The 56,213-nt window shown below is 71.3% G+C and carries 53 protein-coding genes, 2 pseudogenes and 1 riboswitch (1 of these 56 only partly in view); of the genes and pseudogenes, 20 read left to right on the top strand and 35 right to left on the bottom strand.

What is annotated here, in order from left to right:
• Positions 1-218 precede the first annotated feature (218 nt).
• The 5 genes from tpg to PJ985_RS17840 all read right to left on the bottom strand — a co-directional run bounded on the left by tpg (position 219) and on the right by PJ985_RS17840 (position 4,189).
• A complete protein-coding gene (gene tpg, locus PJ985_RS17860) occupies positions 219-770 on the bottom strand; it encodes a telomere-protecting terminal protein Tpg (protein ID WP_333909871.1) in 552 nt (183 codons plus the stop codon).
• A gap of 218 nt (positions 771-988) precedes the next feature.
• Complete coding sequence (locus PJ985_RS17855; RefSeq protein WP_271684802.1) at positions 989-1,339, bottom strand: hypothetical protein; 351 nt, start codon at positions 1,337-1,339, stop codon at positions 989-991.
• Between the two features lie 251 nt (positions 1,340-1,590).
• A complete protein-coding gene (locus PJ985_RS17850) occupies positions 1,591-1,860 on the bottom strand; it encodes a metal-sensitive transcriptional regulator (RefSeq protein ID WP_271684801.1) in 270 nt (89 codons plus the stop codon).
• Positions 1,861-1,974: 114 nt separating this feature from the next.
• Positions 1,975-2,418: a carbonic anhydrase gene (locus tag PJ985_RS17845; RefSeq protein ID WP_271684800.1), complete on the bottom strand. Its 444-nt coding sequence runs from the start codon at positions 2,416-2,418 to the stop codon at positions 1,975-1,977.
• A gap of 1 nt (position 2,419) precedes the next feature.
• A complete protein-coding gene (locus PJ985_RS17840) occupies positions 2,420-4,189 on the bottom strand; it encodes a SulP family inorganic anion transporter (RefSeq protein WP_271684799.1) in 1,770 nt (589 codons plus the stop codon).
• A 459-nt stretch (positions 4,190-4,648) separates the two neighbouring features.
• Between PJ985_RS17840 and PJ985_RS17835 the strand changes: the two genes are divergently transcribed.
• The 3 genes from PJ985_RS17835 to PJ985_RS17825 all read left to right on the top strand — a co-directional run bounded on the left by PJ985_RS17835 (position 4,649) and on the right by PJ985_RS17825 (position 7,119).
• Entirely contained in the window at positions 4,649-5,092 is a 444-nt protein-coding gene (locus tag PJ985_RS17835) for a hypothetical protein (RefSeq protein ID WP_271684798.1), read from the top strand.
• Positions 5,093-5,235: 143 nt separating this feature from the next.
• Complete coding sequence (locus PJ985_RS17830; RefSeq protein WP_271684797.1) at positions 5,236-5,610, top strand: RNA-binding S4 domain-containing protein; 375 nt, start codon at positions 5,236-5,238, stop codon at positions 5,608-5,610.
• 156 nt (positions 5,611-5,766) lie between these two features.
• Complete coding sequence (locus PJ985_RS17825; RefSeq protein WP_271684796.1) at positions 5,767-7,119, top strand: NAD(P)/FAD-dependent oxidoreductase; 1,353 nt, start codon at positions 5,767-5,769, stop codon at positions 7,117-7,119.
• Between the two features lie 109 nt (positions 7,120-7,228).
• On the opposite strand, the gene PJ985_RS17820 is transcribed toward PJ985_RS17825, so the two are convergent.
• Positions 7,229-8,047, bottom strand: coding sequence for an SAM-dependent methyltransferase (locus PJ985_RS17820; RefSeq protein WP_271684795.1), 819 nt, complete (start codon positions 8,045-8,047; stop codon positions 7,229-7,231).
• A 381-nt stretch (positions 8,048-8,428) separates the two neighbouring features.
• On the opposite strand from PJ985_RS17820, the gene PJ985_RS17815 reads away from it, so the two are divergent.
• From PJ985_RS17815 to PJ985_RS17795, 5 genes are all read left to right on the top strand, one after another.
• A complete protein-coding gene (locus PJ985_RS17815; protein ID WP_271684794.1) occupies positions 8,429-9,733 on the top strand; it encodes an adenosylmethionine--8-amino-7-oxononanoate transaminase in 1,305 nt (434 codons plus the stop codon).
• Positions 9,734-9,737: 4 nt separating this feature from the next.
• On the top strand, positions 9,738-10,451 hold the full coding sequence (gene bioD / locus PJ985_RS17810) for a dethiobiotin synthase (protein ID WP_271684793.1): 714 nt from the start codon (positions 9,738-9,740) through the stop codon (positions 10,449-10,451).
• Between the two features lie 174 nt (positions 10,452-10,625).
• Positions 10,626-11,408, top strand: coding sequence for an SGNH/GDSL hydrolase family protein (locus PJ985_RS17805; RefSeq protein ID WP_271684792.1), 783 nt, complete (start codon positions 10,626-10,628; stop codon positions 11,406-11,408).
• A 111-nt stretch (positions 11,409-11,519) separates the two neighbouring features.
• The gene (purB, locus tag PJ985_RS17800; protein WP_271684791.1) at positions 11,520-12,950 is read left to right on the top strand and encodes an adenylosuccinate lyase; all 1,431 of its coding nucleotides are present in this window, start codon (positions 11,520-11,522) and stop codon (positions 12,948-12,950) included.
• Positions 12,951-13,049: 99 nt separating this feature from the next.
• Positions 13,050-14,204, top strand: coding sequence for an ROK family transcriptional regulator (locus PJ985_RS17795; protein WP_271684790.1), 1,155 nt, complete (start codon positions 13,050-13,052; stop codon positions 14,202-14,204).
• Between the two features lie 26 nt (positions 14,205-14,230).
• Here PJ985_RS17795 and PJ985_RS17790 read toward each other — a convergent pair whose 3' ends face one another.
• Positions 14,231-14,977: a GntR family transcriptional regulator gene (locus tag PJ985_RS17790; protein WP_271684830.1), complete on the bottom strand. Its 747-nt coding sequence runs from the start codon at positions 14,975-14,977 to the stop codon at positions 14,231-14,233.
• A 194-nt stretch (positions 14,978-15,171) separates the two neighbouring features.
• Here PJ985_RS17790 and PJ985_RS17785 point away from each other — a divergent pair, with 194 nt between their 5' ends.
• Both PJ985_RS17785 and PJ985_RS17780 read left to right on the top strand, forming a co-directional pair.
• Positions 15,172-15,921, top strand: coding sequence for an SDR family oxidoreductase (locus PJ985_RS17785; RefSeq protein ID WP_271684789.1), 750 nt, complete (start codon positions 15,172-15,174; stop codon positions 15,919-15,921).
• Positions 15,922-16,099: 178 nt separating this feature from the next.
• Positions 16,100-16,600 (top strand): annotated as a pseudogene (locus PJ985_RS17780) (GNAT family N-acetyltransferase); the annotation flags it as partial.
• On the opposite strand, the gene PJ985_RS17775 reads toward PJ985_RS17780, so the two are convergent.
• Positions 16,539-17,726: a trans-sulfuration enzyme family protein gene (locus PJ985_RS17775; RefSeq protein WP_271684788.1), complete on the bottom strand. Its 1,188-nt coding sequence runs from the start codon at positions 17,724-17,726 to the stop codon at positions 16,539-16,541. The pseudogene PJ985_RS17780 and the gene PJ985_RS17775 sit on opposite strands and share 62 nt — an antisense overlap.
• Before the next feature lie 59 nt (positions 17,727-17,785).
• On the opposite strand from PJ985_RS17775, the gene PJ985_RS17770 reads away from it, so the two are divergent.
• Both PJ985_RS17770 and PJ985_RS17765 read left to right on the top strand, forming a co-directional pair.
• Positions 17,786-18,268: an Lrp/AsnC family transcriptional regulator gene (locus tag PJ985_RS17770; RefSeq protein ID WP_271684787.1), complete on the top strand. Its 483-nt coding sequence runs from the start codon at positions 17,786-17,788 to the stop codon at positions 18,266-18,268.
• A gap of 48 nt (positions 18,269-18,316) precedes the next feature.
• On the top strand, positions 18,317-20,005 hold the full coding sequence (locus PJ985_RS17765; protein WP_271684786.1) for a DUF885 domain-containing protein: 1,689 nt from the start codon (positions 18,317-18,319) through the stop codon (positions 20,003-20,005).
• A gap of 52 nt (positions 20,006-20,057) precedes the next feature.
• Here PJ985_RS17765 and PJ985_RS17760 read toward each other — a convergent pair whose 3' ends face one another.
• From PJ985_RS17760 to PJ985_RS17750, 3 genes are all read right to left on the bottom strand, one after another.
• Positions 20,058-23,075: an AAA family ATPase gene (locus tag PJ985_RS17760; RefSeq protein WP_271684785.1), complete on the bottom strand. Its 3,018-nt coding sequence runs from the start codon at positions 23,073-23,075 to the stop codon at positions 20,058-20,060.
• Positions 23,072-24,226, bottom strand: a complete 1,155-nt coding sequence (locus tag PJ985_RS17755) for an exonuclease SbcCD subunit D (protein ID WP_271684784.1) — start codon at positions 24,224-24,226, stop codon at positions 23,072-23,074. The genes PJ985_RS17760 and PJ985_RS17755 overlap by 4 nt, the downstream gene beginning before the upstream one ends.
• 169 nt (positions 24,227-24,395) lie before the next feature.
• A complete protein-coding gene (locus tag PJ985_RS17750) occupies positions 24,396-25,061 on the bottom strand; it encodes a YigZ family protein (protein ID WP_271684783.1) in 666 nt (221 codons plus the stop codon).
• Between the two features lie 102 nt (positions 25,062-25,163).
• Here PJ985_RS17750 and PJ985_RS17745 point away from each other — a divergent pair, with 102 nt between their 5' ends.
• Positions 25,164-25,586 carry a CoA-binding protein gene (locus PJ985_RS17745; RefSeq protein WP_271684782.1) on the top strand — a complete coding sequence of 141 codons (423 nt, stop codon included), beginning with the start codon at positions 25,164-25,166 and terminating at the stop codon, positions 25,584-25,586.
• Positions 25,587-25,637: 51 nt separating this feature from the next.
• Here the strand turns inward: PJ985_RS17745 and PJ985_RS17740 are convergent, their stop codons facing one another.
• Complete coding sequence (locus PJ985_RS17740) at positions 25,638-26,213, bottom strand: helix-turn-helix domain-containing protein (protein WP_271684781.1); 576 nt, start codon at positions 26,211-26,213, stop codon at positions 25,638-25,640.
• 106 nt (positions 26,214-26,319) lie between these two features.
• On the opposite strand from PJ985_RS17740, the gene PJ985_RS17735 reads away from it, so the two are divergent.
• A complete protein-coding gene (locus PJ985_RS17735; RefSeq protein WP_271684780.1) occupies positions 26,320-27,180 on the top strand; it encodes a DMT family transporter in 861 nt (286 codons plus the stop codon).
• Between the two features lie 192 nt (positions 27,181-27,372).
• Here the strand turns inward: PJ985_RS17735 and PJ985_RS17730 are convergent, their stop codons facing one another.
• The 3 genes from PJ985_RS17730 to PJ985_RS17720 form a co-directional block, all read right to left on the bottom strand.
• A complete protein-coding gene (locus PJ985_RS17730; RefSeq protein WP_271684779.1) occupies positions 27,373-28,125 on the bottom strand; it encodes an acyltransferase in 753 nt (250 codons plus the stop codon).
• 31 nt (positions 28,126-28,156) lie between these two features.
• Positions 28,157-28,819 (bottom strand): DedA family protein, encoded by a 663-nt coding sequence (locus PJ985_RS17725; protein ID WP_271684778.1) that lies wholly within the window; start codon positions 28,817-28,819, stop codon positions 28,157-28,159.
• Positions 28,820-29,023: 204 nt separating this feature from the next.
• Entirely contained in the window at positions 29,024-29,869 is an 846-nt protein-coding gene (locus PJ985_RS17720) for a spermidine synthase (protein ID WP_271684777.1), read from the bottom strand.
• A 144-nt stretch (positions 29,870-30,013) separates the two neighbouring features.
• Between PJ985_RS17720 and PJ985_RS17715 the strand changes: the two genes are divergently transcribed.
• Positions 30,014-30,751 carry a TVP38/TMEM64 family protein gene (locus PJ985_RS17715; RefSeq protein WP_271684776.1) on the top strand — a complete coding sequence of 246 codons (738 nt, stop codon included), beginning with the start codon at positions 30,014-30,016 and terminating at the stop codon, positions 30,749-30,751.
• A gap of 50 nt (positions 30,752-30,801) precedes the next feature.
• A complete protein-coding gene (locus PJ985_RS17710; protein ID WP_271684775.1) occupies positions 30,802-31,683 on the top strand; it encodes an undecaprenyl-diphosphate phosphatase in 882 nt (293 codons plus the stop codon).
• Positions 31,684-31,686: 3 nt separating this feature from the next.
• On the opposite strand, the gene PJ985_RS17705 is transcribed toward PJ985_RS17710, so the two are convergent.
• The 7 genes from PJ985_RS17705 to PJ985_RS17675 all read right to left on the bottom strand — a co-directional run bounded on the left by PJ985_RS17705 (position 31,687) and on the right by PJ985_RS17675 (position 36,978).
• Complete coding sequence (locus tag PJ985_RS17705; RefSeq protein WP_271684774.1) at positions 31,687-32,589, bottom strand: Gfo/Idh/MocA family protein; 903 nt, start codon at positions 32,587-32,589, stop codon at positions 31,687-31,689.
• Positions 32,590-32,686: 97 nt separating this feature from the next.
• Positions 32,687-33,187, bottom strand: coding sequence for a hypothetical protein (locus PJ985_RS17700; RefSeq protein WP_271684773.1), 501 nt, complete (start codon positions 33,185-33,187; stop codon positions 32,687-32,689).
• 102 nt (positions 33,188-33,289) lie between these two features.
• Positions 33,290-33,958, bottom strand: a complete 669-nt coding sequence (locus tag PJ985_RS17695) for a uracil-DNA glycosylase (RefSeq protein WP_271684829.1) — start codon at positions 33,956-33,958, stop codon at positions 33,290-33,292.
• Between the two features lie 73 nt (positions 33,959-34,031).
• Positions 34,032-34,799: an SDR family oxidoreductase gene (locus PJ985_RS17690; protein WP_271684772.1), complete on the bottom strand. Its 768-nt coding sequence runs from the start codon at positions 34,797-34,799 to the stop codon at positions 34,032-34,034.
• A 22-nt stretch (positions 34,800-34,821) separates the two neighbouring features.
• A complete protein-coding gene (gene fabG, locus PJ985_RS17685) occupies positions 34,822-35,583 on the bottom strand; it encodes a 3-oxoacyl-ACP reductase FabG (RefSeq protein WP_271684771.1) in 762 nt (253 codons plus the stop codon).
• Positions 35,584-35,740: 157 nt separating this feature from the next.
• Entirely contained in the window at positions 35,741-36,151 is a 411-nt protein-coding gene (locus tag PJ985_RS17680; RefSeq protein WP_271684770.1) for a DUF3037 domain-containing protein, read from the bottom strand.
• Positions 36,148-36,978 carry a HipA family kinase gene (locus PJ985_RS17675; protein WP_271684769.1) on the bottom strand — a complete coding sequence of 277 codons (831 nt, stop codon included), beginning with the start codon at positions 36,976-36,978 and terminating at the stop codon, positions 36,148-36,150. The genes PJ985_RS17680 and PJ985_RS17675 overlap by 4 nt, the downstream gene beginning before the upstream one ends.
• 345 nt (positions 36,979-37,323) lie before the next feature.
• On the opposite strand from PJ985_RS17675, the gene PJ985_RS17665 reads away from it, so the two are divergent.
• Positions 37,324-37,764: a Rieske (2Fe-2S) protein gene (locus PJ985_RS17665; RefSeq protein WP_271684828.1), complete on the top strand. Its 441-nt coding sequence runs from the start codon at positions 37,324-37,326 to the stop codon at positions 37,762-37,764.
• Between the two features lie 57 nt (positions 37,765-37,821).
• On the opposite strand, the gene PJ985_RS17660 is transcribed toward PJ985_RS17665, so the two are convergent.
• Positions 37,822-39,153 (bottom strand): aminotransferase class I/II-fold pyridoxal phosphate-dependent enzyme, encoded by a 1,332-nt coding sequence (locus PJ985_RS17660; RefSeq protein ID WP_271684768.1) that lies wholly within the window; start codon positions 39,151-39,153, stop codon positions 37,822-37,824.
• Between the two features lie 83 nt (positions 39,154-39,236).
• On the opposite strand from PJ985_RS17660, the gene PJ985_RS17655 reads away from it, so the two are divergent.
• On the top strand, positions 39,237-39,905 hold the full coding sequence (locus tag PJ985_RS17655) for a pyridoxamine 5'-phosphate oxidase family protein (protein ID WP_333909870.1): 669 nt from the start codon (positions 39,237-39,239) through the stop codon (positions 39,903-39,905).
• Here PJ985_RS17655 and PJ985_RS17650 read toward each other — a convergent pair.
• The 3 genes and pseudogenes from PJ985_RS17650 to PJ985_RS17640 form a co-directional block, all read right to left on the bottom strand.
• A pseudogene (locus PJ985_RS17650) lies at positions 39,882-40,835 on the bottom strand (DMT family transporter); the annotation flags it as partial. The gene PJ985_RS17655 and the pseudogene PJ985_RS17650 sit on opposite strands and share 24 nt — an antisense overlap.
• A 280-nt stretch (positions 40,836-41,115) precedes the next feature.
• Positions 41,116-41,907, bottom strand: coding sequence for a CPBP family intramembrane glutamic endopeptidase (locus tag PJ985_RS17645; protein WP_271684827.1), 792 nt, complete (start codon positions 41,905-41,907; stop codon positions 41,116-41,118).
• A gap of 87 nt (positions 41,908-41,994) precedes the next feature.
• Complete coding sequence (locus tag PJ985_RS17640) at positions 41,995-43,491, bottom strand: glutamate-cysteine ligase family protein (RefSeq protein WP_271684766.1); 1,497 nt, start codon at positions 43,489-43,491, stop codon at positions 41,995-41,997.
• A gap of 271 nt (positions 43,492-43,762) precedes the next feature.
• Here PJ985_RS17640 and PJ985_RS17635 point away from each other — a divergent pair, with 271 nt between their 5' ends.
• Positions 43,763-44,332 (top strand): hypothetical protein, encoded by a 570-nt coding sequence (locus PJ985_RS17635; protein ID WP_271684765.1) that lies wholly within the window; start codon positions 43,763-43,765, stop codon positions 44,330-44,332.
• Between the two features lie 77 nt (positions 44,333-44,409).
• On the opposite strand, the gene gcvP is transcribed toward PJ985_RS17635, so the two are convergent.
• Entirely contained in the window at positions 44,410-47,304 is a 2,895-nt protein-coding gene (gcvP, locus tag PJ985_RS17630; RefSeq protein WP_271684764.1) for an aminomethyl-transferring glycine dehydrogenase, read from the bottom strand.
• Positions 47,305-47,487: 183 nt separating this feature from the next.
• Positions 47,488-47,582, bottom strand: a riboswitch (glycine riboswitch).
• Between the two features lie 280 nt (positions 47,583-47,862).
• Between gcvP and PJ985_RS17625 the strand changes: the two genes are divergently transcribed.
• A complete protein-coding gene (locus tag PJ985_RS17625) occupies positions 47,863-48,255 on the top strand; it encodes a PRC-barrel domain-containing protein (protein ID WP_271684763.1) in 393 nt (130 codons plus the stop codon).
• On the opposite strand, the gene PJ985_RS17620 is transcribed toward PJ985_RS17625, so the two are convergent.
• From PJ985_RS17620 to PJ985_RS17585, 8 genes are all read right to left on the bottom strand, one after another.
• Positions 48,156-49,589: a DNA polymerase IV gene (locus PJ985_RS17620; protein WP_271684762.1), complete on the bottom strand. Its 1,434-nt coding sequence runs from the start codon at positions 49,587-49,589 to the stop codon at positions 48,156-48,158. The two genes, PJ985_RS17625 and PJ985_RS17620, sit on opposite strands and share 100 nt — an antisense overlap.
• An 81-nt stretch (positions 49,590-49,670) precedes the next feature.
• A complete protein-coding gene (locus PJ985_RS17615; protein WP_443033512.1) occupies positions 49,671-50,270 on the bottom strand; it encodes a MerR family transcriptional regulator in 600 nt (199 codons plus the stop codon).
• Between the two features lie 148 nt (positions 50,271-50,418).
• Entirely contained in the window at positions 50,419-50,889 is a 471-nt protein-coding gene (locus PJ985_RS17610; protein ID WP_271684761.1) for a bifunctional nuclease family protein, read from the bottom strand.
• Positions 50,890-50,967: 78 nt separating this feature from the next.
• The gene (locus tag PJ985_RS17605; RefSeq protein WP_333909869.1) at positions 50,968-51,723 is read right to left on the bottom strand and encodes an FHA domain-containing protein; all 756 of its coding nucleotides are present in this window, start codon (positions 51,721-51,723) and stop codon (positions 50,968-50,970) included.
• 160 nt (positions 51,724-51,883) lie between these two features.
• Entirely contained in the window at positions 51,884-52,807 is a 924-nt protein-coding gene (locus PJ985_RS17600; RefSeq protein WP_443033511.1) for a DUF881 domain-containing protein, read from the bottom strand.
• Complete coding sequence (locus PJ985_RS17595) at positions 52,804-53,136, bottom strand: small basic family protein (RefSeq protein WP_271684758.1); 333 nt, start codon at positions 53,134-53,136, stop codon at positions 52,804-52,806. The genes PJ985_RS17600 and PJ985_RS17595 overlap by 4 nt, the downstream gene beginning before the upstream one ends.
• Entirely contained in the window at positions 53,133-54,038 is a 906-nt protein-coding gene (locus PJ985_RS17590) for a DUF881 domain-containing protein (RefSeq protein ID WP_443033510.1), read from the bottom strand. The genes PJ985_RS17595 and PJ985_RS17590 overlap by 4 nt, the downstream gene beginning before the upstream one ends.
• Before the next feature lie 50 nt (positions 54,039-54,088).
• Positions 54,089-56,213, bottom strand: the 3' portion of a protein-coding gene (locus tag PJ985_RS17585; protein ID WP_271684756.1) for a mannose-1-phosphate guanyltransferase. It continues 371 nt past the right edge of the window; the window shows 2,125 of its 2,496 coding nt (coding positions 372-2,496); the start codon falls outside the window, past its right edge; it ends in the stop codon at positions 54,089-54,091.

The following is a 56,213-nucleotide window of genomic DNA, read 5'->3' as shown; positions in this document are numbered from 1 at the left end:
GCGAATACTGCGGGGAAGTCCGGCGGTCCGGGAAGCGCAGGAGATGAAGCTCCGTTTCCGGCGCCTGGAGGCTGGACGCCCGAGTCCAAGGGGAAGCGACGCCAGGTGTGGCCGACGGTCGTCGGCACGTCTGCCAGGCCGTCCTCCGCAGGCAGGTTCGAGCCGAGCGGGACCTCCTGCGCCGCCATGGAGGGGATGAGCATCCCGCCTGGGGCAGGTCAGGTCGATGTCCAGGTAGTCGTGTCGTTGAGGGTGACGTCCAGGCCGTGGGCGCGGCGGCCTCGATCGCGGAAGTAGGCGTGCCCGAGGCCTTCGGCGACGATGTGCCTCAGGTGCTGTTCGTCGGCGCCGGCGCGGTTGCGTTCAGCAGTTGTGCGGTGGTGGCGGGGGTGAGCTGTTCGGTGATGCGGCGCAGGCGGGGGTCGTCGGTGGACCCGGGTGCGGCGGTGAAGCCGAACTGGGCCCGCGTCTCCTGTGATTCCGGCGGCGGCGGAGGCCCGTCTGATGGCGCGCTGTTTCACCCGTGGCTGCCATACGCGTCTGACTTCCCTGTCCAGCACGGCGGCCAGGCGTGGTGAGGGGCGTGTGATCTGGCCGGTGAGGTAGCGCTGGACGGCGCGCTGCGTGACGCCGAGCCGGGCGGCGACGGCCCGGGTGGAGCCCTTCTCCGCGCGGACCAGAGTGCGCATCTGTACCTGGGGGCTCTTGGGGACCGGGCGGATCTGGACGGCCTGGAGGGCGGTTTCGATGCTGTCCTGGATCTCACCCACGGGCTACTCCCCCTCGCCCTCCGGGTCTTTGATGTGGCGGGCGGGGTTGGCGCCGGAGTCCATGAGCTCGGCCGCCGTGAGGAACATGCGGACGGCAGGCACCGTGTCCGGTGGCGCCGTTCAGGCGTCCTTCTCCACCGGTGAGCCGTCCGCGGGAACAAGTCGGCGCCCCGGCTCGTAGCCAGGGCGCACGGGAGGGGGAAGCCAGTACTGGGGGCTCACACCAGCGGGTGGTCCGGGTGCGTGGTTGCTGCTTCCCGCACACGGTGGGTGTCCTCCGCTGTCGGACGGGTCAGACGGACCTGCCAGGAACACGTTGCCGCGGGGCAGTTGTAGGTGCTGGTAGTGACCGACTCGTGCAGGCGAGCCAGTACCTCCAGTACGCTCGCTCCGATCGCGAGACCTGCGGTCAGGACCAGCAGGACGGGGACGCCGTAGGAGTGGAGCTGAGCGGCCACCACAATTGCCGCCACAGCTGCCACGGCAACCATCAGCCCGAAGACCACCACATTCCTGGCATCCTTCGTCGGGGTGGCCTGCTTCTTCGTGTCCATGTTCTTCGTGTCCATCAGGACTCCTCCCAGGGCGGCCGGGGACGGTAGGTGGTGTCTTCTGTGTCCACCCCGAGTGCCCGCTTCGGGCTCCCGGAACCTTCCCCGGAGGCCTCGACCGGGGGCAACAGCCGGACTGGAGCCACGACCTGCGCGTTGTCGGGTTGAGCGGGTGGTTCCGCCCCCGCGCGGTGTCCGCCTGCGGGTCTCACGGGTTCCCAGGGCCCTGCCCCTCCCTGGCCTGCCGGCGATCCGGCCGGTCGCCTCCGTCAGGCGAGGGCGAGGAACAGCTTCTCCAGTTCCTGTTCGGTCAATGGTGCAGAGTCCGCGGACTGTTCCTCACTCATGCACTGCCGCATTCCGCTGGCCACGACCTTGAAACCGGCCCGGTCCAGCGCCCGGGAAACAGCTGCGAGCTGTGTGACGACATCTCTGCAGTCACGGCCCGCTTCCATCATCGCTATGACACCTGTCAGTTGCCCCTGTGCCCGGCGCAGCCGGTTCAGCACGGCAGCTGCTGCTTCTTCTTCGACTTTCACTGCGCTTCTCCTCTTGACCGGTACCACGGATGGAGTACCCCTTCCAAGATACCCCACCAGGTATTTTTGGACGGGTTGTGCACCGCACCCGGGCTCCCCCGGGACGGGGCCCGCTCAGGTACGCGAGGACGGAGCCGCGGCAGGAATCGCCCGGTGCACAGGGACGGCCCGGTCCACCTCACGGAACTGCCAGCAGCGATCACCGCATTGCACCGCATGGACAGCGATGACACGGACGCCCGGGAGCCTTGCCGCGCTCCTGCCCACTGCCTCCCGCAGCATGGCCCGGTGCTCGTCATCGGATACCGGATTGCCCGCGCAGTCGGAATGGCCTGCGATGATCAGGTCGGTGCTGCCGTGCGCCACCCCTGAGACACGGACCTTGTCCAGGAGAGCCTGCAGAACCGCCTCGTCCGCGGTGCTGACCACCCGGTCCGGTCCCGGCTCCGTGACGGTATCCAGATAGTCGACCCCCAGCACTGACTTCACCCACTCCTCGAGAGGACGCTGGATACGGCCGTCGATGCAGGTGAGCGCGGTCGCGAAACGCTCCGGCATGTCAGAGCACCTCCTGGGAGAACCGCGGTGGCGCGGAGCCGTCGGACCCATTACCGGCGAACGCCCCGCCGGCGGCCGCGACCGCCGCCCCGATGTCGGGGTGCACCCGGTGCTCGCTGTGCAGCAGCTCCCACACGCCGGCCCGCCGCAGAAGATCACGCACCGGTCCGCGCAGCGTCGCCAGCCGCAGTGTCACGCCACGGTCCGCCAGCCTCCGGCTCAGGTCGGTCAGGGCATGGGCCCCGTCGGCGTCGCAGTCACCGATCGCGCTCGCGTCCAGGACGATCGTCTGCAAGGCCTCCCGCTGCTCTGCGATGCCCATGACCCAGTCCCCGACCTGCTGGGCACTCGCGAAGTAGAACGGCCCGTCGACGCGGAGGACCGCCACCCGCGGATCGGTGATCAGTCCGTCGTACCGGGCGACGTTGCGGAACGTGGTGGTTCCCGGCACCCGTCCCAGCTCCGCGTGATGCGGCCGGGAGGACCGCCACAGGAAGACTCCCAGGCTGAATGCCACACCGGCGGCGAGGCCGGGTTCCACCCCCAGCAGCAGCGTCACCGCGAAGGTGAGGGCCAGAGCAATGCCGTCCACGTGGCGTGCCCGCCATGCCGAGAGCGCGCTGCGCCAATCGACAAGCCCCGCCACGGCCACGATCACGATGGCGGCGAGAACCGCCTTCGGCAGGTGATGGAAGGCGGGAGTGAGAGCCAGGGCGGTCACCGCCACCACGAGCGCGGTGATGATGGTGGCGATCGGGGTGCGGGCACCGGCCGACATGTTCACGGCGCTGCGCGAGAAGCCACCGGCCACCGGGAACCCCCCGAACAGCCCTGCCGACACGTTCGCACCGCCCACCGCCACCAGCTCGGTGTCGGGGTTCACCCGCTGCCGTGACTTCGCCGCCAGGGCCTTGGCCACGGCTATTCCTTCCATGTACGCCACCAGCGCAATGGTCAGCGCCGCCGGCAGCAGGGCGGTGACGTCCTGTATCGACAGCCCTGGCAGGGCCGGCACCGGCAGGCCGCCGGGCACCTCGGTGAGGATCCGCACTCCGCGCTCACCGAAACCGAAGGCGGCGCTGGCCACGGTCACCCCCGCCACCACAAGGAGCGCGCCGGGCAGCTTCGGCCAGAACCGCTTGAGCAGGACGAGACCGGCCAGGCTCACCACCGACACTGCGACCGTCGGCCAGTGCACAGTGGCAGCCGTACGCCCCAGGGAGGCAAGGATCTGCGGGAATCCCTCCGCCCGGTCGGCGTCGAGCCCGAACAGGTCCTTGAGCTGACTGGCCGCGATGATCAATGCCGCTGCCGAGGTGAAACCCGCAAGAACGGAATGCGAAAGGAAATTCACCACCGCGCCCAGTCGGAGCACACCCATGCTCACCTGGATCGCACCGACCATTATGGCCAGCACGCCCGCCAATGCGGCGTAGCGCCCCGGGTCCCCGTCCGCCAGCGGGGCCAGTGCGCCTGCGGTCATCAGCGCGGTGATCGCCACCGGTCCCACCGCCAGCGACCCCGAGGTACCCAGCAGCGCGTAGACGAGCAAGGGCACGATCGACGCATACAGCCCGGTGACCGGCGGCATGCCCGCGAGCGCCGCGTAGGCCATGCTCTGCGGAACCAGCATCACGGCGACGGTCAGACCGGCGATGAGATCGTGACGGAACACCCGCCGTCCGTAGTCCGGGAGCCAACCCGCGATCGGCAGGAACCGGGCGACTCCCGCACGTTGCTGCCGGGGGTATCCGGCAACGTCGGCGCTCATGCCTCGGCCCTTGTCCGCGGGTGCGCCGACGGTGCGTCCGTACCCCTCATCCGGGCGAGCGGGCAGCCCGGGGCCCCGGCCCCCATCCCCTCCGTCGTCTTCGGGTGAGCCACCACACACACGCCCGTACTCCTCACTGAAGGCTGCCAGGGCATCCGGGCCCCCTCCCCCGTGCCGACCGCCGACACTTCTCGGAGTCGGACACGGACGGCAGGCCGGCCTCGGACTTCTATACCCCTAGGGGTATTTGTTCGACCAGCCTAACGGTGCCCCGCGGTGCGGTCAAATACCCCTACCCGTACCTGCCGCGGAGAGGCTCCCTGGCTCACCGGCCGGTTCCGGTCGGTCCTGACTCCCCCGGTCTCCGACGGCGCACGGTATCGGGACATGAAGGCAGCGACGGGAGTCATGCGCCCCCTCTTGAGCGTGGCGGCCCCGAGAGCCGGGAAGAGGCCGTGCATGAACAGTGATCACCAAGAGGACCGACCCAGCGAGGCACACCGGCGGCCGGCCGGTGTGAGCGACCGGACCGTGCAGGCACTGGGCGAACTGTCGAAGGCTCTGGAGACGACCGAGCGGGCCCGCGGACACCTCTACGCCTTCCACCAGCTCACCGGCGGCGCAGACCTCACCCTGGGCGATGCCGTCCGCTTGCTGCGCGAAGCCGGCCACCAGGAACAGGCAGAACAGGTGGAGCGAGAAATCCTGGGAAGAAACGTCATTCCCGGGCACTGGACCTTCCAGATCGTCGAGGAGTACAACAGGACCTACTACCGGCCGTTCGCCACCCTCGAGGAAGGCATCAGAAACGACTTGGCGGACGGAAAGGAGCATCTTCACGAAGCAGAAATGAAGGAGGCCCGGCGCACCCCCGGGCATCCTGACCACACCGCCGGCCCGTGAGAACCGGGCGGAGGCGGTGGCCGGCACCGCTGTCCTGGCGCCGGAGAAGCAGTCCTCGGCCGTCCGGCCCGCTTCAGGATCCTCGCCCCCTCCGGCGGCGGAAGCCTGTTGGAACCGGTGCGGTCTTTCCTTAGAGTCGTGGCATGACGTCGGATGAGGGCAGGGCACGGGTGGACAGCTGGATCTGGTCCGTCCGGCTGACGAAGACGCGGGCGCTCGCCGCCGCCGCCTGCCGGGCCGGTCACGTGCGGATCAACGGGGAGCGGGCCAAACCTGCCCAGGTGGTGCGGGCCGGTGACGAGGTCCGGCTCCGGCACGCGGGCCGCGAGAGGATCGTGGTGGTGTCACGCGTCGTACGGAAGCGGGTCGGCGCCCCGGTCGCCGCACAGTGTTTCGTCGACAACAGCCCGCCCCCGCCCGCCCACGAGGAGATCGCGGTGACCGGCCGGCGGGACCGCGGAGCCGGCCGGCCCACCAAGCGTGACCGCCGTGAGATCGAACGCCTCCGGAAGAACTGAGGGCGGAGCGCAGCCACCGCACCTGGCCTGCCGGATCGGCCCGCGGCTGAAACGACCCTGCCGTCCAGCGCTCGCACGGCTCGAAGCGCGGGCCGTCGGGTTGGGTGTAGTCCGCGAAGCGGTCGGGTACCCGGCACGGCCGAAGGGGGTGTGAAGGTGACCCGAAAACTGCCCCGCGTCGTCATCGTCGGCGCCGGATTCGCCGGCTATCACGCGGCTCGTAGCCTGTCGAAGAAGTTGCGTGGCGCGGCTGAGATCGTGCTTGTCAATCCGAACGACTACTTTCTGTACCTTCCGTTGCTGCCCGAGGTGGCAGCCGGAGTCCTGGAACCGCGGCGGATCTCCGTGTCCCTGGCCGGCTCGCTACCGCAGGTGCGACTGGTGCTGGGGCAGGTGGACGGGGTCGACCTGGACGGGCGGCAGGTGAAGTACACCGACCCGGAAGGACGGAACGGTGATCTGGCCTACGACCGGCTGATCCTGAGCGTCGGCAGCGTCAACAAACTGCTCCCGGTTCCCGGTGTGGCCGAGCATGCCACGGGCTTCCGCGGGATGCCCGAGGCCCTGTATCTGCGCGATCATGTGACCAGGCAGATCGCCCTGGCCGCGGCGACCTCGGACCGCGCCGAGCACGACGCCCGGCGTACCTTCGTCGTCGTGGGCGCCGGCTACACCGGAACCGAGGTCGCCGCGCACGGGAAACTCTTCACCGATGCCCTGGCGCGGCAGCACCGGCGCGCCGGGGACCGTGAGGCCCGGCCCCCCCGGTGGCTGCTGCTGGACCTCGCCCCGCGCATCCTGCCGGAACTGGACCGGAAACTGTCCGAGACCGCGGACCGGGTGCTGCGCAAACGCGGGGTCGAGGTGCTCACCGGGACCTCCGTCAAGGAGGCCACCTGGGACGGCGTCGTGCTGGACAGCGGCGAGAGCATCGACACCCGCTCGCTCATCTGGTGCGTCGGAGTGCGCCCCGACCCCCTGGTGGAGGACCTCGGCCTCCCCACCGAGAAGGGACGGCTGGTCGTCGACACGTATCTGGAGGTTCCGGGCCACCCGGAGGTGGTTGCCTGCGGGGACGCGGCAGCGGTACCGGACGCGAACCGCCCGGGTGAGCTCACCCCGATGACCGCACAGCACGCGGTGCGCCAGGGGAAAAACGCGGCCCGGAACGTCGCGGCGGGTCTCGGCCGGGGCGAGCGACGGCCCTACCGCCACCGCGACCTCGGATTCCTTGTCGACCTGGGTGGGCTGCAGGCCGCGGCCAACCCCTTCCAGATCCCGTTGTCCGGGCCGCTGGCCAATCTCGTCACCCGCGGCTACCACCTGATGGCCATGCCCGACAACCGGGTGCGGGTGGCCGCGGACTGGCTCCTGGACGCGGTGCTGCCCCGGCAGGCGGTGCAACTGGGGCTGGTGCGGTCGTGGTCCGTTCCCCTGGACACTTCGGCACCGGAGTTGGCGCGGATCCCGGGCGGGCCGGACGACCCGGCCCGCGGCCGCTCTCTCTGAACGCCCCGCCCGGCCCATGCAGTGCGCCACCGGTTTCCCGCCCGGCACCGGCCGGACGGAACCGCTGGCGCACTGCCGCCGCTGCCGATGGGGCGGGTGTCGGACGGACTCAGGGCTTCCGGCCGACGCCACCGACTCCGGCCCCGGCTTCGGTGCCTTCCTCGACCATGGCGACCTCCGGCCGCCAACGGGGAGTCGGGACCACTCCCGGCTCCACCAGCTCCAGTCCCTCGAAGAACCCGGCAATCTGCTCCGGGCTGCGCAGGTGGTAAGGAATGGCACCGCTTTCGTTGTAGTGCTGCTGCGCCGAAACCCACGCGGGATCCGTGTCCGTGGCGTCGTGCAGGGACAGACAGCTTCCGGAGGGCACACCCTCCATCAGCCGCCGGACTATGGTCCGTGCCTCGTCGTAGTCGGCGACGTGCCCAAGAATGCCGCTGAGCACGACAGCGACGGGACGGTTGAAGTCGAGAGTCCCGGCTGCCGCCTCGAGAATCGCTTCGGGATCGTGCAGGTCGGCCTCGATGTACTCCGTCGTGCCTTCGGGGGTGCTGGTGAGCAGGGCATGGGCGTGCACGAGCACCAGCGGGTCGTTGTCCACGTACACGATCCGGGACTCCGGCGCCACCCGCTGGGCGACCTGGTGGGTGTTGTCCACCGTCGGCAGGCCTGTGCCGACATCCAGGAACTGCCGGATTCCCTCTTCCGCAGCAAGATAGCGGATTGTGCGTGCGAGAAAGTAGCGCGCTATCCGTGCACCATCGACAATTCCCGGAAACAACTCCCGGTACTGATCGCCGGCGATACGGTCGATCTCGTAGTTGTCCTTGCCGCCGAGCCAGTAATTCCAGATCCGCGCCGAATGCGGGACCGATGTGTCGATCTTCGATACTCGCCTTCTGCCCGAAGCGTCCGGATTCTCAGCCACCAAACCTCCCTGGAATTCTGCCGCCTTGACCACACCCTAACCCGAAGTACCCCGACCGGGCACAACAACGTGGGACGTCTGCGGGCAGGCTTCATGGGGAACGGTGGGCGGCAGTACCTGGGGGGATTCCCGCATCCGATCGCACCCGCCCGCAGGCAGCCCGGAGCCGCCGGCCGTGCCGGTACCGGCATCCCGGTGACCGTAAGTGGCGCTCAGCGGGCGGAGGCCCGGCCCCGGCTTGGTGCGGGTGGTCCCCATCGGCGATGATCGCCGGCAGAGCCGGAGCCGAGGGCCGGAACCGGCGTGTCATTCCGCCCTCGGCTGCGCACGTACAGTTCCCGCCGTCCGTCCGTTTCCCCTCTGCCGAGACACCGGTGAGCAATGTCTGATTCCCTGCCGGCCGACCAGCTGCAGGCGCTTGACCAGCAGCACGTGTGGCATCCCTACGGCCCGATGCCCTCGCGCACGCCCGCCCTGCCCGTGGTCTCCGCGGAAGGGGTGCGCCTGCGTCTGGCCGAGCCGGTGGCCGGCCGTGACGAGCTCGTCGACGGAATGTCCTCATGGTGGGCCGCCATTCACGGATACAACCACCCCGTACTGAACGCGGCGGCGCACCGGCAGATCGACACCATGAGCCACGTCATGTTCGGGGGGCTCACTCATGAGCCCGCGGTGCGGCTGGCACAGCGGTTGGTGCAGATCACTCCGGAAGCGCTGCAGCACGTCTTCCTGGCGGACTCAGGCTCGGTGTCGGTCGAGGTCGCCGTGAAAATGTGCCTGCAGTACTGGCGTTCACTGGGCAAGCCGGGGAAGCAGCGGCTGCTGACCTGGCGCGGCGGATACCACGGGGACACCTGGCAGCCGATGTCCGTCTGTGACCCGGAAGGGGGGATGCACGAGCTGTGGGCCGGGGTGCTGCCCCGGCAGGTCTTCGCGGACGCACCGCCCGGGGGGTTCGAGGCGGGAGTGGACGAGGCCTATGCCGCGCACTTGCGCGGGCTGATCGCGCGCCATGCCCACGAACTGGCGGCAGTGATCGTGGAGCCCGTGGTCCAGGGTGCCGGCGGGATGCGTTTCCACTCCCCCGGCTATCTGCGGGTGCTCCGCGAGGCATGCGACGAGTACGAGGTCCTCCTCATCCTGGACGAGATCGCCACCGGGTTCGGCCGCACGGGGACGCTGTTCGCCGCCGGCCATGCGGGGATCACTCCCGATGTGCTGTGCCTGGGCAAGGCCCTGACCGGCGGCTACCTGACCATGGCTGCCACCCTGTGCACGCGCGGGGTGGCGGAGGGCATCTCCCGCGGAGAGGTGCCCGTGCTCGCGCACGGCCCTACGTTCATGGGCAACCCTCTGGCCGCAGCAGTCGCACTCGCCTCCGTGGATCTGCTGACGGGGCAGGACTGGGCCGGGGAGGTCTCGCGGATCCAGGACGGGCTGCGGGAAGGGCTGAGCCCGGCCCGGGACGACGCAGGGGTACGTGACGTGCGCGTGCTCGGGGCGATCGGGGTGGTTCAGCTCGATCACGACGTGGATGTTGCGGCGGCCACCCGGGCAGCGGTCCGGACCGGGGTCTGGCTGAGACCCTTCCGCGACATGATCTACACCATGCCGCCGTACGTCACCGGTGATGAGGACCTCGCCCTGGTCTGCCGCGCGGTGCGCGCGGCCGCGCGAGCGGGGTGACGCAGTGGGCATTCTGATCGTGACCGGCACGGGTACCGGCATCGGCAAGACCGTGGTGACCGCCGCCATAGCCGCCACCGCCCTCGCGGCGGGCAGCAGGGTAGCGGTGGTGAAGCCGGCCCAGACCGGAGTCACGGACGGCGAGGCAGGCGATGTCGCAGAGATCCGGCGGCTGGCCGGCGAGGAGCTCAGCGGCGTGGAACTCACCCGCTATCCGGAGCCCCTCGCACCCGCGACGGCCGCCCGCCGGGCCGGGCTGCCCTTCCTCCGGATGGAACGGGCCGCCGCAGCTGTCCGTGCACTCGGCCGTGACCACGACCTCGTCCTGGTCGAGGGGGCGGGCGGAATCCTGGTGCCCTTCGACTACGAGGGGACGACCCTGGCCGATCTCGCCCGTCTGCTGGAGGCTCCGGTGGTGAACGTCGTCACGGCGGGCCTCGGCACCCTGAACGCCACGGCACTGACCGCTGAGGCCCTCCGCCACCGCGGGCTGGAGTGTCCGGGCATCGTCGTCGGGAGCTTCCCGGCCGATCCCGGGCTGGCCGAGCGCTGCAACCTCACCGAGCTTCCCGCTGCCGCGGGTGCGCCGCTGCTCGGTGTCGTCCCTGCCGGAGCGGGCCGCCTGGCACCCCCACGGTTCCGCGCCGCGGCTCCGGGCTGGCTCGCTCCCCGCCTGCCGGGAACACGGGTTCCCTGGCCGCCGGGGCCGCGCTCCTGACCGCCCGGCCCCGGGACGGCCCAGTTTCGGGAACCACCGCGGGGCTCCTTTTCCGGGTGCCGCGGGCGTCGGTGGGCGGCACGGTGCCCGGTGCCGGCCGGGGGCGGGGACGCACCTACGGCTGCAGGGGCCCCCGCCGAGGAGCCCCGACGCCTGGTTACGATGGGTCCCGCTATGAAGAGCACTCCGGAATACCGCAGCTTCGTCGCTCTCGGGGACTCGTTCACGGAGGGCATGTCCGACGCACTGCCCGACGGTTCGTACCGGGGGTGGGCGGACCTTCTCGCCACCCGGCTCGCCGCACGGTCCGACGGTTTCCGCTACGCCAACCTGGCGGTGCGCGGCAAGCTCATCGGGCAGATCACCGAGGCCCAGGTGCAGCCCGCGGCCGCGATGGGTGCGGACCTGGTGACCCTTGTCGGTGGCCTCAACGACGTGCTGCGGCCCCAGTGCGATGTCGGCAGGGTGTGCGCCACCCTGGAGGAGGCGGTGGTCACTCTCGCCCCCTCGTGCAAGCAGCTGGTGCTGATGCGCAGCCCCGGACGGCGCGGACCGGTCCTCGGACGCTACAGGTCACGCATGGAGCGCCTTTTCGAGCACATCGACGGGCTGGCGGAGCAGCACGGAGCACTGGTCGTCGACCTCTTCGGATCCGAGGTGCTCGGCGATCCGCGGGTATGGGCGGATGACCGGCTGCATCTGGCGGAGGAAGGGCACCGCCGGGTGGCCGAGGCGGTATGGCAAGGGCTGGGGTATGAACCCGAGTGGGACTGGAACGCTCCGCTGCCGCCACCGGCCGGAACCCCCTGGCTCGTCCGTCGCAGGAATGATCTGCAGTTCGCCCGAGCCCATCTGGTGCCGTGGGTGGGTCGGCGGCTGACGGGACGCTCTTCGGGTGACGGCCGCGCTCCCAAGCGTCCCGAGCTCGCTCCGCCGGCGGGTGGAGACCTCGTGTGACGTCCCGCGAACGCCCACCGGCCGGCGTCCCCCACCTCCGCTGAGTGAGGTCCGGTGCGGAGCCACGGGCCGGAAGGAGCGAGCCGGGGGTCACGGATAGAATCTGTCGGTGTGATCGACAAGCCGCGCATTCCGAACGTCCTGGCCGGCCGCTACGCCTCTGCGGAGCTGGCGGTCCTGTGGTCCCCCGAGTACAAGGTGGTTCTTGAGCGTCGCTTGTGGCTCGCCGTCCTGCGGGCACAGAAGGATCTGGGCATCGAGGTTCCGGACACCGCGCTCGCCGACTACGAGCGGGTGCTGGAGAACGTGGATCTGGCGTCGATCGCCGAGCGGGAAAAGGTCACCCGTCATGACGTGAAGGCGCGCATCGAGGAGTTCAACGCGCTGGCGGGGCATGAGCAGGTGCACAAGGGGATGACGTCCCGGGATCTCACGGAAAACGTGGAGCAGCTGCAGATCCGGTTGTCCCTGGAGCTGGCCCGGGACCGCACGGTGGCGGTGCTGGCGCGGCTGGGGCAGCTGGCGGCCGGGCATGCGGAGCTGGTCCTGGCCGGGCGTTCGCACAACGTGGCCGCTCAGGCCACCACACTGGGGAAGCGTTTCGCGACCGGGGCGGACGAACTGCTGGTGGCGTTCCGCCGGCTGGAGGAGCTGCTCGCGCGCTATCCGTTGCGAGGCATCAAGGGCCCGGTCGGAACGGCACAGGACATGCTGGACCTGCTGGGCGGTGATGCGGTGAAGCTCACCGAGCTGGAGGAGCGGATCGCCGGACATCTGGGCTTCGCGCAGGCATTCACGTCAGTCGGGCAGGTGTACCCGCGTTCTCTCGACTACGACGTGGTCACGACCTTGGTGCAGTTGGCCGCTGCTCCTTCGTCGCTGGCGAAGACCATCCGGCTGATGGCCGGTCAGGAGCTCGTGACGGAAGGTTTCAAGCCCGGTCAGGTCGGTTCCTCGGCGATGCCGCACAAGATGAACACCAGGTCCTGTGAGCGGGTGAACGGGCTCGCGGTGATTCTGCGGGGGCACGCCTCGATGACCGGGGAGCTGGCCGGGGACCAGTGGAACGAGGGTGATGTGTCGTGCTCGGTGGTGCGCAGGGTCGCGCTCCCGGACGCCTTCTTCGCGTTCGACGGACTCCTGGAGACCTTCCTGACGGTGCTTGACGAGTTCGGCGCCTTTCCCGCTGTGGTGGCGCGCGAACTGGACCGCTACCTGCCCTTCCTGGCCACGACGAAGGTACTCATGGCTTCGGTGCGGGGCGGCGTGGGCCGGGAGATCGCCCACGAGGTGATCAAGGAGCACGCGGTGGCTTCGGCACTGGCCCTGCGGGAGGGGGCGGATCGCAACGAGCTGCTGGAGCGGCTGGCCGGCGACAAGCGGCTTCCGCTGGACCGGGAGCAGCTGGACGCGCTCATGGCCGACCGCCTGTCCTTCACTGGTGCGGCCGGCAGGCAGGTCTCCGCTGTGGTGTCCGCTGTCGGGGAGATCGCCGAGCGGTATCCGGAGGCAGCCGCGTACAGCCCGCGCGCCATCCTCTGACGCCTGGCCGGAAGGTCGGGGCGCAGGGGGCCGGCAGGTCCGGGGAGGAGTTACGATCCCGGCCAGAGGCTAGGCGGCCGCGGCAGGAGGGAGGCGCCGGTGGGACAGCTCACGGGGAGGGATCCCTCGCTGTTGCGCAGGATCAACTCCACCCTCGTACTCCGGGCCCTTCGCTCGGCAGAGAGCCCGCCCACGCTGTCGGTTCTCGCGGGAGCCACGGGGCTGTCCCGGCCCACGGTGGAGGGTGTGGTCGAAGGGCTGGTCGAGGCCGGGCTGGTGGTCGAGGCCGGCGCCCCCGAGCCGGGCGGGGGCCGGCTGGGGCGGCCGGCCCGGCGCTTCCGGTTCCGAGCGGAGGCCGGCTATGTGCTCGGTATCGAGGTCGGACCGCACAGGGTGACTGCCGTGGTGGCCGATCTCGTCGGCAGCGGGCTCGGCGGTGAGGAGCAGGAAGTCGCCGAAGGAGCATCGGCAGCGCAGCGGCTGGCACAGGTGCAGACGGTCGCCGGCAGGCTGCTGGGGCGGACGCAGGTGCCTTCGGGAGCGCTGCGGGCGGTGGGAGTGGGAACACCGGGGATCGTGGAGGGGAACGGGACGGTGCGGCTGTGCACCGCGTTGCCGGGGTGGACGGGGCTGCCGCTGGGTGACCGGCTCCGGGAGGCGTTCGGCTGTCCTGTTCTGGTGGAGAACGACGCGAACGCTGCCGTGCTCGCGGAGCGCTGGAAGGGAGCGGCGGCGGGCGCGGAGGATGTCGTGATGGTGCTGGCCGGGCTCAGCCCGGGTGCGGGTTCGCTGATCGGAGGGCGGCTGCACCGGGGGTACGGCGGAGCTGCGGGTGAGATCGGCGCACTGCATCTGCTGGGCAGAGAGGTCACCCCGGAGCACCTGCTGTCCACCACGGGTGAGCCGTTGCAGCCGCTGGACGAGAAGGCGGTGGCGAGGGTGTTCAGCTCGGCCCGCAGTGGTGACCGTCGGTCCGTGGCCGCGGTGGAGCGGTTCGTGCAGCGGTTGGTCCATGACGTGGCAGCCCTGGTGCTGGCGCTGGATCCGGAGTTGGTGGTCGTCGGCGGCTGGGCCGCGGGACTGGACGGTCTGCTGGAGCCGCTCCGCCGGGAGCTGCGGCTGTACTGCCTCCGGACTCCGCGGATCGCGCTCTCCGAGCTGGGCGGGGCAGCGGTGGCGACCGGCGCCCTGCGGCTGGCGCTGGATCACGTGGAGCAGCAGCTGTACACCGTGGAGGGGGCCGGGGCCGACTGACCCGCGCCGCCGTACCGCCGGGTGGGTCAGTCGGCGGGCAGGGGGACGGGCGCCTCGGTGCCGAAGGTGAGCCGGCAGGTATCGGCGCGGAAGGTGGCCACGCCGACCGCCACCGTGCGGTCGCGCGCCAGGTAGCGGGTGGTGACCACCAGTACGGGGGCGCCGGGAAGCCGGTCGAGCTGCCGGGCCACGTCGGCGCGGGCCGAGCCCAGCTCCACCGCCCGGTCCTGTCCGCCGAGTTCGGACCGCTGCAGGAGCCTCAGGAGGTGCCGCCCGCGGTCGGCCCCGTCAGCTCCCGGGTCGTGCGGCGGGTCGCCGGCCAACGATGCTGCGGGGAAGTGGAGTTGTTCGATGGCGACGGGCTGGCCGTGGGTCGTGCGGGTGCGGTGCACCACCTGGACGCGCTCATCGGGGCGGAGCTGCAGCATTCGGGCCACCTCGGGAGGGGGCGGGGCGCAGCGGCAGTCGGTGGTGATCCAGGAGTCGCCCGGCGCGCCCGGCCAGGTGTGGCGTCCGGGGCTCACGTCCACGCCGATCCGCGGGGGTGCGACCGTGGTGCCGACGCCGCGCCGGCGCTGCAGACGGCCCTCCAGCTCGAGCTGTTCGAGAGCTTGACGGAGGGTGGCACGGGCGACGCCGAATCGAGCGGCCAGGTCGCGCTCGTTCGGCAGGATCTGTCCGACTGCGAAATCGGAGTCCAGTGCTTCGGAGAGGACTGTCTTGAGATGCCGGTACTTGGGCTCCTGGACCGGGGCCGGCTGCGTGGTCGCCACTGTTGTTGCCTCCACCTGTGCCGTCTCGCCCGGCGCGGGCCGCGCAGGCATTATGAAAGAACCTTGCGTATCCGGACGATAGAGCGCTGCGGTGTCTTGGTCAAGACCAATCTCCGGTCACGCGCTGGACCTGCCGGCACCGGATGACGTTTACTCCGGGTTACCGGAGGCCGTTCAGGGGAGGCGGGGACAGGGTGCACGAGCAGGTGTCAGTGGTCACGGGCGGCGGGCGGGGGATCGGGGCGGCGGTGGCGGTGCGGCTCGCCCGGGCCGGTCATGATGTGGCGATCGGCTACGAGCGGGGGGCGGAGACTGCGGAGAAGACCGCGGAGGAGGTCCGTGCGGCCGGCCGGAGGGCCGTGGCGGTCCGGCTGGACGTCAGCGTCCCGGGCGAGGTGGAGGAGCTGTTCGAGGTCACCGCCCGGGTACTGGGGCCGGTCACGGGGCTGGTGAACAGCGCCGGGATCACTGGCCCGCTCGGCAGGTTCACCGAGACACCTGTCGAGGTGATGCGCCGGGTGATCGATGTGAATGTCATGGGGACGATGCTGTGCGCCCGTCGGGCGGCACGGGAGATGTCGACCCGGCACGGCGGCGCGGGCGGCGCCATCGTCAACATCTCCTCCGGGGCCTCCACGCTGGGCAGCCCCGGGGAGTACGTGCACTACGCGGCCTCCAAGGGTGCGGTGGACACGCTGACGATCGGGCTGGCGAAAGAGTTGGCTCCGGACGGGGTGCGGGTGAACTCCGTGCAGCCGGGCATGATCCTCACCGGCATGCATGCGGCGATGGGGGATCCGGGACGCCCCTGGCGCGACCCCGGCCGGGTTCCGATGCGAAGGCCCGGCGATCCCGAGGAGGTCGCCGGGGCCGTGGCCTGGCTGCTCTCCCCCGAGGCCTCGTACACCACGGGGGCGGTTCTGCGGGTCTCCGGCGGGCTCTGAGTACGGGAGCGCTTGGGCGACGCGGGCGTTTGATCCGGAAGATCCTTAACTTTCCGGTCACAGCTCGTTCGTGGCCGTGCAATACCGCCGGTGCAGAGTTGCTGTCATGGCTCTTCCCGAATCACGCCGCGGCATCGCGGCCTCGTGCCCGGATCCCGGCACCGGGCCTGCTCCGGGCCTGCCTCCGGGCGTGGCGGTGCGGGCGGCGGGGCCGGAGGACGTCGGTGCCGCGCGCGAGATGCACGCCCGGTGCTCGGCCGGCACCCTGGCCCAGCGCTATCACGGGCCGGTGGCGGACGCCGACAGGTACCTGCCGCATCTGCTGGACCCGAGGCACGGGCACACCCGTGCCGTGCGGACGGTCAGCGGTGATCTCGTGGCACTGGGCCACCTGCTGTGGGACGGGGACGAGACCGAGGTGGCGCTCCTGGTCGAGGACGCCTGGCAGCGCCGCGGGCTCGGTACGGCACTGCTGCGGCAGCTGACGGGCCTTGCTGCGGCGGCCGGCTGCCGCAGCGTCTATGCGCTGACGCAGTCCGTCAACACCGGCATGGTCGCTGCGCTGCGGGCGACCGGCCTGCCGCTGGAGTACGCACACTCGGCGGGCACCCTGGTGATCAGTGCCCGGCTCGCCCCACCGCCCCCGCCCGCTCCGCGGTCGCCGGCCGCGGCCCGAGGGCCGAGTCCAGGTCGTGCCACAGGTCGTCGACGTCCTCCAGGCCGACGGACATCCGGAGCAGTTTCTCGCTGATGCCGCCGGTCCGCCGGTCGTGCTCGGTGACGATGCGGTGGCTGATCGATCCCGGGTGCTGGATGAGGGTGTCGACGCTTCCCAGGCTCACTGCCGGAGTGATCAGGCGGACCCCGGCAATGACGCTGTGAGGATCGTCGCGTACCTCGAAGGCGACCATGGCACCGCCCAGCCGGGGGTAGTGGACACGGGTGATGCGCGGGTCGGCGGCCAGCCTGCGGACCAGTTCCGCGGCGGTGACCGACTGTGCGCGGATGCGTACCGGGAGGGTGGAGAGACCACGGAGCAGCAGGTAGCCGGCGAGTGGGTGCAGAACTCCCCCGGTGGCGAAGCGCACCCGGCGCAGCTCGCGGGCGAGGTCCTCTCCGCAGGCGACGACTCCGCCGAGGACGTCTCCGTGGCCGCCCAGGTACTTCGTGGCGCTGTGCAGCACGATGCCCGCACCGGATTCGGCGGGGCGCTGGAGAACGGGGGTGGCGAAGGTGTTGTCGACCAGCAGTGGCACAGCTCCGCAGGCGCGGACGACGGCCTCCAGGTCCAGTTCGGCCAGGGTCGGGTTGGCCGGTGTCTCCACCATCACCAGGCCGGTGGCGGGCCGGATGGCCTCGGTGATCGAGTCTGCGTCCGTCCAGGTGACCTCGGTGCCGAGCAGCCCGCTGGTCAGGAGATGGTCGCTGCAGCCGTAGAGCGGACGGACGGCGACGACGTGCCGCAGGCCGGAGGCGGCCTGGGTGAGGAGGACCGCGCTGAGGGCCGCCATGCCGCTGGCGAAGGATACTGCGGAGTCGGTTCCTTCCAGCCGGGCCATGGCGCGTTCGAACCGGGCGACGGTGGGGTTGTCGAGGCGGGCGTAGACCGGTGGGCCTTCCAGTTGGGCGCCGGTCGCGGCGAACTCGTCGAGCCGGGCGGCTTCGGCCCGGCTGTCGTACGACGGGTAGGTGGTGGAGAGGTCGATCGGAGTGGCGTGCAGGCCGAGGGCTGCGAGGTCCTCGCGTCCGGCGTGCACGGCGTCGGTGGCCAGCGAACGGGATGGGGTCGCGGGTGTGGTCTCCATGACCGGATTCTGAACACACAACGGGAGCCTAGGGACGCAAACCGTGTTATCTTCGACCAATGACAGCTTCTGTCGTACTTGATCCGGTTGACTTGGAGATTCTGCGGATTCTGCAGAAGGACGCCCGGATGACGAACCGTGATCTTGCCGGGTCGGTGGGGATCGCGGCTTCGACCTGCCTGGACCGGGTGGGCCGGCTGCGCCGCAGTGGTGTGATCACCGGTTATGGGCTTCGGCTGGATCCGGCAATGCTCGGGCGGTCGCTGGAGGCGCTGCTGTCGGTCCAGGTACGGCCGCACCGCAAGGAGCTGATCGGTCCGTTCGTGGAACGCGTGCGGTCGCTGCCCGAGTCCCGGGCGCTGTTTCACCTGACCGGTCCGGACGACTATCTGGTGCACGTGGCGGTTGCCGGGACCGCGGATCTGCAGCGCCTGGTGCTGGAGGAGTTCACCTCCCGCAAGGAGGTCACCCAGGTGGAGACGCGGCTCATTTTCCAGCAGTGGGACTGCGGACCGCTGCTGCCTTACCGGTCAGGAATGTGACAAAGGACAGTAGTGACGAACCCCGTCCCCGCGTATGAGGATGAGGGCATGCCTGACGACAACAATGACCTGCTGCCCAGGCAGCTTGCCGATGCTTATCTCGACGCTCTCATCGAGCTGGATCCGATCACCGGCACCTACCTCGGCGTCCCGGAGAGCTCCGGACGCCTCCCCGACTATTCGCCGGCCGGCGAGCAGGCACTGACCGACCTCGCGCGCCGGACGCTGGAACGGCTCACCGCCGCCGAGTCGCGCCCGGGTGCGGACAGCGACTCCGAGCGGCGCTGTGCGCGGCTGCTGCGGGAGCGCCTGTCCGCGGAACTGGCGGTGCGGGACAGCGGGGAACCGCTGCGCGCGGTCAGTAATCTCCACTCCCCCGTTCACTCGGTGCGCAGCATCTTCTCCCTGATGCCGACCGAGACGGAGGAGGACTGGTCGGTGGTCGCCGAGCGGCTGCGGGCCGTACCCGATGCCCTCGACGGGTACCGGCAGTCGCTCGCCGAAGGGCTGTCCCGGGATCTGCCGGCCGGTCCCCGGCAGGTCGCGACGGTGCTGGGGCAGTTGGACGAGTGGATCGGTGACGAGCCGGGCAAGAGCTGGTTCGCCGGGTACGCGGCCGACGGTCCGGCCACGCTGCGGAAGGAGCTGGACGACAGCGCCCTGGCGGCGACGAGTGCGGTCACCGCGCTGCGGAACTGGCTGCGGGACACCTACGCGCCGGGGGTGGCGGGGGCTCCGGAGATCGCCGGCCGGGAGCGGTACGCCCGCTGGGTCCGGTACTGGAACGGCACCGCTCCCGACCTGGACGAGGCCTACGCCTACGGCTGGGCGGAGTTCCACCGGCTGCACGCGGAGATGCGGGCCGAGGCGGCGAAGATCCTCCCGGGCGCCACTCCCTGGGAGGCCCTGAAGCACCTCGACACGCACGGTGAAGCGGTCGAAGGGGTGGAGGAGGTCCGGGTCTGGCTCCAGGAACTGATGGACGAGGCGATCGAGTCGCTGGACGGCACCCACTTCGAGCTGGCCGACCGGGTCAAGCGGGTGGAGTCGATGATCGCTCCGCCGGGCGGTGCCGCGGCGCCGTACTACACCGGACCTTCGATGGACTTCTCCCGTCCGGGGCGCACCTGGCTGCCGACGATGGGTGAAACCCGGTTCCCGGTCTACGACCTGGTGTCCACCTGGTACCACGAGGGGGTGCCGGGCCATCACCTGCAGCTGGCGCAGTGGGTGCATGTGGCGGACCGCCTGTCCCGGTACCAGACGACGGTCGGCATGGTGAGCGCCAATGCCGAGGGGTGGGCACTGTATGCCGAGCGGCTGATGGACGAGCTGGGATTCCTCACCGACGCGGAGCGCCGGCTCGGATATCTCGACTGCCAGATGATGCGCGCGGTGCGGGTGATCATCGATATCGGTATGCACCTGGAGCTGGAGATCCCGGCCGACTCCCCCTTCCGTCCGGGGGAGCGCTGGACACCGGAGCTGGCCCAGGAGTTCTTCGGACGGCACAACAGCCGTCCGGACGACTTCGTGGAGAGCGAGATCGTCCGGTACCTCGGTATGCCGGGTCAGGCGATCGGGTACAAGCTGGGCGAGCGGGCCTGGCTGCGGGGCCGGGAGGCCGCCCGCACGGCCCGGGGGGAGAGCTTCGACCCCAAGTCGTGGCACATGGCGGCGTTGTCGCTGGGCTCTCTCGGCCTCGACGATCTGGTGGAGGAGCTGTCCGTGCTCTGACGGCCCGAGCGAGCGCAGGCCGCGGCGGAGTGTCCTCGCCGCGGCCGGTCCGTCAATGGCCCAGCGGAGCGCTGCGGTGCCGTACACCGGACCCGGTGCGCGTCTTCACCAGCTCGAGCTGTGCGGGGATGCGGATGCGCAGGTCGGGCACATGACTGACGATCCCGACGCTGCGGTCCTGTTCCCGTAGCGAGTCCAGGACGTCCAGGACCTCGTCGAGGGACTGTTCGTCAAGGCTGCCGAAACCCTCGTCGATGAACAGGGTGTCCAGGCGCCGGCCACCGGCTTCTTCGGCGACGACGTCGGCGAGGCCGAGGGCGAGGGCGAGGGAGACGAGGAAGGACTCGCCGCCGGAGAGGGTCGCCGTGTCCCGGGTGCGGCCCGTCCAGGCGTCGATGACGTGCAGCCCCAGCCCGGAGCGGGCGCGGCCACCGGTCCGGGCGTCGGAATGGGTCAGGAGATACCGGCCGGCGGCCATCCGGCGGAGCCGGGTGCCGGCGGCGTCGGCCACCTCTTCGAGCCGGGCGGCCAGGACGTAGGTTTCCAGCCGCATGCGGTACTCGTTCTCCACGGCCGTGCCCCCGGCGAGCTGGGCCAGGTGAGCCAGGAGCCCGCTCTCCTCGCGCAACGGGGCGAGCCGGCGGGCGTCCGCCGTGGCCTGCGCGGAGAGCCGGTCCAGTTCCTCGCACCGGGTGCGGGCGGCTGTGTCGGAGGCGGCTGCGGTGCGGAGACCGTGGGTCGCCGCGTCGACGGCGGCCCGGGCCGTCTCCGGGTCTGCCCGGGGGCGGGCTGCTGCCTCCGTGGTGCGCAGATCGGTCAGGACGGTGGTGACAGCGGCTTCCTCGGCCTGCCAGGCGTCCAGGCGCTGCTGACACGCGTGCTGTTCCGCTTCACCGAGCAGGGCTTCGGCGGCGGCCTCGGGGGTGTCGAACCGGGCACGGTAGGCGGCGTCCGCCAGCCGGGCGTCGGCGGACTTGAGCCGGTCCGCCGTGTCCTGGGCGGTCCGTGCGGCAGCAGCTGCGGACACGAGCTGTTCCGATGCCCGCTCCAGCAGGGCAGCCCGTTCGGCGACGCTGCGGGCCTCTCCGCGAGCCTCGGCGATCCGGCGGGTGAGTGTGTCGAGCTCGGCGGCGAGCGCTTCGCGGCGGGAGGCGCGGGCGGCCGACTGCTGCCGTGCCGTCTGCAGGGCGCCGAGCAGTTCGGTGTGCTCCCGCTCGGCCGCGTCCTGGGCGGCCCTGGCCGCCCGGGCGCCGTCGGCGGCGGCCTGTTCGGCCGTCAGTACCTTCTCCAGCGCTGCGGTCCGGGCGGTGAGTTCGTCCGCCGCTTCCTGCCCCGCGGTGGCCAGCAGGCCCGCGTGCTCGGCCGCGAGGTCAGCGCGGTGGCGGACGTGCTGCTCGCGACGGGCGTCGGCCGCCTGGGAGGCCTGGAGCGCGGTGTCCTCGTCGACCCGGCTCACCTGGTCTGCGCGCCGGCGGGCGGGTGCGGGGTGCTCCGTTGAGCCGCAGACGGCGCACGGCTGTCCGTGGTCGAGGGTGGCCGCCAGTTCAGCGGCGTAGCCGAGAAGCCTGCGGTCCTTGAGGTCGAGCCAGTGTTCGCGGGCGGCGGCGGACTCCTCCCGTGCCGCCAGCTCCCGCTCCTCGGCAGCGCGGATGCTGGCGGCCAGCTCGTCCCGCCGGCGGGCGGCCTTCAGCCGGTGCCGGGCAGCTTCCAGGTCCGCGGCGAGCGGTCCCACGCGGGCGGCCGCCTCCGTGGCCCGGGCGGTGCGCTGCTCCAGTGCTGTCCGGGTGGTCTCCCGTTCCCCGGCACGCTGCTGCATGTCCTCGAGCAGCCCGTGCGCGCGGTCCGCTTCCCGGTCCAGCTCGTCGAGCTCACCGGCGAGCTGCCCGGCACGCTCCTCCGCCTGCCGGGCGGTACTGAGCGCTCCGAGCCGCTCCCGGGTGCGGCGTTCCCGCTCCGCGAGCCGGTCCACCGGCGCGTCGGCGAGGTCCGGCGGAAGCCGGGTGCGGGCCTGCCGCTCACTCTCCAGGGCCGCACGGTGCTCGGCCGCCGCGCTCTCCCGCAGTCCGAGGGCGGGGGCGACGGTGTCCGCCGCCCGGGCCCGTTCGAGGCGCACCCTGGCCGCCACCCGCTCCCCGCCGCGCTCGTCGAGTGCCGCTGCCCGGCGGAGCGCGTCGTCGTACCGGGCCTGGAGGCGGGCGTTCTCGGTGCTGTCGGCCAGGTCCTGCTGGGCACGCCGGTGTGCCGTCTCGGCGGTCTCCAGGGCTCCGGCCGCGATGTCCCGGTGCTCGCGGGCCTCGGAACGGGCGAGCGCCGCCCAGCGGAGGACCGCCTCGGCGAGACCGGGGTCTCCCGGGGACAGTCCGGGCAGCGGCCCGGCGGCCCGGGCGGGGTGGTGGCCGGCGGCCTGCTGGATGCGGTGAGCGAGGGAGAGCAGGCGTTCGTCGGCCTCCTGGACCCCCGCCAGGGCCGCGGCCCGGAGCCCGGCGAGGTGCTGCTCGGCAGCGGCGAAACGGCGGGTGTCGAAGAGCCGGCCGAGGAGCTTGGCACGGTCCTCTGCTCCGGCCCGCAGAAAGCGTGCGAACTCCCCCTGCGGGAGGAGCACCACCTGGCAGAACTGGTCGCGGGTCATGCCCAGCAGATCCCCCAGTTCCGCGCCGATCTCCTCGTGGGACCGGCTGAGGGCGTGCCAGGAGCCATCGCCGGGGCGGAACTCCCGCAGCGTGCAGCGGGCCTTCTCCCGGGTGTGTCCGGTGCCGCGCTTCTTGGGGCGCTGCTGCTCGGGGCTACGGGTGATCTCCAGTCGCCGGCCGCCGACGGTGAGGTCCAGTACCACCTCGGTGAGGGTGTGCGGGGCGGCGTGGTCGCTGCGCAGTGCGTGGGTGTGGCTCCGGCGGGCCCCGGGGACCGATCCGTAGAGGGCGAAGCACACGGCGTCCAGCACGGAGGTCTTGCCGGCTCCGGTGGGGCCGTGCAGGAGGAACAGTCCCGCGGCGGAGAGCCGGTCGAAGTCGATCCGCTCGGTACCGCCGAAGGGCCCGAAGGCGGTGACGGTCAGCCGGTGCAGCCTCATCGCGTGTTCTCCTCGGCTCGGGCTGCCTCCAGGGCGTCGCCGAGCACGTCACGTTCCCGTGCGTCGGGTTCCCGTCCGGAGCGGACGTGGGTGACGAAGTCCTCGGTGATCTGCTGGTCGGTGCGGCCGCGGAGCCGCTGGGCGTAGGACGGCCGCTCGCCCGGCGGTGCGCCCTGGGGGTCGAAGGCGAGGCTGAGGACGTGGGCGAAGCGGGCACTGAGGCGGGCCATCGGCTCGGCGGGGCGGGCGGAGTCGGTGAGGGTGGCCTCCACCCAGCTGTCGGTGTGCCGTGTCAGGGCGGGGTCGGCAAGCAGGTCCTCGAGCCGGCCACGGATGCGGGCCAGCGGGCGGGGTACGGGGCAGTCGAGGCGCTCGGCGTCGATCTCGCCGTGCGGGCCGAGGTCGATCAGCCACATCGACTTGCGGTGGCCGGCCTCGGAGAAGGAGTACGCGAGCGGAGAGCCGGAGTACCGCACGCGGTCGCTGATGGTCTGGCAGCCGTGCAGATGCCCCAGGGCCGCGTAGTCGACGCCGTCGAAGACGGACGCGGGGACGGAGGAGACACCGCCGACGGTGATGTCGCGTTCGCTGTCGGACTCCGCGCCTCCGGTGACGAGGGCGTGGGCGAGGACGACCGAGCGGGTGCCTTCCGGACGGCCGGCGAGGTCGGCGCGGACCTGGTCCATCGCGGCGCCCAGGACCTGCGTGTGTCCGGCCTTGCCGGCAGCGAAGTGGTCCCGCACCAGGGTGGGTTCGAGGTAGGGAAGGCCGTAGCAGGCGACCTCGCCGTGTTCGTCGCGGAGGAGCACCGGGGTGGCGCAGCCGGCCGGGTCGGTGCGCAGATGGATGCCGGCGCGTCCGATGAGCCCCGCGCCCACCCCGAGCCGGCGGCCCGAATCGTGGTTGCCGGAGATCATGACGGCAGGGGTGCCGAGGGCGGCCAGGTGGTGCAGCACCTCGTCGAAGAGCTGAACGGCGGGCAGCGGCGGCACCGCGCGGTCGTATATGTCGCCCGCCACGAGAACGGCGTCGACACGGTGGTCCCGCACCACGGAGACGAGGTGCTCGAGGAACGCCCGCTGTGCGTCCAGCAGGCCGACCCGGTGGAAGCTGCGCCCCAGGTGCCAGTCGGAGGTGTGCAGAAGCCTCAAAGCGCCGCTCCGACCTGCATGTTTCCCCTCACTCCGGCCACCGGGCGGGCACCGTTCCGGCACCGGCACCGGCGTCATCATAGGTGTGCAGCCGGCCGGGAAATGCTCGGCCCCCGCTGCCGGGCGCCGGCACCCGGCAGCGGGGGTGGGGGCAGGAGCAGGAGGCGGGTCACCGTGTTCCGGTACCCCCGCCCGGCGAGCGGGGCGCTGCGGGGCGGCTGTACGTGTCGCCGCCCAGCTCCAGGCGGGCGGAGCCGGCCGTGGTGTCTGCCAGCCAGTCCCGGAAGGCTCCGAGGCCGGAGGCGGGTATCCCGATCTCGATGGTGACCTCGCTGCCGTAGGTGACGTGGCGCACGTTGCGGCCGGTGCTCCGCAGCCCGTTCTCCAGCCTGCCGGCCTGCTGGTGGCCGACTGTCACGGTGGCGAGCAACAGCCGCTGCCGGGTCACGGTGCCCAGGGTGTCCAGGGCCTCGCCGACAGCACCGCCGTAGGCCCGGATCAGACCGCCCGCGCCGAGCTTGGTGCCGCCGAAGTACCGGGCGACGACCGCCACCGCCTGGCGCACCCCGCGGCGGTTGAGCATCTGCAGCATGGGGGCGCCTGCCGTGCCTCCGGGCTCCCCGTCGTCGTCGCATTTCTGGATACCGGCGTCGGCGCCGATGACATACGCGTAGCAGTGGTGGGTGGCGGCCGGGTGCCGTCCGCGGGCGCGGCGAACGAAGGACCGGGCCTCCTCCTCGGTGGCGGCGGGGGCCAGCAGGCAGACGAACCGGGATCGGCTGACTTCCGTTTCGTGCGCGCCTTCGCCGGCCACCGTCACATACTGATCCCGCATGCGGTCAGGTTACGGGGTGCGCCGAGCCGGGTCCCGGCCCGTGGGGGCCCGGCCGGGCCGCGAGGGGGGAATGCCTCCGCGGAGCCGGTGGTTGGGGCAGGCATGCATGCTGATGACGAGACGGTACGGCGGATTCTCACCACCGGTGACACCTGGGCAGTGGTCGGACTGTCGGCGAACCGCCGGCGGGCGGCGTACGGAGTGGCCGAGGTGCTGCAGCGGCACGGCAAGCGCGTCGTGCCGGTGCACCCGCGGGCGGAGGAGGTGCACGGTGAGCCGGGGTACGCCACGCTGGCGGAAATACCCTTCCGGGTCGATGTGGTGGACGTGTTCGTCAAGAGTGACCTGGCCGGTGCGGTGGCGGACGAGGCGGCTGCGACGGGGGCCCGGGCGGTGTGGTTCCAGCTCGGGGTGATCGACGAGGCCGCGTGCGCGCGGACCAGGGCAGCCGGACTGGACATGGTCATGGACCGCTGCCCGGCCATCGAGTACGGCCGGCCGGAGTTCGGCGACCTGCGGGGCTGACGGGAGGCGGTGCCGGGCTCCGCTGCTGAGCGGGGCCCGGCACCGCGGCGCTCAGGGAGCGGCGGGGGGAACCGAGACCGCCATCATCATCTCGACGGGTTCGGAACCGTCGTTGCGGTAGCCGTGCGGCGTGTGGGAGGCGAAGGAGGCGGCCGTCCCTGCCGGGACCCGGTGGTCCGTGCCGTTCACGGCAAGGGTGAGCACCCCCCGTGACACATGCACCAGCTCGGTCGTACCTGCGGGATGCGGGTCGGAACTGCTGGCCTCTCCCGGCATGATCCGCCAGTGCCAGAGCTCCAGGGGGCCGGGCGCTTCGGTGCCGGCGAGCAGAATGCTGTGGCTCCCCGCTTCGGTGGACCACAGCCGCACGGCCTGCTCGGCGGAGACCAGACGCACCGTCGGCCCCTGCGCGTCGTCGAGCAGGGTGGTGACGCTGACACCGAGGGCGTCACCGAGCTTCACGACGGTCCCGACGCTCGGGTTGGTGCGGGCCTGCTCGATCTGGATGACCATGCCCCGGCTGACTCCGGCGCGGGCAGCGAGAGCGTCGAGCGTGAAGCCTCGTTCGGTGCGCAGCCGTTTGAGGTTGCGGCCGAGCGCGTGCGTGAGCTGGTCGAGATCCGTCACCGGCATCCTCCGACGAAGGTGAAATATATTGCATTGCTGAGTGCAGCGTATTGCGCTACGGTGCGGTGGACTTCTTCGTTCACCACACCGTACTGCGAGGTACCGGATGATCGCCCTGGCCCTGGCCACCAGCTTCCTGTGGGGGCTGGCCGACTTCGGCGGAGGGATGCTGTCCCGGCGCATTCCCGCGCTGACGGTGGTGGTGGTCTCACAGGTGCTGGCGGCCGTGGCGCTGGGTGCCGTGGTGCTGACGACCGGCGCCTGGAGCGCGGGCAGCGACAGGCTCTGGTTCGCCGCAGCGGCGGGGCTGATCGGCCCGGTGGCGATGATCTGCTTCTACCGCGCGCTCGCGCTGGGACCGATGGGCGTGGTGTCCCCGCTGGCGGCGACGGCGGTGGCGGTCCCGGTCGGGGTCGCCCTGCTGCTCGGCGAGCGGCCGGGTGCACTGCAGTACGCCGGAATCCTGGTCGCGGTGGCGGGCATCGTGATGGCGGGCGGACCTCAGTTGCGCGGCGCCCCCGTGCAACAGCAGGCCGTGGTGCTGACCGTCATCGCCGCCGTCGGATTCGGCATGGTGATGGTGCTGATCGCCGAGGCGGCCACCACCGTCCAGGGCCTGCTGCTCGCGCTGTTCGTCCAGCGGCTGTGCAACGCGGCGGTGGGCGGAGCCGCACTGGGCGTCGCCCTGCGGCGCGGTCTGCCGGTACTGCCCGACGGCGGCCTGCGTGCCCTGCTTCCCGCGCTGCCCGCCCTGTCCTTCGTCGGGCTGGCGGACGTGGCCGCGAACGGCACCTACGCGCTCGCCGCCGGGATCGGCCCGGTCACCGTGGCCGCGGTGCTGGCCTCGCTCAACCCGGTGATCACCGCGCTCGCCGCCCGCGGCATGCTTCAGGAGCGGCTGCTCGTGGTGCAAGCGGCCGGGGCAGGGCTGGCCATGGCCGGCACCCTGCTCCTGGCGTCAGGCTGACCGCCGCGGCCGGCCGCGGCGGCTCACATCCGCCGGACGGCGAAGAGCAGCAGCGCGAAGCCGTTGATCGCGATCGCCACTGCCAGCAGCACGCGCAGCACGCGCGGACTTGTCCAGGAATCCCTGCGGGACGGTTGGGGCACGGACCACACCTCCGGGCGTCGGACGGGCCGGCGGTCGGCCGCCGGCCGGTCACTCCAGTGTGCCGGTCCTTCCGTTCCCGCCCTGACGCTGCCTGCCGACGATGCGCGCCGCCGCACGCAACTGCTCCGCGGTGACGTCCGGGGGCGGCGGCGCGGGCGGCGGAGTACGCATCGGGGGCTGCCAGCCCTGCTCACTGTCCCAGCGGCGGACGACCCGCGCGGGAGCTCCGGCGACGACCGCGTGGTCGGGGACCTCCCCGCGCACCACGGCCCCCGCTGCCACCACGGTGTTGCGGCCGAGCCGGGAACCGGGCAGCACCACCGCCCCCGTTCCGATCCAGCTGCCGGGGCCGATCTCCACGGGGGCGGCCCGTGGCCACTGCCTGCCGACCGGCTGCTGCGGGTCGTCGTAGGAGTGGTTGGTGGAGGTCACATAGCAGTAGGGGCCGAAGAAGACGTCCCCTCCCACCGTGATCGGCGCGTCGGCGACAAGGTGACTGCCCCGGCCGAGGACGACTCCGTCGCCCAGCCGCAGCACCGCACCGGTACCGAGATCGAGGCCCGGCAGCATTCCCACGGTCAGGGTCACATCCCGGCCGATGACACAGTGGTCACCCAGCTCCATGCACTGGGTTCCGAAGAGCGTTCCCTGCGGGAAGGCCAGCCTGGTACCGGTGCCGATCCGGCGGAAGGAGTACGGACCGGGACGGTCGGCGGTGAGGGCGCCCGCCCGCTGCGCCCAGCCCCAGACGCGGTGGACCGCGCCGGACGCGAGCCGTTCGGCCGCGTGCCGGAACCTCATCCGTGTCCCTTCACGATGGCTGCCCTTCTCCTCAGTCGGAGACCGCGACCGGCTCCGCGACGGGCCGGTTTCCGGCCTCCTCAGGAGCCAGGTGCAGGCGCTTCTTCACCCGTCGCTTGATGACAAGGAAGGAAACCAGTCCGCAGAGTGCGGCGAGCAGGAGCCCGATCCACGAGAAACGGTGGAGCCAGGACTGTGCGACGAGACCGAGGTAGTAGACCACAGCCGTGGTGCCGCCTGCCCAGAGAATGCCCCCGGGCACATCGGCGAGGAGAAATTTCGGATAGGGCATGCGCAGCACGCCCGCCAACGGGCCGGCGAAGATCCGCAGCAGTGCCACGAACCGCCCGAAGAACACGGCCCAGGCTCCCCAGCGCTGGAAGGAGCTCTCCGCCAGGATGACGTTCCCGGGCGAGAAATGCCGGGGGAATCTTCGGCCCAGCCGGACGAAGAGCGGTCGCCCGCCCTTGCGCCCTATGAGATAGCCGAGCGAGTCCCCGACGCAGGCACCCACCGTGGCGCAGATACCGACCCACAGAGGGTCCACATGCCCCTGGGAGGCCAGCAGCGCCGCACTGACCAGAATGATTTCCCCGGGAAGCGGAATCCCCAGCATCTCGATGAGGATCACCGAGGTCACGAGTATGTAGACCGTGAGCGGCGGAATCGTCGCAAGCCAGGCGTGTACGTCCATTGCCCGCCGGTCCTCCCCGTGAACATGCCGCCTGCCGGCGCGCACCTGTGCGGTACACGCAGGAAGCCTAACCGATCAGGCGGAGTACTCCGGCAGTTCCCCGGGGCCGCCGGGGCGAGGGGCACGGCTTCGGGGAAGCCGGCGAATGCGGGGTCTGCCCCGGCGACGCGGGACCCGAGGAAGCTGCACAGCCGCGGCTCGTGGTCAGCCGAGGGAGAATGCCCCTGCGGGCGGCGGCGGGGAGGGCTGCGCCGTCCGGTCCGTCACCGGCCGGGCTCCGGCAATGAAGCGGTGCAGCGCGGTGCCGTGCACCGTGCGCGCCGGGAAGGCGTCGGCCGCGCACCGGCGGGTGATATCCGTCATGGGCAGCGGCGCCCGTGAGGCCACCAGCACCGCGTTGCCGAAGCGGCGGCCCCGCAGCATGCCCGGCTCCGCGACCAGGCACAGCTCGTCGAAGACGGCGGCCAGAGTGGCGAGCTGGGAACGGAGGAAAGCGAACGGCGCCGAGTCCGCGACATTGGCGAGATGGATCCCTTCCGGGCGAAGAGCCCGGGCTGCGGCGTGGACGCAGCTCAGCGTGGTCAGGTGGGCAGGGGTCCGGGACCCCTGGAAGACATCGGCGACCGTCACGTCGGCTCCGGCCGGCTCCGCGGCCTCCAGGGCCGCGCGGGCATCGGTCACCGTCACCGCGATCCGGGAACCGGGGGGCAAGGGAAGCTCCCGGGCCACCAGGGCGGCCAGCCGCCGGTCGGCCTCGACGGCCACCTGCCGGGACCCGGGACGGGTCGCGGCGAGGTAGCGGGGAACGGTGAGGGCTCCCCCGCCGAGGTGCAGGGCCTCCAGCGGCCGGCCGGGCACCGCGGTCGTGTCCAGCACGTGACCGATCCGGCGTACGTACTCGAACTCCAGGTGGCAGGGGTCCTCGAGGTCGACGTACGACTGCGGTGCACCGTCCACCGTGAGCAGCCAGGCACGCTCCCGGTCGAGGTCGGGCATCAGCCGTGCGGTGCCGTGGTCCACAGCGGCGGTCACGGGTATCGGCTCGTCCACACCCCCATTGTGGCCCCGGGCGCACCCGGGGACCGCCCCCCGGGTGCGATTCCCGGCGGGCAGCCACCTCGAGGCCACCGGAGCGGCCGGCGGCAGCCCTGCCCCGTATCCAGAACCGTCACCTTCGTCGGTTACTCTCCCGGAGTGTCCGCACCCTCTGCTGCCCTTGACCGGCAGGCCGCCGGAGCCGCCCGCGCACGGAGCCGCCCATGGCTCCGGCTCGCGCTGCTCCTGATGCTGCTGGCCGCCGCCGGGGCGGCTGTGCTGGCGTACCAGCCACACCAGCTGCTCACGGGCGGGAGTCCCGCCCTTCCGGAGGGGCACGGCGCGCTGCTGCTGTACGCAGGGATCTACGGAGTGAGTGCCGCGGCGTTCGTGCCGCGGCCGGTGATGAATCTTGCTGCCGGTGCCCTCTTCGGCTCCGCCGCCGGCGTCGTGGGGGCGCTGGCCGGGACGGTACTGGGTGCCGCCCTGGCCTTCGGCATCGGGCGGCTGCTCGGCCGGGACGCGCTGCGCCCGCTGCTGCGCGGCCGGCTCCTGACCGCCGGTGACCGGCAGCTCAGCGAGCACGGTTTCCGTTCGATGCTGGTGCTGCGGCTGCTGCCGGTACTGCCGTTCGCGGCCACGAACTACGCTGCGGCGATGTCACGCATGTCCTGGAAGGTCTTCCTCGGGGGCACAGCGCTGGGCAGCGTACCCAGCACCATGGCGTACGTGGTTGCCGGGAGCAGGGCCACCACCCCGACCTCCCCGGTATTCCTTGTCACGGCGCTTGTCATCGTGGCCGGCGGCGTGGCGGCGGTGGTCCTGGCGCGCCGACGCGCCGGCACCGCCGCACCCGCCACCGGGCCCGGCTCCACGCCCGCGCTTTCCGGGGCCTGACATCCGACCGGCCTCCCGCCACTGAATCCGCAGAGGGACGAGCACCACGCATGTCTTGGTTCGAATCGTTGATATTCGGGATCGTCCAAGGGCTGACCGAGTTCCTGCCGATCTCCTCGAGCGCGCACCTGCGGCTCACGGCTGTGGTGGCCGGCTGGGAGGATCCGGGGGCCGCCTTCACCGCGGTGTCCCAGATCGGCACCGAGCTGGCCATCCTGATCTACTTCCGGAAGGACATCTGGCGGATCGCCTCCGCCTGGACCCGGTCGCTGACCAACCGGGAACTGCGCGGAGACCTCGACGCCCGGATGGGCTGGCTGGTGATCATCGGCTCGATTCCGATCGGTGTGCTGGGCATTCTGCTGAAGGATTCCATCGAGGGGTCGTTCCGGGATCTGCGGCTCATCGCGGTCAGTTTCATCGTGCTGGGCATAGCGCTGGGTGTGGCCGACCGGATAGCCGAGCGGGCGGAGAACGGCGGGCGGCACCGGGCCGCCAAGCCGCGCAAGACCCTCGAGGAATTGAACCTGCGCGACGGGATCCTGTTCGGCCTGTGGCAGGCGCTGGCGCTCATCCCGGGCATGTCGCGGTCGGGTTCGACCATGACGGGCGGGCTCTTTCTCGGCTACCGCCGCGAGGCGGCCGCACGGTACTCGTTCCTGCTCGCCATTCCCGCGGTGCTCGGCTCCGGAGTCTTCGAGCTGAGCGCGATCGGGGAGGACGCCGGGCACGTCTCCTGGGGGCCGACGATCCTGGCCACCGTCGTGTCGTTCTTCGTCGGCTACGCCGTCATCGCCTGGTTCATGCGGTTCATCAGCACCCGCAGCTTCATGCCCTTCGTCTGGTACCGGATCGCTGTGGGCGTCGTCCTGCTGATGCTGATCTACGCCGGCCTCCTGGAGCCCATGGCCGGCGCCGGGTTGGCGGAGTGAGGCTCAGGACTGCCGCATCACGGAGGTGACAATCCGCTCGCACAGCTCATGAGTGCGCAGCGCGTCCTCGGCGGTCTGCGGCCTGCCCGCACGGACCGCGTCCAGGAATGCCGTGACGGCCTGCTCGATCCCCCGCTGCCGGGCCACGGGGACCCAGTCCCCCCGTCGGCGGACGCTGGGCTGCCCCTTGTGGTCGATGACCTCGGCGAGGTTGCGGACCTCCCGCTTGGAATCCTGACCGGAGACTTCCAGGATTTCCTCGGCGGACCCGGACAGCCGGTTCATGGCACCGATGGCGGTGAATCCGTCACCGGCGAGCTGGAGGACGACATGGTGCAGCAGCCCCGCTTCCGCCCTGGCATGCACGTCGATCCGGTCGACCGGCCCCGGGACAAGGAACCGCAGCGTGTCGACAACGTGGATGAAGTCGTCGTAGACCATGCGGCGGGCATCCTCCGGCAGGCCGACCCGGTGCTTCTGCATCAGGATCAGCTCGCGTGGGTGCTCCAGGCACTGGGCGTAACCGGGGGCGAACCGGCGGTTGAACCCGACCGCCAGGCCGACACCCCGCCCGGCGGCGAGGTCCGTGATGCGCCGGGCGTCGGCCAGGTGATAGGAAATCGGCTTGTCGACGTAGGTGGGGATGCCGGCTTCCAGGAGCCGGGTGACGATGCCTGGGTGGTCAGCGGTCGGGGCATGAACGAAGGCGGCGTCGAGCCCGGCGCCGACGAGATCCTCGAGGCCGGCATGGCGCTGGGCCGCCGGGATCCGGTAACTGTCCGCAACCCGGTCCAGGGTCTCGCGGCTGCGCGTGTGCAGGTGCGGCTCCAGCCCCGCCAAGGTGGTGAGCACGGGCAGATATGCCTTCCGGGCGATGTCGCCCAGCCCGATCACGCCGACCTTCACAGGGCCTCCCTCACTCGTCCGGGCGCTGCTCCCCCGGTGTGCACCCGGAGCATACGCAAAGCCGTCCGGCGACGTGACAGCTCCCCTGCACGGATACTCACCCCGCGGTGCCGCCCGGAGTGCCGGGACCGCCTGCCAGCCGGGCGTCGAGCCGTTCGATGGCGGCCCGGACCCCCGCTCCGCAGGCGTCCCGCCCCAGCGCCTCCACGGCCCGCCGCGCCCGGCCGAGCTCCCGACGGGCCGCCTCCGCGTCGCCGAGCTTCAGCCGGTCGGCGGCAATGCTGAGATACAGCGCCGGGTAGAACGCCCGCACCGCGGGCCGGTACCCGCCGGACGGTACCCGTTCCCCGGTCAGGGCGTCAGCCTCGGCCAGTGCCCTCAGATCCCAGCGCAGCTCGTCGTCGGGATCGTCCTGGGTGTCCGCGAGGTAGTGGGCGATGGTGCAGCGATGGAAACCGTCCCCGCTCTTGCCCGCCTCCTCCCACAGCTGTGCCAGCCGGTTGCGGGCCTCTTCCCGGTCCCCCGCCCGGTGCAGCATGACGGCCTGGCCGATCCTGACGGTGAGCCCGCCCGCCGCCGTGTCCTGCTGCTCCGTCACTGCGGCCTCCGTGCGGTGTCGTGGCGGTCCTCACGTTGCGTACCGGGGTACTGCACCGACGGTATCCGCCCCGCACCGCGTTCGGCCGGAGGCACTCGGACGTCAGCCGAGATCGGGTACGCACCAGTCGACCGGGGCGTGCCCCTGGGCCGCCACGGCCTCGTTGATCCGGCTGAACGGGCGGGAGCCCAGGAATTTGCGGGCCGACAGCGGAGAGGGATGAGCGCCCTCCACCACGGTGTGCCGTCCGGTGTCGATGAGGGGCAGCTTCTTCCTGGCGTAGTTCCCCCACAGCACGAAGACAGCGGGATCGGGCCGGGAGGCCACCGCGCGGATCACCGCGTCGGTGAAGTTCTCCCAGCCCTTCGCCTTGTGGGAATTGGCCTCACCGGCCCGCACGGTCAGCACCGCGTTGAGCAGCAGGACGCCCTGCTCGGCCCACGGCATCAGGTAGCCGTTGTCCGGGACCGGGCATCCGAGGTCGTCGTGGAGCTCGCGGAAAATGTTCCGCAGGGAGGGCGGAGTTTTCACCCCCGGGCGCACCGAGAAGCACAGTCCGTGCCCCTGCCCCTGGCCGTGGTAAGGGTCCTGGCCGAGCACCAGGACCTTCACCCGCTCGTAGGGCGTGGCGTCCAGCGCGGCGAAGACTTCTTCGCGGGGCGGGTACACCGGGCCGCGGGCCCGCTCCTCCTCGACGAACTCGGTGAGCAGCTTGAAGTAGGGCTTCTCCAGCTCCTCACCGAGGACGTCCTGCCAGGAGTCGGGCAGCATACCGGTCACGTCGTCAACCTCCGGGGTGGTGTTCCGCGTTGCTCCGCAGAACGTACCGGGTGCCTCCGACAGTTCAGGACACGCCGGCCTTGAGGAAGATACCGCCGTCCACCACGAGTGTCTGGCCGGTGATCCAGGCGGATGCCTCGGAGGTGAGGAACGCGGCAGCACCTCCGATGTCCTCCGGCACGCCCAGGCGCCCCAGCGGGTAGCTCCGGGCGGCTTCCTCCTCACGCCCCTCGTAGAGCGCGGCGGCGAACTTCGTCTTGACGACCGCGGGGGCAATGGCGTTCACCCGCACTCCCGGCGCCATCTCGTGAGCCAGCTGCAGGGTGAGGTTGACCATCGCGGCCTTGCTGATGCCGTAGGCCCCGACGAACGGCGAGGCCGACAGCCCGGCGACCGACGCGACGTTGACGATGGTCCCGCCGTTGTCCTGCTGCCATGCCGCCCAGGTGAGCTGGGCGAATCCGAGCGCCGAGATCACGTTGGTCTCGAACACCTTGCGCGCGACGCTGAGGTCGAGGTCGGCGATCGGGCCGAAGACCGGGTTGGTGCCGGCGTTGTTGACCAGGTGGTCGACCCTGCCGTAAGCCGCCATGACCCGCTCCACGGCTTCCGCCTGGTGCGCCTCGTCGTGGGCCTTGCCCGGGACCGCCATGGCCCGGTCGGCGCCCAGCAGGCCGACCGCCTCCTTCAGTGAGTCCTCGTTGCGCCCGGTGATGCACACCCGGTCACCCCGGGCGACCAGTGCCTGCGCTATACCGAAGCCGATGCCCCGGCTCCCACCGGTGACCAGCGCGACCTTGCCGCTGTCGGCGGGAGTTACGTGTTCCGTCATATCCGGTTTCTCCGTGATCTCGTCAGTTGAGCGGGCCGCCGGCCACGTACAGCACCTGGCCGGAGATGAAGCCCGCGGCCTCGCCGGTGAAGAAGGCGATGGCCTCGGCGATGTCCTCGGGCCTGCCGACCCGCTGGACCGGGATACCGGACGCGGCAGCCGCCTGGAAGGCCTCGAAGTCCATGCCCACGCGGGCAGCGGTCTGGGCGGTCATCTCGGTGACGATGAAACCGGGGGCCACCGCGTTGGCGGTGATGCCGAACTTGCCGAGCTCCTTGGCCAGCGTCTTCGTGAACCCCTGGAGGCCCGCCTTGGCAGCCGCGTAGTTGGCCTGCCCGCGGTTGCCGAGCGCGGAACTGGAGGACAGGTTGACCACCCGGCCGAAGCCCGCGTCGACCATGTGCTTCTGGCAGGCACGCGACATCAGGAACGCACCGCGCAGGTGCACGTTCATGACCGTGTCCCAGTCCGCATCGCTCATCTTGAACAGCAGGTTGTCGCGCAGCACTCCCGCGTTGTTGACCAGCACGGTGGGGGCGCCGAGGCCTGTGGTGACCTGCTCGACCGCCGCGGCGACCTGCTCGCTGTCGGAGACGTCGCAGCCGACGGCGAGAGCACGTCCGCCGTCGGCGGTGATCCGGTCGACGGTGTCCTTGCAGGCCGCCTCGTCGAGGTCCAGGACGGCGACCGCGCGGCCTTCCCGTGCCAGGCGGACCGCTGCGGCCGCACCGATCCCCCGGGCTCCGCCCGTAACGATCGCGACTCGCTGCTCGGTGGTGGACATACTTGTTTCTCCTCGTCCTCGCTGAGTGAGCAACCGCTTAGTATCTTCGATGGACGTGACGCTAGAAGCCTTGCGGACCGCTGTCAACGGGTGACTGCCTCACACTCGCGGCAATGCCCCGATTCCTCCGCCCGCCGGGCCGCCGACCGCCGCACACTCACCGTACGAGCAGGTGCAGCAGCCGCTCGGCCTCGGCTCGCGGGTCGTCGGTCAGCCCGAGGTGCACCGGACCCGGCTGTACGACGGTGCTGCGGGGTGCGACGAGCCAGCGGAACCGGCGGCCGGGGTCGTCACCGGCGGCCTGGCCGGCAGCCGGGCCGCCGCGGCACAGGCACTCCGCCGCATCCAGTGCGGCCCGGACTCCGTCCAGATCCACGTGCGGGTCCAACGCCAGCAGCCTGGGCACGTCCAGATGGGTGCGGGCCGTGACGAAGGACCGGGCCCGGCAGTACACGGCCACACCGGCGTTGATGCACTCACCGCGCTCCACCCGGGGGATCACCCGCAGCAGCGCGTACTCGTACACCTGCGGAGCCGCGGACCGCCCGGCTGTCTGCGCGCTGCTCACTCGGCACCACCCCTGGGCAGCGGCAGCCCTCCGGTGAGCCAGCCGGGGGCACGGGACGGTCCGTCCTCGGTGGGCGGGCCGACGGTGATCCGGTCACGGACCCCCGCCGCCCGGGCCAGCAGCACCTCCGCGTACACCGCGCGGACGGCATGCGGCGAGGTGAAGCCCGGTTCACCGGTGAGCCACTCGTCGGGCACCTCGGCCAGCACCTCGGTCAGGAGCCGCTCCGTCACCAGGGGAGCCAGCCGGCCGGCGGCAGCCGTGACGTCCGGGCCGAAGGGGGCCAGTGCGTGGTCGGACGCGTCGTAGGGCCGCTCGGCGGCTGCGGCGGCCCCGGCCCAGCTGTGGTGCCAGACGAGAGTCGCTCCGTGGTCGATGAGCCACAGATCCCCGTGCCAGACAAGCAGGTTGGGATTCCGCCAGGACCGGTCGGCGTTCTGCACGAGCGCATCGAACCAGACCACCTCGCCCGCCTCCGCCGCGGTGACCCGGTAGGCCAGCGGATCGAAGCCGAGGGACCCGGGCAGGTAATCCATCCCCAGGTTCAGCCCGGTGCTCGCCGAAAGGAGCTGCTGCACCTCCTGATCCGGCTCTCCCCGCCCGATTGCCGGGTCGAGCTGCAGCCGCACCAGGTCGGGGACCCGCAGACCGAGCCGGCGGGCGAGAGAGCCGCTGACGACCTCGGCCACCAGGGACTTGCGGCCCTGCCCGGCCCCGGTGAACTTCATGACGTACGTACCCAGGTCGTCGCCCTCGACGAGCCCAGGCAGCGATCCGCCTTCCCGCAAGGGCGTGACATAACGCGTGGCAGCGACTTCAGGGAGCATTTTCCCAGGCTATCCGACATTCCAGCCTTGTGATCCACGGTTGACTCCCGGGGTCATCGAGAGCGATGCTGCCTGCGCTGCGCTCCGCGCGGGAGGCGCCTGAGGCTCGGGGGCGCGAGCACGCGATCGCCACGGAACAGCTGTACCGCACCCCGGACGCCGGCTTCGGTCCGCGGTCGAGGAGGCGAAGCGCATCGTGGCCCTCGGCACGACCCGGCCAGGAACGGTGACAGGCCGTGCCGGCCGCGTGTACCGTGCGCGGCCCGGGTGGGAGTGGCACCGTAGGGGTACTCCACGGCCGCACCGCACTCCCGTCACCCCACCGCACTCCCCCGGAGGAGCATGATGACCGCGTCAGCCAGGTCCCCGAAAACCGCTTCCCGTCGCACGGTCGTCGCCGCCGTGGGAGCCCTGGGCCTGGGAGGGGCCGTGGCGGCCTGCGGCAGCGATGACGCCGAGCCCCCGGAGGGCCGGATCGAGGAGGAGACGCCGGAGGGCGGCGAGGAACTGGCCGGAACCTCCGACATCCCCGAGGGCGGCGGTGTGGTCTTCGAGAACGCGAGAGTCGTGGTCACCCAGCCGGAACCCGGCGAGTTCAGGGCGTTCTCCGCCGTGTGCACACACCAGGGCTGTGTGGTCCGTGACGTCAGCGACGGCACCATCAACTGCGCCTGCCACGGCAGCCGGTTCGCCATCGGGGACGGCAGCGTGGTGAACGGACCCGCGGAGCAGCCGCTTCCGGAAGAAGCACTCACCGTGGAGGGTGACTCGCTCCGCCTCGGCTGATCTGCTGCCGCCGACCCGGCCTGCGGGTTCGCGGCGCCTGCCCCGGACGGACCGCGTTCACCCGGAGCGGCGCGCCGCCCGTGGGCGGACGGCGGCTGCGAGCGCCCCGGCGAGGTCTTCCGCGTCCGGCCCGGAGAGCGGGGAGACCGTCAGCCGCACCCCCGGCGGCGAAACGGTACGGAAGCGGGCCCCGGGGGCGACGGCCCAGCCGGCCTGCAGGAGACGGGAGACGGCCAGCGTCTCGTCCGGCACCGGAACCCACACGTTCATGCCGCTGCGCCCGTACCCCGCGAGCGAGTGCCCGGCCAGGGCCCGGATGAGGGCGGCTCGCCGCTCCCCGTAGGCGCGGGCCACCGTGCGGGGGTCGGCTGCCCCGGTGCGCGCCAGCTCGAGCACCGTTTCCTGGAGCAGGTGACTGACCCAGCCGGGGCCCAGCCGCAGCCTGCCGAGCACCCGGCCCACCGTGGTGGGGTCCGCCGTGAGAACCGCGAGACGCAAATCGGGGCCGTAAGCCTTCGCCGCGGAGCGCACGACCGCCCAGTGCTCGGTGCTGCCGGTGAGTGTGTGCAGGGGGAGATCGACGATCCCGTGCCCATGGTCGTCCTCGATCAGTACCGTCCGCGGGTGGGCAGCGAGGACCGCTCGCAGAGCCCGGGCGCGGTCCTCGGTGACCGCGGCGCCGGTCGGATTCTGCGCACGTGCCGTGACGATCAGCGCGCGGACATCCTGCCGCAGGGCGCGCCCGGTCTCCTCGGGCAGCGGTCCGTCATCGTCCAGGGGGACCGGGACCGTACGCAGGCCGAGCGCGGGCAGCAGGTCGAGCAGACTGCCCCAGCCCGGGTCCTCCACCGCCACCGCGTCACCGGGCCGCAGGTGGGCGGCGAGCACCCGTTCGATGGCGTCCAGGGAACCGGAGGTCACCGCCACCGGCCCGGCAGGCACCCCGTCCGCGTCGAACTCCGCGCGGACCCAGCGTTCGAGATCCGGGCTCACCGCCGGCTCCCCGTAGAGCGTCGGCCGGGCGGCGTACCGCTGGGCCGCCCGGGCCAGCGGGGGTCCCAGCTGCGGCAGGAGGGCGATGTCGGGATTGCCCTGGGAGACATCGCGGACGCCCTCGGGTGCCTCCACCCGGATCGCCTCCCGCGGGCTGCTGGCCGGGCGGGCACGCACCCGGCTGCCCCGGCGGCCTGCCGTCTCGATGACCCCTCGCTCGCGCAGGGTCCGATAGGCGGCGGCCACGGTGTTGGGATTGACGCCGAGCCCGGCAGCCAACTCCCGCAGCGGCGGCAGCAACTGGCCGGGCTCCAGCTCTCCCGAGCCGACCCCCTGCTCCACGCTCGCCGCAATGTCGGCTGCACGCCGCCCCGTGATCCGATAGTCTCCTAGCACAAAAACTATTATGCACTAGTTCAATGCTGCTCGCCACTCCGGTTGACGGAGTGCCGCCCCACCGTTCACAAGGAGAACGTGCCATGACCGCCGCGTCCTACCCGGAAACCGAACGCACCGTGCCCAGCCGGGGCCGCCAGCGCGCCTCCTACGACCGGGAGCTGGTCCACGCGCTGCTCGACGAGGGCTACGTGTGCCATCTCGGCTTCGTCCGGGACGGAGCTCCCGTGGTTCTGCCCACCCTTTACGCCCGGGTCGGGGAGCGGCTCTACGTCCACGGCTCCACCGGCTCCCGTCCGCTGCACGCCGCCGGACAACGGGAAGCCGGGCTGCCCGTGTGCCTCACGGTCACTCACGTCGACGGTCTGGTTCTCGCGCTCTCGGCGTTCCACCACTCCGTGAACTACCGCTCCGTGGTGGTCCACGGCCAGGCCCGCACGGTCACCGGTCCGGCCGAGCGCACCGCCGCGCTGGACGCCCTGGTCGACCATGTCGTGCCCGGCCGCTCGGCGGACTGCCGGCCGGCGAATGCCCGGGAGCTGGCCGCCACCGCGGTGCTCGCCGTCGACCTGGAGCAGGTCTCGGTCAAGGTCCGCGGCGGCGGCCCGAACGAAGAGCCGGAGGACCTGTCACTCCCGCACTGGAGCGGCGTTCTCCCGGTCTCGGTGGTCCACGGTGCCCCCGTGCCGGCCGGGCCTCCCGCGCCCGCGATTCCTGCGCCCGGCTACCTCACGGCCTACTCCAGGCCCTGAGCGCGCCTCGGTGAGCACCAGGGCCGCCACGGCCCCCAGCAGCACCGCCGTCCCCGCGACGACGGGCGTGGTGAGGTGCTCCCCGAGCAGCAGAACCGCGATGACGGCTGCCGTCACCGGCTCGATCAGAACGATCACCGAGGCGGTGGCGGCACGCACCGCGGCCAGCCCGGCGAAGTAGAGGGCATAGGCAAGGGCTGTCGGCACGGCCGCCAGGTAGACCATCAGCCAGAGCGAACGCCCCAGCTGCTCCGCCTGCGGAAGCAGGCCTTCGATCGCTGCGAGCGGGAGCAGGCACCCCGCGCACACGGCGAAGGAGGTCACCGAGGTGAGGTAGGCGTCCACCGGTGTCCCGGTGCGCCCCAGCCACCGCGTGTACAGCGTGATGGCGGAATATCCCCCGGCCGACAGCAGCGCGAGAGCGACACCGGAGACCCGCACGGTGTCCGTTCCGTGCGCACCGCCGAGGACAAGGATTGCGAGACCGCTGAGTGCCGCGCCCACCGCCAGGGTCCCGCCGCGGCCCAGCCGTTCCCCCATCCACACCCGGGCTCCGAGCGCGATCAGGACCGGTCCGGCCCCGAGGGTGACCACGGTGCCCACCGCCAGGCCGGTGTGCTGGACGGCCGCGAAGTAGGCCGTCTGGAAGACCGTCAGTCCGAGTCCCATGACCGTGACCCGGAGGACGCGCCCGCGCACCGGCTGCGGTGCCGGACGCACAGGCAGCGGACGGCGCAGCAGCCGCCAGCCGGCGAGCAGCAGGAGGAGGCCGCCCGCGGTCCTCCAGAAGGTGAGAGAGACCGGGCCGAGGCCGCTGGTGTCGAACAACAGGGCGGCCGCGGCACCCGCGGTGCCCCAGGCGACGGCCGCGACAATGACAAAGGCCAGTCCGCGGCCCACTGGCAGGGCGGAGGAAAGTGGGTGGTGCATGGATGTTCTCCCGCTGCATGGGGATCGGTCGCGTGGTCCCGTCTACGGGCAACGCCGAGCAGCGCGGTGGGCCGGAGCCCACCGCGGCAGGTGTCTCAGCAGCCCGCGCTACGCGGCCGGGGGCGGAAGGACAGTCAGCGGCATGCACGCATCGTAGGACGGGAGCAGTGCCCTTGCCAGTTCACCGTTCAGCATCCGGACCTCCCGGCCGGTGCGAGCGGAGCCGAGGCACCCAGCGAAGGCGGGGTACGCGGGGGCGCACAGGCGCCCGTGCCATAGGTCAGGCCGTGGGCAGCCAGCCCACCTTGCCCGCCAGCAGCGCGTAGCCGACGAACGCCACGATGTCGATCAGCGCGTGGGCGACGACCAGCGGCATGATCCGGCCCCACCTCCGGTAGAGCCACACGAAGACGATGCCCATGACCACATTGCCGACGAAACCGCCAATGCCCTGATAGAGGTGGTACGTGCCGCGGAGCAGTGAGCTCGCCAGCAGAGCAGCCATGGGTGTCCAGCCGGTCTGTCCCAGCCGGCGCAGCAGGTAGCCGAGCACGATGACCTCTTCCACCACGGCGTTCTGCACCGCGGAGGCGATCAGTACCGGGAGCTTCCACCAGACCTCGGGCAGGGATTCGGGGACGACCGTGAGATTGAGGCCGACCGCCTGCGCGCCGAGGTAGAGCAGCAGTCCGCTGCCTCCGATGGCTGCCGCGACTGCCGCGCCGCGGGCCAGGTCGCCGCCCGGCCGGCGCAGGTCGAAGCCGAGCGCCCGCATGCCCGGCCCCCCGTCGGAGCGCTCCCGCAGCAGCAGGTGGGCCACCAGCAGGACGGGGACGAGAGCCGTGGCGATGCCGAACAGCTGCCAGGCAAGGTCGAGCCAGGGACGGTCGGGAGCCCGCGAGGCGTTCAGTGTGGCGGCGTAGTCACTCAGCCCGCCGGGGCGGGTGAGCACACCGGTGAAGCGGATCACGGCTGCCACCGCGCTCGCGCCCAGGGAAAGTGCCAGCACCAGGAGGAGCTCCTGCTGGAACACCCGGCGCCGGCCGGGGTCGCTCAGTGGCGAGTCCGCCATGTCGTCCGGCTCGCCACGCACGCCGTCTCCCGTCCGCCGTCACTGCCCGCTCACACCGGCGCAGCAGTCTAGCGCCGGAGCGCGCGCTCAGAGCTCCGCAGGCCAGGCGTGCACCGGCAGGTCCTCCCGCGAGAGTTCGCAGTATCTCTTGACCATGGCGGCAAGCGCCGTGTCGCGGTCAGCTCCGCGGCTCAGCGCCCGGTGGAAATAGCGCGTCTGCCATTCCGCCCCGGTGACCCGGCGGCGGCAGCGTTCCTCGATGACCGAGAGGCAGCGGTCCCGGTCCACCGAGGAGACGCCCCACGCGTCGAGGCCGGAAGCGGCGAGCGGCAGGAGCTCGGAACGCACGAGTTCGGCGGCCGGAATTTCGGCGCACCCGCCGGCCGCGCCGGACCGGGGCCAGACCAGCCGGGCGCCGATGCCGTCCCGGCAGGCCGCGTCGAAGTTCTGTTCGGCACGGGCGAAGGGCAGCCGCCGCCAGACGGGATCCGGCTGTTCGGCCAGGGCGCGCACCAGGCCGTAGTAGAAGGCGGCGTTCGCCACCATGTCCGTCACGGTGGGCCCGGTGGGGAGGACGCGGTTCTCCACCCGCAGGTGCGGGACGCCGCCGGCCACCTCGTAGACGGGGCGGTTCCAGCGGTAGACGGTGCCGTTGTGGAGCATCAGCTCGGCCAGACGCGGAATCCCCCCCGATCCCAGCACCTGGGCCGGGTCCTCCTCGTCGCACAACGGGAGCAGTGCGGGAAAGTACCGGACGTTCTCCTCGAACAGGCAGTGCGCGGAGTCGGCCCAGCGCTCGCCGAACCAGGTGCGCGGACGGACTCCCTGTGCCGCCAGCTCCGGGGGCCGGGAGTCGGTGGACTGGAGGAAGAGCTGCGGCCGGGTCTCGTGCCACAGCCTGCGCCCGAAGACGAAGGGGGAGTTCGCTCCGACAGCGATCTGCGCCGCCGACACGGCCTGAGCGGCATTCCAGACGTCCGCGAATCGGTCGGGAGTGACCTGCAGGTGGAGTTGTACCGCGGTGCAGGCCGATTCGGGGGCGATGGAGGTGAAGGTGCGGTCGAGCTTCTCGGCACCGGTGATGTGCAGGGAGATGAGCTCTCCCCGGGCCGCCATGATCTGGTCGTTGAGCAGCGTGTAGCGGTCCACCGAGGACAGGTTCGCCGGTCCGAGCTCCTCGCCGGTAATGGTGGGCAGGACACCGACCAGCACGGTTTGGGCGCCGAATTCGCCCGCCGTCCTGTCGGCATATCCGAGAGCTATTCGCATCTCTTCGGCGAGGTCGTCGAACACCCGGCCCGACAGTTTGCGCGGGGCCATATTCAGCTCAAGGGTGAACTTGCCCAGTTCGGTCTGGAAATCCTTGGACGCCATGCGCGAGAGGACCGCTTCGTTCACCATTGTCGGGGCGCCATGGGCGTCGGCAAGGCTGAGCTCGAGCTCGACACCGATGAGGTCCCGGGGCCGATCGAACCTTCGCTCCTCGATCAGATTCCGCAACACTTCCAGGCATGTCTGGAGCCGGGCACGGTATCGAGGCCGGTCAGCCAGATCGAAGCCGTCGGCCGAGACGTCTGCTCCCATCGCACACCCTCCTCAGCTTCGCACGGTGGTTCGATCATGCCCAGGGCGGGCGCCACGTAACACGCGCCGGGTGTGAGCCACGACTCCCGGAAACGCATATTCCCGTGGAATAATTCTCCTGCTGATCGATTGCCGCCCAGGAGAAGAGGTCACACATGCGGCCGATTCTCCCCTTGCTGTAACCTCCCGGGTCGGCTAGCGGAAACACTGTACGAACACGTGTCGTATAAGCTCCGTCAGCATCGTGTCTCCCCAAGAGAGGCGCACCATCATGCCTTTGCACATTCCCTCAGCGCCGGCCCCGGTCGAGCGCAGCGTCCGGACGGCTCTGCGTTCCACTGCTGCCCGTCCACCGCACCCGCTGCATCATCACCGCGCAGCGCTGCGCCCGGTGATGCCCCTTCCGCTTCACCTGCTGTCACCGGGCGGCGATACCGCGGGAGCTCCGCGTACCCGGCTGGCCGGGTGGCGATACCTCCTGGAGCTGAACAGCCGCGCCGTCGGTGCCGCCGAGACCATGCTCACCGCCGACGGCTGGGCGTTCTCCCACTTTTCCGAAGGGCCGTTCACCGCTTCCACGCGGGAGGCACTCGGGCAGGCAGACTCCCTTCCTGCCGACTACCAGCCACGGCTGCTGTCGGTACCGGAGCTCTACATGCTCACGCTCTGGCTGCACGCGGACACCGGCGCTGATCCGCAGGAGGGGAGCCCCGCTGCCCCGGACCTGCTGGTGCCGCTGGCCCCCGCACCGCCAGGCATCCCGCCAGGTCTGCCGCTGGAGGTCGGCAGGCTGATGGACCTGCTCTCGAGCAGACGGGCACCGGCCGGGCTGACCGGCTGACGGCCCGCCCGTCATGAGGCCGGGGCCGGTGGCGCGGCTGCGCCACCGGCCCCGGCCTCATGACGGGCGCCAACCGGTCAGCTGTCGTACTCGTCCACGGGCGGACAGGAGCAGACCAGGTTCCGGTCTCCATGGGCCCCGTCGATCCGCCGGACCGGCGGCCAGTACTTCTCGTCGGGTGTGCTGGTGCCTGGGTAGACCGCCTCCTGCCGCGAATAGGCATGACTCCATTCGCCGGTCAGCTGCGCCGCCGTGTGCGGAGCGTTCCGGAGCGGGTGGTCGTCAGCCGGCCACTCCCCCGCCCCGACGCGGTCGATCTCGCCACGGATGGCGATCATGGCCTCGCAGAATCGGTCGAGCTCCGCCAGGTTCTCACTCTCGGTCGGCTCGATCATCAGCGTCCCCGCGACCGGGAAGGACATGGTCGGCGCGTGGAAGCCGTAGTCGATCAGACGCTTGGCCACGTCATCGATGCTCACTCCGGTCGCCTTGCTCAGTGGCCGCACATCGATGATGCACTCGTGGGCGACGAGCCCGCCGGGGCCGGTGTAGAGGACGGGAAAGTGCGGCTCGAGGCGCTTGGCCAGGTAGTTGGCGCCGAGCACCGCCACCTGGGTGGCCCGGCGCAGCCCGGTGGCACCCATCAGCCGGAGGTAGGCCCAGGAGATGGGCAGAATACCGGCCGAACCCCAGGGCGCGGCGGAGACCGGACCGATTCCGGTGGCCGGGCCGGCGGCCGGCTGCAGCGGGTGGTTCGGCAGGTACGGCGCGAGGTGGGCGCGCACGCCGACCGGGCCGACTCCGGGGCCGCCCCCACCGTGCGGGATGCAAAAGGTCTTGTGCAGGTTGAGGTGCGAGACGTCCGCACCGAACTCACCCGGCCGGGCGAGTCCGACCAGGGCGTTGAGGTTCGCTCCGTCCACGTAGACCTGTCCGCCCGCCTCATGCACGGCGGCACAGATGTCGCGGATGTCCTCCTCGAAGACGCCATGGGTGGAGGGGTAGGTGACCATCAGGACGGCGAGTTCGTCACCGTACCGCTCGATCTTGGCGCGCAGGTCTGCGGCGTCGACATCGCCGTCCCCGCCGGTCTTGACGACCACCACCTTCATACCCGCCATGACGGCGCTGGCCGCGTTGGTGCCGTGCGCGGAGGACGGAATGAGGCAGACAGTCCGCCGGGAGTCCCCGTTCGCCCGGTGGTAGGCCCGCACCGCGAGGAGCCCGGCGAGCTCCCCCTGGGAACCGGCATTGGGCTGGAGGGACACCTTGTCGTAGCCGGTTACCTCGGCGAGCCGCTCCTCGAGCTCCCTGATCAGCGTGAGGTAGCCCTCGGCCTGATCTGCGGGAGCAAAGGGGTGAAGGCCCGCGAATTCCGGCCAGGTCACCGGCTCCATCTCCGCGGTCGCGTTCAGCTTCATCGTGCAGGAACCCAGCGGGATCATCCCCCGGTCCAGCGCGTAGTCCCGGTCCGCCAGGGTCCGCAGATAGCGGAGCATCGCGGTCTCGGAGCGGTAGCGGTGGAAGACCGGATGGGTCAGGTACGCGTCAGTGCGCAGCAGCCGGCCGGGCAGCACATCCGGAACCCGCTCGTCGAGTGCGTCGATACCGGGGAGGGCTCCGTCGACCCCGAAGGCCGACCACACCGCGGCGAGCTGCTCCCGCCCGGTGGTCTCGTCACAGGCGATGCCCACCAGGTCCTCGTCCGTCAGCCGCAGGTTGACACCCCGGGCGCGGGCAGCCGCCACGATCTCGGCGGCCCGGCCCGGCACCCGGGCGGTCACGGTGTCGAAGAACGTGTCGTGGACGATCTCCACGTCTCCGGCCCTGAGACCTCCAGCAAGGAGGGACGCGTAACGATGCGCTCGGCGGGCGATCCCCGCGAGCCCTTCCGGCCCGTGATGGACGGCGTACATCCCGGCCATCACCGCGAGCAGGACCTGCGCCGTGCAGATGTTGCTGGTGGCCTTCTCCCTGCGGATGTGCTGCTCACGGGTCTGCAGGGCGAGGCGGTATGCCTGTCTGCCGTCGGCGTCGTGTGAGACTCCGACAAGCCGCCCCGGGAGGCTCCGGGCATAGGCGTCCCGGACGGCCATGAAGCCGGCGTGGGGGCCGCCGAAGCCCATCGGCACGCCGAAGCGCTGGCTCGAGCCGACCGCGATGTCGGCACCCAGCTCCCCCGGGGACTTCAGGAGGGTGAGGGCGAGCAGATCGGCGGCGACGGTGACCACCGCGCCCAGCTCGTGAGCCTGCCCGATCACCGGGGCGGGATCACGCACCGCTCCGGAGGCGCCGGGGTACTGCAGCAGGACGCCGAAAACTCCCCGCTCGGCCACAGCCGCGGGGATGCCTTCGCTGAGATCGGCGACGACGACCTCGACTCCGGTGGGCTCAGCCCGGGTCTTGATGACGGCCACGGTCTGCGGAAGGCAGTCGGCGTCGATCAGGAAGACCCCCTTCCGGACCTTGCCGACACGCCGGGAGAGCGCCATGGCCTCGGCCGCGGCGGTGCCCTCGTCGAGGAGGGAGGCCCCCGAGACCGGCAGGCCGGACAGCTCGGCCACCACGGTCTGGAAGTTGAGCAGCGCTTCGAGGCGGCCCTGCGAGATCTCCGGCTGGTACGGGGTGTAGGCGGTGTACCAGGCCGGGTTCTCCATGACGTTGCGCAGGATCACCGGAGGCGTGAAGGTGCCGTGGTACCCCAGGCCGATCATGGAATGCAAGGGCTGATTGCGGTCGGCCAAGGCCCGGAGTTCCGCGAGGACCTCGGCTTCGCTGCGGGCGTCCGGCAGTCGCAGTGCGGTGGTGCTCCTGATCACCTCGGGAACGGCTGCGGCGGTCAGCTCGTCCAGCGAGCCGAACCCGACGTGGGCGAGCATCTTCGCCTGGTCCCCCTCATCGGGCCCGATGTGACGGGACGCGAACGGGGTGCCGCGCTCGAGGGCGGCGAGCGGAATGCGGGGAGCGTTCATGGTGCGGAGGCCTCCTGGTCGCTGCGACCTGCGGGCACCGCGGTCCGGATGCCCGAGCAGCCTCCCCCTCTGTCATGTCGACCTGAGAGCTTCACCGCACCCCTGGGCGGGATGCGGCTTTCACCGTCGGTGAGAGGAGCCGGGACAGTAGGACTGTCCTGTCCCTCTGCTTTCCAGAGTGGCTTCGCCCGCGCGGTACGGGTGCCTGAGAGATTCCGGGGAGGAGTTGCTCCTTCGGCGCCGCCGGCCGGGCCGGCGGACTCTCCCGCACGAGGTCGTCAACCACTTCCGAGCCTACCAGCGCCGTCTTCGCCTTCGGCCGGGCACGGGGCTCGACTGGCCGGTAGGGGAAAAGTGTCCTTGGGTAGGACCTGAGGTGTGCGCGCACGTCCCGGGGCTGTTCCCTGTCGTACGTGCGCGGCGCTCCGGACACCGGCGCAGGAGCCGGTGTCCTCCGCGTCCCCTTCCCACCGGGCCGGTGCCGCCAGCGCCGGACGCCCCGGGGTGACGCGGCCCTGGAAGGGCTTACGGGAGCAGTGGCGACCATCTGGAGGAACCGTGCAGACCGATATCGATCCGCGCAGTCTGATCGGCCGCAAAGCATTCGACCGTGACGGCAACAAGCTCGGCACCGTGGACGAGGTCTACCTCGACGATGCGACGGGAACACCCGAATGGGCCGCGGTGCGGACCGGAATGTTCAGCCGGGACGCGTTCGTCCCGCTCGAGCCCAGTGAGCTCGTCGGCAACACACTGCGAGTGCCGTTCGACCGCGCCCTCATCAGGGAGGCGCCGGACTTCGGGGTGGGGCGGCACCTCTCCCCGGAGCAGGAGCTGCAGCTCTACCACCACTACGGCCTGGATGTGCCGGGGGCCCGGTCGGAGAACTCCTCGGCGCCGGACCGCGACTTCGGACGGCTGGCAGGACCCTCCGACCAGGAGGACGGGTGAGCGGTGCCGAGCGGCAGCGGTTCAGCGGCCCGGAGTGCGGGGTCGTCCGCCGGGAATGTCCGGGCACGCCCGGGTGGGCTGTCCGGGCGTTCGAAACGCACCGTGACCCGGCCCACTCCGCTGCCCTGCACCCAGCCGGGGCCGTAACGGTCGTGCGTCACGTCACGGCCGGGAAGCCAGCTGCGGTCGGGTATCCGCTCCGGGACGTCGTTCCTCACGACCGGGCCCTCGGCCGTCTGCCGCGCTTCCGTCGCCCGGGCTTCCGCCGTCTGGGCGAAGAGGTCCTCCTGGGTGAAATCCGCGAGGCCGCTGACGGCCACCCCCAGCAGCCGGACCCCCGAGGTGGTGTCCACTCCCGCGAGGAGCCGGCCAGCGGCTTCCCGGATCACTCCGGGGTCATCGGTGGGCCCACGCAGCGTCTCGGAACGAGTGAGGGTGGAGAAGTCGTAGCGGCGGACCTTGAGGACGACGGTGCGTGCCGAGCGGCCTGCCTCGCGCAGTCTCCCGGCGCAGCGCTCCGCGAGGCGGTCGGCTTCGAAGCGGACCCGTGCCCGGTCGGTGACGTCCTCGGCGAAGGTGTCCTCCACGGAGATCGACTTCGCGTCCCGCTCCGCCACCACTGGGCGTTCGTCGATGCCATGGGCCATCGCGTGGACTGCCGCCCCCTGGGCCCGGCCCAGCAGCCGCAGCAGTTCGGCCTCACCTGCTACCACGGCCTCGCCGACCGTGGTGATACCGGCCCTTCGCAGAGCCGCCCCGGTGGCCGGCCCGACGCCCGGCAGGGTACGCACCGGCAGCGGTGCGAGGAAGCCGCGTTCGGTGCCCGGCTCGATCACCACCAGGCCGTCGGGTTTGGCACGCTCGGAAGCGATCTTGGCAAGCATCTTGGATCCGGCCAGGCCCACGGAACCGCTCAGGCCAGTGGCTTCCCGGATCCGTGCGCGGACCGTCTCCCCGGTGAGGCGGGCGCCTGCGGCGGTGACCGGCCCTTCCCCGGCTGCCAGGTCGACGAATGCCTCATCGAGGCTGAGCGGCTCGACCAGTGGTGACAACTCGCCGAGAATCTCCAGAACTCTCCCGCTGACTTCCCGGTAGACCCCGAAGCGCGGCGAGAGATACGCAGCGTTCGGGCACAGGCGCCTGGCCTGCGCGGTCGGCATGGCGGAGTGCACCCCGAACCGGCGAGCCTCGTACGACGCGGTGGCCACCACTCCCCTCATCCCCAGCCCACCCACCACCACCGGCTTGCCGCGCAGGCTCGGCTTGGCCGCCTGCTCCACCGCGGCGAAGAAGGCGTCCATGTCGAGATGGAGAACAGCCGGCACGGCACGCACACTCCGCATGGTGCCTCACCCAGCCGCCGCACGCCCTCGCAGGCCGCGTCGACGGGCGCGGACGCCCGAAGGGGAACGCGCTCAGCCGCTGCGCCGGCGGCGACGGGCCAGCTCGTCTCCGGGATGGTCCACCGGCTCCGCTTTCCCCGCCTCCACTCGCTCGGCCTGGAGCTGAGCGAGCGCGGTCTCCACCTCTGCCCGGACGGCGCCCACCGCGATCCCGAAGATGCCGCGACCTCCCCGCAGAAGCTCGGCCATCTCCTCGACCGACGCGCAACGGTAGACGGCGGCGCCATCGCTCATCAAGGTCGTTCGGGACAGCTCGGCCATGTCCTCGGTGCGGAGCACCGCCACTGCCGCCCGGATGCTCTGCAGGGACATGCCCGCGTTGAGCAGCCGTTTGACGATCTTGAGGACGAGCACGTCACGGAAGCTGTAGAGCCGGGGGGTACCCGGGCTGTGCGCAGAGCGGAGGCTGGGCTCGACCAGGCCGGTACGGGCCCAGTAGTCCAACTGGCGGTAGGTGATGCCGGCCGCTGCGCAGGCACTCGGCCCGCGGTAACCGAGCGTCTCCTGCGTGCCGCGCTGCGGAGCGACCGTCCGCCGCAGTCCCGAACGGGGAGCAGTGCCCGGCAGCGCGGACACTCCGCCCACCGCTCCGCTGTCGCCGTTACCTGTCACGCCGGCCTCCGTTCTGCATGCCTCGCTCGCACCCCCGGAAAGCTCACCGGGTGTCACTCCCGCGGGCACATGGAGAGGACCCTGCCCAAGACATGCCCCATTGACGCTAAGCACCCACCTGCGGTGCGTCAATGATCGCCACGCCCGGCTACTGGCTGCTCCCGAAGTCCTCGGGCGAGATCTGGTCGAGGAACTCCCGGAATCTCTCGACCTCGTCCTCCTGCTCATCGGGAATCACGATCCCCGCGTCATCCAGGACTCCGTCGCTGCCGTAAATCGGTGAGCCGACCCTCAGCGCCAGGGCTATCGCATCGGAGGGACGGGCACTCACTTCGACTCCGCTCGCGAAGACGAGCTCCGCGAAGAAGACACCGTCCCGCAGGTCGGTGATGCGTACGGCAGTGAGTTCCTGGCCGACCGCGTCCAGCACGTCCTTGAAAAGGTCATGCGTCAGTGGGCGGGCAGGAGTCATGCCCTGCTGCGCAAAGGCAATGGCGGTGGCCTCCCCGGGGCCGATCCAGATGGGGAGGTACCGGTCGCCGCCTACCTCGCGGAGGAGCACGATGGGCTGGTTGTTGGGCATTTCGACCCGGACACCCACGACGTCGAGCTGGTTCACACAGCAACCCTAGGTCGTGCCCGGGCGGTTTGGATAGTCGAGCACGTCCACGCGGTGCGAACACACCCGCGGACCACGTCAGCCCCCATGCCGGCTGCCGAAGAAGACCAGGCGGTACTTCCCGATCTGTACCTCGTCGCCGTTGGAGAGCACGACCGAATCGATCCGCTCCCGGTTGACGTAGGTGCCGTTGAGGCTGCCGATGTCCACGACGGTGTACCCGCCCTCGGCCCGCCTCCGGAACTCCACGTGCCGCCGCGAGACCGTCACGTCGTCGAGGAAGATGTCACTCTCGGGATGGCGGCCCGCCGTGGTCAGCTCCCCGTCCAGCAGGAAGCGGCTGCCGGCGTTCGGCCCGCGGCGGACGATGAGCAGCGCCGAGCCTGCAGGCAGCGCGTCGACCGCCGCCTGCGCCTCGGGGGACAGCGAGGGCGTCGCCTGCCCCGCGGCCTCGGTCTCGTAGGCCTCCAGGCCCGTGATGGAGATCGTGGAGGTCGTCTCCGACGGCCCCTCGGCAACCGGCCGGCCCGACCGCAGCGCGTTGCCGCAGTAGGAGCAGAAGCGGCTCGTGGCCGCGTTCCGGCTGCCGCACTTCGCGCAGGTGAGCGCGGAAGCCGACGGTTCCCCGGGACCTATGCCGCCGGCCTGCTGCGCCAAAGCCTGGGAACGCCCTCCGTCGGCACCTCCGCCGCCCACCTCGTCCCGGAAGAGGGGCCGGTCGCTCCCGCCGGACGGCACCTCGGACGGGGTATCGCCGGGCTGGCCGGCGCGGTGCCGTGCGGCACTCCCCGTGCCGCCCTGCCGCCTGCCGAACAATTTAGTGAAAAAACTCACCGACGATTCCCCTCGCACCTAGCCCGCCTCATCCGTGGACGAAACGGTCCGTTGTTTCTCACAGGCCACAGCAGTCGTTCATGACAACGTCCGCGGCCACGGTTCAGTTTCCCCCACCGCGGCGCCGATGACCCGTCGCCCCCGGTGATCCCGCACGCCCTCACGATGACGACTGAGCGTAGTCAGGTCGCTCAGGCGAACGCAAGGCATCCACGGTGACCTCCTCCGGGCGCTCGATGGACACCGTCGCCTGTTCCTTCTCCAGGGACTGTACGACGCCGCCGGGAATGCTGAGGGCCGGCTCCAGGTCCTGCGCCCGGCCGATCGCCGCTATCCGAAAGGGGGCATCGACGCGTTTCCCGTCGATGCTGACCGCACTGCCGGTGTCCACGAACGAGGTGCTCGCCACGATCCGGACGCCGTTGATCTGCATCGCCTCAGCACCGGCCGCCCGCAGTTCCTGGACCGCGTCGAGCAGCATATCGGCCCCCACCGCTCCGAACGGATCACTGATCCGGATCTCGATACCGGGGCCCACGGCTCCTACCGTTCCCGCGAGCACACCCAGCTGCCGCTCCCGCTCCCGGGTCTGCCGCCGCGCCTCCTCCGCCTGGTCCGAACTGGTCTCGAGCTCGGTGCGCTGCTCCTCCAGGCGGCTCTTCTCCGCGTCCAGCCGGCTGGTGCGCTCGTCCAGGTCGCTGAGGATACGCACCAGATCCTCCGGGCGCGCGCCACGCAGCGCGCCGTCCTCACCCGCTGCGCGCACCTGGATGGCGAGTCCCAGGCCGAGAACGAAGAGCAGCAGGGCGACGATCAGCTGGGCGCGTGACACCCGCGGCGGCCACAGCCCGCTCAGGAGGGCCGCCCGGCCGGTGACCGGCGGACTCTGCGCCGCTCCCGGGACAGCGGCCCCGGGCTCCCCGGCGGAACCCGTCACGGAGCGCTGTGCGGGCCGGTCGGCAGCCCGGCCGTCCGGCTCCGTTTCCGGGCCGGAGTGCGGAATCTCCCCGGCGCCCCGGTCCAGCTTCCCGTGCGGGGTCTCCTCCGGCTTCCCACCGGGCGTCCTGTCCGACATCCGCCTCACGCCCGGAAGATGTGCCGGCGGATGGCCGCGGCGTTGGAGAAGATCCGGATCCCGAAGACCACGACCACCCCGGTCGACAGCTGAGCTCCGACTCCCAACTGGTCACCGAGGAAAACGATGAGCGCGGCCACGACGACGTTGGACAGAAAGGAGACCACGAAGACCTTGTCGTCGAACTTGCCGTCGAGTCGTGCCCGCAGTGCCCCGAACACGGCGTCCAGCGCTGCGACGACCGCGATCGGCAGATACGGCTCGACCCCGGTCGGCACCACCGGCCGGGTGAGGACTCCGATGACAACTCCCAGCACGAGCCCCAGCACGGCGATCACGATGTGTTTCCCTCTCCAGTCTCCATGGGCTCCGCGGTCCGGACCACCAGGCTCGGAGCAGCGGGCAAGTGCACTTCTTCCTCGACCGAGGTGCTGACCCGGATGCCGTAGTGATCGCGCAGAACGGCCAGATCATGGCCGTTCCGGCCGTTCTCGAAGGCCTCCCGCAGGGCTGCGCCGTCCCCCACGGCCAGTACGGTGTAGGGCGGGGCGAGCGGCCGGTTGTCGACCAGGATCGCGTCCCCCGCCGCCCGGACGGCGGAAAGCGCGGTGAGCCGCTGGCCGTTGACCGACAGGGCTTCCGCACCGGCCGCCCACAGCCCGTTCACCACGCGCTGCAGGTCACGGTCGCGTACCCGTCCGGAATCGGAGAAACCAGGACTGTCCCGGGGACCGTCCCCCAGCCCGTGCCCCGTTCCCACGGCGTCGTCCACGACCAGCTGCAGGCCGGTGCCCCGGACGGCTGTGTCCCCCGCCAGCAGGGCGATGAGGTCGGCGCGGGCGCTCCCTTCCCGGCGCAGGGCGGCACGCTGCTGCTCCGCCACCGTCTCCCGCAGTGCGTCGACCTCCGCCTGGAGCCGCTCCGTCTCCGCGGTGCCGGTCTCGATCCGGTCGAGGAGTTCGGCCCGCTCCTTGGCGACGGCAGGGGCCGTCACATGGGTCTGGGCGGCCCCGAGCGTGACGACCGTGGCGGTGAGCACGAGCCCGGCGGCCAGCCAGAGCTTGGCCCGCACCGTGCGCGGCAGCCCTGCCCTGCCCTCCGCCCTCCGGCGGGCCGCCGCTTCCTCGTAACCCTCGTCGAGGCTGTGCTCCATGACCGCGGTGAGCAGCGACATGGAGGCATCGGGGCGCGACGGCTCCGCCGGTTCTCGCTGTCCGGGCTGCGGTGACATGGCGGACATCGTTGCACGCCGGTACCGTGGTGGCCCAACGGGCCCCCGGACGCGGGGGATCAGCGCTCGGCGCTGTCGACCACCGCCGCCCAGGTGTCCAGCAGCTCCGTCGCCGCTGCCTCATCCGGCCCTTCGGCCCACAAGTGGGTCACGGCTTCCGCCGGGTCCGGCAGCACCATGACCCACCGGCCGTCCGGCTCGACGACCCGGACCCCGTCGGTGGTGTCCACGGGACGGTCCCCCGCCGCCTCGACCACGCGCCGCATGACGAGCCCCTTGACCGCCCAGGGGGTGGCCACATCACGGCGCAGGACGTGTGCCCGGGGGATCCGGGCGTCGATCTGGCTGAGGGACAGCTGGGTGCGGGCCACCAGGCCGACGAGCCGCGCGAAAGCGGCGGTGGCGTCGAAGACACTGCTGAACTCGGGGATGATGAAGCCGCCCCGCCCGTCCCCTCCGAAGACAGTGGCGTCCTTGTGCGCGACCCTGGTGAGGTCGCCGGGGGACGTGGTGGTCCACTCCACTTGGGTACCGTGGTAAGCGGCCACTTGCTCGGCGATCCGGGTGGTGGTCACGGGAAGGGCGACGCATCCACTGCGCCGCTCGGCGGCCACCAGGTCCAGCATGACCAGCAGGGCCCGGTCGTCCTCGATGATCCGGCCGCGCTCATCGACCAGGGACAGCCGCTCGCCCACCGGGTCGAAGCGCACTCCGAACGCGGCACGGGCCGAGGACACGATCTCCCCCAGCCGCACCAGACCCGCGCGCCGCTCCTCGGCTGTCTCGGTGGGCCGGGCTTCGTTGAGGCCGGGATTGATGGTGAGCGACTCGACCCCGAGCCGCCCGAGCAGGCTGGGCAGTACCAGGCCGGCGCTGCCGCCTCCCGCGTCCACCACGATCTTGAGGCCCGGGTCCTTGGCTCCCGACGTGTCGACGGCACGGAGCAGAGAGCCGGTGTAGGCGTCGAAGACACTCGCGGGAAAGTGCAGGTCTCCGATCTCCCCGGGAAAAGCCCGGCGGTACTCCTGGCGGGCGTACACGCGGTCCAGCTTCCGCTGGCTTCCCGCCGAGAGGTCCGCGCCCCGTTCGTCGAAGAACATGATGTCCACGGAGTCGGTGACCCCGGGAGTGGTGCGGATCATGATGCCGCCCGCGCTGCCCCGCGCGGTCTGCTGGCGTGCGACGGGCAGGGGCACATTCTCCAGGTCCCGGACATCGATCGCGCTGGTCTGCAGGGCGGAGATCACCGCCCGCTTGAGTGCCCGCGCGCCACGGGAGTGGTCACGCGCGGTGGTGACGGTGGAGCCCTTCTTCAGAGTGGTGGCGTAGGCGCTCGCGAGGCGGACGGCCAGTTCCGGGGTGATCTCGACGTTCAGGATGCCCGAGACGCCGCGCGCGCCGAAGAGGTGGGCCTGTCCGCGGGACTCCCAGATGACGGAGGTGTTGACGAAGGCACCGGCCTCCACCGTCTTGAAGGGGTAGACGCGGACGTTCCCCTGCACAATCGATTCTTCACCGACCAGGCATTCGTCTCCGATGACCGCCCCGTCCTCGATCCGGGCCGCCCTCATGACATCGGTGTTCTTGCCCACCACACAGCCGCGAAGGTTGGTCTGCTGGCCGATGTAGACGTTGTCGTGCACCACCGCCCGGTGCAGGAAGGCGTCAGCCTTCACCACGACGTTGGAGCCGATGACGGTGTGCTCCCGGACCTCCGCCCCGGCTTCGATCTTGGCGTAGTCGCCCACGTACAGCGGACCGCGGAGCGTGGCGTCGGGGTGCACCTCGGCGCCCTCGGCGATCCACACGCCCGGCGAGATCTCGAAGCCGTCGATGTCGACGTCGACCTTGCCCTCGAGAACGTCCGCCTGCGCCTTCACATAGCTCTCGTGGGTGCCGACATCCTCCCAGTACCCCTCTGCGACGTAGCCGTAGATGGGGCGGCCCTCCTTCAGCAGCCGCGGGAAGACGTCACCCGACCAGTCGACCGATACATCCGGGTCGACGTAGTCGAACACCTCGGGCTCCATGACGTAGATCCCGGTGTTGACGGTGTCGGAGAAGACCTGCCCCCAGGTGGGCTTCTCCAGGAACCGCTCGACCCGCCCCTCCTCGTCGACGATGGTGATGCCGAATTCCAGGGGGTTGGGAACCCGGGTGAGACAGACGGTGACCAGGGCCCCG

This window comes from Streptomyces sp. ACA25, from assembly GCF_028200735.1.
In the GTDB taxonomy this organism is placed as follows: Bacteria; Actinomycetota; Actinomycetes; order Streptomycetales; family Streptomycetaceae; genus Streptomyces.
This window is presented reverse-complemented; position numbering and strand designations above follow the sequence as displayed.

What these genes read in the sequence shown, in the direction of transcription:
- PJ985_RS17855 (WP_271684802.1), bottom strand. Translation starts at nt 1,339, where the DNA reads ATGGACACGAAGAACATGGACACGAAGAAGCAGGCCACCCCGACGAAG.
- PJ985_RS17845 (WP_271684800.1), bottom strand. Translation starts at nt 2,418, where the DNA reads ATGCCGGAGCGTTTCGCGACCGCGCTCACCTGCATCGACGGCCGTATC.
- PJ985_RS17840 (WP_271684799.1), bottom strand. Translation starts at nt 4,189, where the DNA reads ATGAGCGCCGACGTTGCCGGATACCCCCGGCAGCAACGTGCGGGAGTC.
- PJ985_RS17835 (WP_271684798.1), top strand. Translation starts at nt 4,649, where the DNA reads ATGAACAGTGATCACCAAGAGGACCGACCCAGCGAGGCACACCGGCGG.
- PJ985_RS17830 (WP_271684797.1), top strand. Translation starts at nt 5,236, where the DNA reads ATGACGTCGGATGAGGGCAGGGCACGGGTGGACAGCTGGATCTGGTCC.
- PJ985_RS17815 (WP_271684794.1), top strand. Translation starts at nt 8,429, where the DNA reads ATGTCTGATTCCCTGCCGGCCGACCAGCTGCAGGCGCTTGACCAGCAG.
- PJ985_RS17805 (WP_271684792.1), top strand. Translation starts at nt 10,626, where the DNA reads ATGAAGAGCACTCCGGAATACCGCAGCTTCGTCGCTCTCGGGGACTCG.
- PJ985_RS17775 (WP_271684788.1), bottom strand. Translation starts at nt 17,726, where the DNA reads ATGGAGACCACACCCGCGACCCCATCCCGTTCGCTGGCCACCGACGCC.
- PJ985_RS17770 (WP_271684787.1), top strand. Translation starts at nt 17,786, where the DNA reads ATGACAGCTTCTGTCGTACTTGATCCGGTTGACTTGGAGATTCTGCGG.
- PJ985_RS17765 (WP_271684786.1), top strand. Translation starts at nt 18,317, where the DNA reads ATGCCTGACGACAACAATGACCTGCTGCCCAGGCAGCTTGCCGATGCT.
- PJ985_RS17760 (WP_271684785.1), bottom strand. Translation starts at nt 23,075, where the DNA reads ATGAGGCTGCACCGGCTGACCGTCACCGCCTTCGGGCCCTTCGGCGGT.
- PJ985_RS17750 (WP_271684783.1), bottom strand. Translation starts at nt 25,061, where the DNA reads ATGCGGGATCAGTATGTGACGGTGGCCGGCGAAGGCGCGCACGAAACG.
- PJ985_RS17745 (WP_271684782.1), top strand. Translation starts at nt 25,164, where the DNA reads ATGCATGCTGATGACGAGACGGTACGGCGGATTCTCACCACCGGTGAC.
- PJ985_RS17735 (WP_271684780.1), top strand. Translation starts at nt 26,320, where the DNA reads ATGATCGCCCTGGCCCTGGCCACCAGCTTCCTGTGGGGGCTGGCCGAC.
- PJ985_RS17730 (WP_271684779.1), bottom strand. Translation starts at nt 28,125, where the DNA reads ATGAGGTTCCGGCACGCGGCCGAACGGCTCGCGTCCGGCGCGGTCCAC.
- PJ985_RS17725 (WP_271684778.1), bottom strand. Translation starts at nt 28,819, where the DNA reads ATGGACGTACACGCCTGGCTTGCGACGATTCCGCCGCTCACGGTCTAC.
- PJ985_RS17710 (WP_271684775.1), top strand. Translation starts at nt 30,802, where the DNA reads ATGTCTTGGTTCGAATCGTTGATATTCGGGATCGTCCAAGGGCTGACC.
- PJ985_RS17695 (WP_271684829.1), bottom strand. Translation starts at nt 33,958, where the DNA reads ATGCTGCCCGACTCCTGGCAGGACGTCCTCGGTGAGGAGCTGGAGAAG.
- PJ985_RS17690 (WP_271684772.1), bottom strand. Translation starts at nt 34,799, where the DNA reads ATGACGGAACACGTAACTCCCGCCGACAGCGGCAAGGTCGCGCTGGTC.
- fabG (WP_271684771.1), bottom strand. Translation starts at nt 35,583, where the DNA reads ATGTCCACCACCGAGCAGCGAGTCGCGATCGTTACGGGCGGAGCCCGG.
- PJ985_RS17675 (WP_271684769.1), bottom strand. Translation starts at nt 36,978, where the DNA reads ATGCTCCCTGAAGTCGCTGCCACGCGTTATGTCACGCCCTTGCGGGAA.
- PJ985_RS17665 (WP_271684828.1), top strand. Translation starts at nt 37,324, where the DNA reads ATGACCGCGTCAGCCAGGTCCCCGAAAACCGCTTCCCGTCGCACGGTC.
- PJ985_RS17655 (WP_333909870.1), top strand. Translation starts at nt 39,237, where the DNA reads ATGACCGCCGCGTCCTACCCGGAAACCGAACGCACCGTGCCCAGCCGG.
- PJ985_RS17645 (WP_271684827.1), bottom strand. Translation starts at nt 41,907, where the DNA reads ATGGCGGACTCGCCACTGAGCGACCCCGGCCGGCGCCGGGTGTTCCAG.
- PJ985_RS17640 (WP_271684766.1), bottom strand. Translation starts at nt 43,491, where the DNA reads ATGGGAGCAGACGTCTCGGCCGACGGCTTCGATCTGGCTGACCGGCCT.
- PJ985_RS17635 (WP_271684765.1), top strand. Translation starts at nt 43,763, where the DNA reads ATGCCTTTGCACATTCCCTCAGCGCCGGCCCCGGTCGAGCGCAGCGTC.
- gcvP (WP_271684764.1), bottom strand. Translation starts at nt 47,304, where the DNA reads ATGAACGCTCCCCGCATTCCGCTCGCCGCCCTCGAGCGCGGCACCCCG.
- PJ985_RS17590 (WP_443033510.1), bottom strand. Translation starts at nt 54,038, where the DNA reads ATGTCCGCCATGTCACCGCAGCCCGGACAGCGAGAACCGGCGGAGCCG.